At 63.9% G+C, this 54,236-nt stretch carries 53 protein-coding genes and 2 pseudogenes (1 of these 55 running past the window's edge); 27 read left to right on the top strand and 28 right to left on the bottom strand.

Annotated features, from left to right (window positions below; all coding sequences use genetic code 11):
- From PSOLE_RS15485 to PSOLE_RS15470, 4 genes are all read left to right on the top strand, one after another.
- On the top strand, nt 1–1,230 hold the 3' portion of the coding sequence (locus PSOLE_RS15485; RefSeq protein WP_074857500.1) for a sensor domain-containing diguanylate cyclase. It extends 627 nt beyond the left edge of the window; only the last 1,230 of its 1,857 coding nucleotides appear in the window; its start codon lies off the left edge, out of view; its stop codon occupies nt 1,228–1,230.
- An 84-nt stretch (nt 1,231–1,314) separates the two neighbouring features.
- Nucleotides 1,315–2,352, top strand: a complete 1,038-nt coding sequence (locus tag PSOLE_RS15480; protein ID WP_074857503.1) for an HlyD family secretion protein — start codon at nt 1,315–1,317, stop codon at nt 2,350–2,352.
- Nucleotides 2,349–5,054, top strand: a complete 2,706-nt coding sequence (rbbA, locus tag PSOLE_RS15475) for a ribosome-associated ATPase/putative transporter RbbA (RefSeq protein WP_074857506.1) — start codon at nt 2,349–2,351, stop codon at nt 5,052–5,054. Before PSOLE_RS15480 ends, rbbA begins: the two co-directional genes overlap by 4 nt.
- Entirely contained in the window at nt 5,054–6,178 is a 1,125-nt protein-coding gene (locus tag PSOLE_RS15470; RefSeq protein WP_074857509.1) for an ABC transporter permease, read from the top strand. Before rbbA ends, PSOLE_RS15470 begins: the two co-directional genes overlap by 1 nt.
- A 151-nt stretch (nt 6,179–6,329) precedes the next feature.
- On the opposite strand, the gene PSOLE_RS15465 is transcribed toward PSOLE_RS15470, so the two are convergent.
- Complete coding sequence (locus tag PSOLE_RS15465; protein WP_074857512.1) at nt 6,330–6,734, bottom strand: flagellar basal body-associated FliL family protein; 405 nt, start codon at nt 6,732–6,734, stop codon at nt 6,330–6,332.
- Nucleotides 6,735–6,889: 155 nt separating this feature from the next.
- Here PSOLE_RS15465 and PSOLE_RS15460 point away from each other — a divergent pair, with 155 nt between their 5' ends.
- Complete coding sequence (locus PSOLE_RS15460) at nt 6,890–7,870, top strand: NADPH:quinone oxidoreductase family protein (protein WP_074857618.1); 981 nt, start codon at nt 6,890–6,892, stop codon at nt 7,868–7,870.
- Nucleotides 7,871–8,035: 165 nt separating this feature from the next.
- Here PSOLE_RS15460 and PSOLE_RS15455 read toward each other — a convergent pair whose 3' ends face one another.
- The 5 genes and pseudogenes from PSOLE_RS15455 to PSOLE_RS15435 form a co-directional block, all read right to left on the bottom strand.
- Nucleotides 8,036–9,004, bottom strand: a complete 969-nt coding sequence (locus PSOLE_RS15455; protein ID WP_074857515.1) for a CDP-6-deoxy-delta-3,4-glucoseen reductase — start codon at nt 9,002–9,004, stop codon at nt 8,036–8,038.
- Nucleotides 9,004–10,470, bottom strand: a complete 1,467-nt coding sequence (gene ubiD, locus PSOLE_RS15450) for a 4-hydroxy-3-polyprenylbenzoate decarboxylase (protein ID WP_003458631.1) — start codon at nt 10,468–10,470, stop codon at nt 9,004–9,006. The genes PSOLE_RS15455 and ubiD overlap by 1 nt, the downstream gene beginning before the upstream one ends.
- Nucleotides 10,471–10,603: 133 nt before the next feature.
- Nucleotides 10,604–11,863, bottom strand: a complete 1,260-nt coding sequence (gene rho / locus PSOLE_RS15445; protein ID WP_074857519.1) for a transcription termination factor Rho — start codon at nt 11,861–11,863, stop codon at nt 10,604–10,606.
- 307 nt (nt 11,864–12,170) lie between these two features.
- A complete protein-coding gene (gene trxA, locus PSOLE_RS15440; RefSeq protein ID WP_003458627.1) occupies nt 12,171–12,497 on the bottom strand; it encodes a thioredoxin TrxA in 327 nt (108 codons plus the stop codon).
- Between the two features lie 171 nt (nt 12,498–12,668).
- Nucleotides 12,669–13,196, bottom strand: a pseudogene (locus tag PSOLE_RS15435) (FadR/GntR family transcriptional regulator); the annotation flags it as partial.
- Here PSOLE_RS15435 and PSOLE_RS15430 point away from each other — a divergent pair.
- The 3 genes and pseudogenes from PSOLE_RS15430 to ppx form a co-directional block, all read left to right on the top strand.
- Nucleotides 13,196–13,501 (top strand): annotated as a pseudogene (locus PSOLE_RS15430) (amino acid ABC transporter ATP-binding protein); the annotation flags it as partial. The pseudogenes PSOLE_RS15435 and PSOLE_RS15430 overlap by 1 nt on opposite strands.
- Nucleotides 13,498–14,007, top strand: a complete 510-nt coding sequence (locus PSOLE_RS15425) for an ureidoglycolate lyase (protein ID WP_074857524.1) — start codon at nt 13,498–13,500, stop codon at nt 14,005–14,007. The pseudogene PSOLE_RS15430 and the gene PSOLE_RS15425, both read left to right, overlap by 4 nt.
- A gap of 98 nt (nt 14,008–14,105) precedes the next feature.
- Nucleotides 14,106–15,608 (top strand): exopolyphosphatase, encoded by a 1,503-nt coding sequence (gene ppx / locus PSOLE_RS15420; RefSeq protein WP_074857528.1) that lies wholly within the window; start codon nt 14,106–14,108, stop codon nt 15,606–15,608.
- Between the two features lie 315 nt (nt 15,609–15,923).
- Here ppx and ppk1 read toward each other — a convergent pair whose 3' ends face one another.
- Nucleotides 15,924–18,107 (bottom strand): polyphosphate kinase 1, encoded by a 2,184-nt coding sequence (gene ppk1, locus PSOLE_RS15415; protein WP_074857533.1) that lies wholly within the window; start codon nt 18,105–18,107, stop codon nt 15,924–15,926.
- A 19-nt stretch (nt 18,108–18,126) separates the two neighbouring features.
- Nucleotides 18,127–19,140 carry a porphobilinogen synthase gene (gene hemB / locus PSOLE_RS15410; RefSeq protein ID WP_039964252.1) on the bottom strand — a complete coding sequence of 338 codons (1,014 nt, stop codon included), beginning with the start codon at nt 19,138–19,140 and terminating at the stop codon, nt 18,127–18,129.
- A gap of 213 nt (nt 19,141–19,353) precedes the next feature.
- On the opposite strand from hemB, the gene PSOLE_RS15405 reads away from it, so the two are divergent.
- Nucleotides 19,354–19,908, top strand: coding sequence for a DedA family protein (locus PSOLE_RS15405; RefSeq protein WP_074857536.1), 555 nt, complete (start codon nt 19,354–19,356; stop codon nt 19,906–19,908).
- Here PSOLE_RS15405 and PSOLE_RS15400 read toward each other — a convergent pair.
- Nucleotides 19,876–21,120, bottom strand: a complete 1,245-nt coding sequence (locus PSOLE_RS15400; protein ID WP_074857539.1) for a sterol desaturase family protein — start codon at nt 21,118–21,120, stop codon at nt 19,876–19,878. The genes PSOLE_RS15405 and PSOLE_RS15400 overlap by 33 nt on opposite strands.
- A 175-nt stretch (nt 21,121–21,295) precedes the next feature.
- Here PSOLE_RS15400 and elbB point away from each other — a divergent pair, with 175 nt between their 5' ends.
- Complete coding sequence (elbB, locus tag PSOLE_RS15395) at nt 21,296–21,955, top strand: isoprenoid biosynthesis glyoxalase ElbB (protein WP_074857541.1); 660 nt, start codon at nt 21,296–21,298, stop codon at nt 21,953–21,955.
- Nucleotides 21,956–22,265: 310 nt separating this feature from the next.
- A complete protein-coding gene (locus tag PSOLE_RS15390) occupies nt 22,266–22,733 on the top strand; it encodes a thioesterase family protein (protein WP_003458608.1) in 468 nt (155 codons plus the stop codon).
- 137 nt (nt 22,734–22,870) lie between these two features.
- Here the strand turns inward: PSOLE_RS15390 and PSOLE_RS15385 are convergent, their stop codons facing one another.
- The 6 genes from PSOLE_RS15385 to PSOLE_RS15360 all read right to left on the bottom strand — a co-directional run bounded on the left by PSOLE_RS15385 (nt 22,871) and on the right by PSOLE_RS15360 (nt 29,124).
- Entirely contained in the window at nt 22,871–23,320 is a 450-nt protein-coding gene (locus tag PSOLE_RS15385; protein WP_004373364.1) for a YaiI/YqxD family protein, read from the bottom strand.
- Between the two features lie 52 nt (nt 23,321–23,372).
- Nucleotides 23,373–23,708 (bottom strand): enhanced serine sensitivity protein SseB C-terminal domain-containing protein, encoded by a 336-nt coding sequence (locus PSOLE_RS15380; protein ID WP_055984536.1) that lies wholly within the window; start codon nt 23,706–23,708, stop codon nt 23,373–23,375.
- Between the two features lie 127 nt (nt 23,709–23,835).
- Nucleotides 23,836–25,725 (bottom strand): cytochrome c/FTR1 family iron permease, encoded by a 1,890-nt coding sequence (locus tag PSOLE_RS15375; protein WP_074857544.1) that lies wholly within the window; start codon nt 25,723–25,725, stop codon nt 23,836–23,838.
- A 250-nt stretch (nt 25,726–25,975) separates the two neighbouring features.
- The gene (locus PSOLE_RS15370; protein WP_074857546.1) at nt 25,976–26,608 is read right to left on the bottom strand and encodes a LysE family transporter; all 633 of its coding nucleotides are present in this window, start codon (nt 26,606–26,608) and stop codon (nt 25,976–25,978) included.
- A gap of 63 nt (nt 26,609–26,671) precedes the next feature.
- Nucleotides 26,672–27,211, bottom strand: coding sequence for a mechanosensitive ion channel family protein (locus PSOLE_RS15365; protein ID WP_074857549.1), 540 nt, complete (start codon nt 27,209–27,211; stop codon nt 26,672–26,674).
- The gene (locus PSOLE_RS15360; RefSeq protein WP_074857552.1) at nt 27,211–29,124 is read right to left on the bottom strand and encodes an ATP-binding cassette domain-containing protein; all 1,914 of its coding nucleotides are present in this window, start codon (nt 29,122–29,124) and stop codon (nt 27,211–27,213) included. The genes PSOLE_RS15365 and PSOLE_RS15360 overlap by 1 nt, the downstream gene beginning before the upstream one ends.
- A gap of 38 nt (nt 29,125–29,162) precedes the next feature.
- Between PSOLE_RS15360 and PSOLE_RS15355 the strand changes: the two genes are divergently transcribed.
- Nucleotides 29,163–29,606: a TIGR02444 family protein gene (locus tag PSOLE_RS15355; RefSeq protein WP_074857555.1), complete on the top strand. Its 444-nt coding sequence runs from the start codon at nt 29,163–29,165 to the stop codon at nt 29,604–29,606.
- Here the strand turns inward: PSOLE_RS15355 and PSOLE_RS15350 are convergent.
- On the bottom strand, nt 29,603–30,466 hold the full coding sequence (locus tag PSOLE_RS15350) for an AlgP family protein (protein WP_074857558.1): 864 nt from the start codon (nt 30,464–30,466) through the stop codon (nt 29,603–29,605). The genes PSOLE_RS15355 and PSOLE_RS15350 overlap by 4 nt on opposite strands.
- A 193-nt stretch (nt 30,467–30,659) precedes the next feature.
- Between PSOLE_RS15350 and PSOLE_RS15345 the strand changes: the two genes are divergently transcribed.
- Entirely contained in the window at nt 30,660–31,307 is a 648-nt protein-coding gene (locus PSOLE_RS15345; RefSeq protein ID WP_074857561.1) for an FKBP-type peptidyl-prolyl cis-trans isomerase, read from the top strand.
- Between the two features lie 215 nt (nt 31,308–31,522).
- On the opposite strand, the gene PSOLE_RS15340 is transcribed toward PSOLE_RS15345, so the two are convergent.
- The 8 genes from PSOLE_RS15340 to PSOLE_RS15305 all read right to left on the bottom strand — a co-directional run bounded on the left by PSOLE_RS15340 (nt 31,523) and on the right by PSOLE_RS15305 (nt 38,887).
- The gene (locus PSOLE_RS15340; RefSeq protein ID WP_003458587.1) at nt 31,523–31,996 is read right to left on the bottom strand and encodes an Rsd/AlgQ family anti-sigma factor; all 474 of its coding nucleotides are present in this window, start codon (nt 31,994–31,996) and stop codon (nt 31,523–31,525) included.
- A gap of 236 nt (nt 31,997–32,232) precedes the next feature.
- Entirely contained in the window at nt 32,233–32,724 is a 492-nt protein-coding gene (locus PSOLE_RS15335; protein WP_003458584.1) for a disulfide bond formation protein B, read from the bottom strand.
- A 151-nt stretch (nt 32,725–32,875) separates the two neighbouring features.
- Nucleotides 32,876–34,123: a heme biosynthesis HemY N-terminal domain-containing protein gene (locus PSOLE_RS15330; protein ID WP_074857564.1), complete on the bottom strand. Its 1,248-nt coding sequence runs from the start codon at nt 34,121–34,123 to the stop codon at nt 32,876–32,878.
- Entirely contained in the window at nt 34,120–35,253 is a 1,134-nt protein-coding gene (locus PSOLE_RS15325) for a uroporphyrinogen-III C-methyltransferase (protein WP_074857566.1), read from the bottom strand. Before PSOLE_RS15325 ends, PSOLE_RS15330 begins: the two co-directional genes overlap by 4 nt.
- Before the next feature lie 12 nt (nt 35,254–35,265).
- Nucleotides 35,266–36,033, bottom strand: a complete 768-nt coding sequence (locus tag PSOLE_RS15320) for a uroporphyrinogen-III synthase (RefSeq protein ID WP_074857569.1) — start codon at nt 36,031–36,033, stop codon at nt 35,266–35,268.
- Nucleotides 36,030–36,968, bottom strand: coding sequence for a hydroxymethylbilane synthase (hemC, locus tag PSOLE_RS15315; RefSeq protein WP_021487653.1), 939 nt, complete (start codon nt 36,966–36,968; stop codon nt 36,030–36,032). The genes PSOLE_RS15320 and hemC overlap by 4 nt, the downstream gene beginning before the upstream one ends.
- A 93-nt stretch (nt 36,969–37,061) precedes the next feature.
- Nucleotides 37,062–37,808 (bottom strand): LytR/AlgR family response regulator transcription factor, encoded by a 747-nt coding sequence (locus PSOLE_RS15310; protein ID WP_074857572.1) that lies wholly within the window; start codon nt 37,806–37,808, stop codon nt 37,062–37,064.
- The gene (locus tag PSOLE_RS15305; RefSeq protein ID WP_074857575.1) at nt 37,805–38,887 is read right to left on the bottom strand and encodes a sensor histidine kinase; all 1,083 of its coding nucleotides are present in this window, start codon (nt 38,885–38,887) and stop codon (nt 37,805–37,807) included. Before PSOLE_RS15305 ends, PSOLE_RS15310 begins: the two co-directional genes overlap by 4 nt.
- A 243-nt stretch (nt 38,888–39,130) precedes the next feature.
- Here PSOLE_RS15305 and argH point away from each other — a divergent pair, with 243 nt between their 5' ends.
- From argH to PSOLE_RS15265, 8 genes are all read left to right on the top strand, one after another.
- Nucleotides 39,131–40,525, top strand: a complete 1,395-nt coding sequence (gene argH, locus PSOLE_RS15300) for an argininosuccinate lyase (RefSeq protein ID WP_074857578.1) — start codon at nt 39,131–39,133, stop codon at nt 40,523–40,525.
- Between the two features lie 62 nt (nt 40,526–40,587).
- Entirely contained in the window at nt 40,588–41,049 is a 462-nt protein-coding gene (locus PSOLE_RS15295) for a sn-glycerol-3-phosphate transporter (RefSeq protein WP_074857580.1), read from the top strand.
- A gap of 192 nt (nt 41,050–41,241) precedes the next feature.
- Nucleotides 41,242–41,721 (top strand): GNAT family N-acetyltransferase, encoded by a 480-nt coding sequence (locus PSOLE_RS15290; protein ID WP_021487648.1) that lies wholly within the window; start codon nt 41,242–41,244, stop codon nt 41,719–41,721.
- Between the two features lie 71 nt (nt 41,722–41,792).
- Complete coding sequence (locus tag PSOLE_RS15285) at nt 41,793–42,545, top strand: endo alpha-1,4 polygalactosaminidase (protein ID WP_244597238.1); 753 nt, start codon at nt 41,793–41,795, stop codon at nt 42,543–42,545.
- 26 nt (nt 42,546–42,571) lie between these two features.
- Nucleotides 42,572–42,847: a hypothetical protein gene (locus tag PSOLE_RS15280; RefSeq protein WP_021487646.1), complete on the top strand. Its 276-nt coding sequence runs from the start codon at nt 42,572–42,574 to the stop codon at nt 42,845–42,847.
- Between the two features lie 86 nt (nt 42,848–42,933).
- A complete protein-coding gene (locus tag PSOLE_RS15275; RefSeq protein ID WP_074857587.1) occupies nt 42,934–43,752 on the top strand; it encodes a substrate-binding periplasmic protein in 819 nt (272 codons plus the stop codon).
- Nucleotides 43,749–44,003 carry a TIGR02647 family protein gene (locus tag PSOLE_RS15270; protein WP_021487644.1) on the top strand — a complete coding sequence of 85 codons (255 nt, stop codon included), beginning with the start codon at nt 43,749–43,751 and terminating at the stop codon, nt 44,001–44,003. The genes PSOLE_RS15275 and PSOLE_RS15270 overlap by 4 nt, the downstream gene beginning before the upstream one ends.
- Nucleotides 44,004–44,122: 119 nt before the next feature.
- Entirely contained in the window at nt 44,123–46,981 is a 2,859-nt protein-coding gene (locus PSOLE_RS15265; RefSeq protein ID WP_074857590.1) for a class I adenylate cyclase, read from the top strand.
- Between the two features lie 85 nt (nt 46,982–47,066).
- Here the strand turns inward: PSOLE_RS15265 and rnk are convergent, their stop codons facing one another.
- The 4 genes from rnk to PSOLE_RS15245 form a co-directional block, all read right to left on the bottom strand.
- The gene (gene rnk / locus PSOLE_RS15260) at nt 47,067–47,474 is read right to left on the bottom strand and encodes a nucleoside diphosphate kinase regulator (RefSeq protein WP_074857593.1); all 408 of its coding nucleotides are present in this window, start codon (nt 47,472–47,474) and stop codon (nt 47,067–47,069) included.
- Nucleotides 47,475–47,593: 119 nt separating this feature from the next.
- On the bottom strand, nt 47,594–47,782 hold the full coding sequence (locus PSOLE_RS15255) for a DUF1289 domain-containing protein (RefSeq protein ID WP_074857596.1): 189 nt from the start codon (nt 47,780–47,782) through the stop codon (nt 47,594–47,596).
- Nucleotides 47,772–48,104 (bottom strand): iron donor protein CyaY, encoded by a 333-nt coding sequence (gene cyaY, locus PSOLE_RS15250; RefSeq protein WP_003458550.1) that lies wholly within the window; start codon nt 48,102–48,104, stop codon nt 47,772–47,774. Before cyaY ends, PSOLE_RS15255 begins: the two co-directional genes overlap by 11 nt.
- A gap of 68 nt (nt 48,105–48,172) precedes the next feature.
- Nucleotides 48,173–49,210 carry an AraC family transcriptional regulator gene (locus tag PSOLE_RS15245; protein WP_074857598.1) on the bottom strand — a complete coding sequence of 346 codons (1,038 nt, stop codon included), beginning with the start codon at nt 49,208–49,210 and terminating at the stop codon, nt 48,173–48,175.
- A gap of 181 nt (nt 49,211–49,391) precedes the next feature.
- Here PSOLE_RS15245 and lptM point away from each other — a divergent pair, with 181 nt between their 5' ends.
- Genes lptM through PSOLE_RS15215 form a run of 6 tightly spaced genes read left to right on the top strand, consistent with a single transcriptional unit; the run spans nt 49,392 to nt 53,978 of the window.
- A complete protein-coding gene (gene lptM, locus PSOLE_RS15240) occupies nt 49,392–49,517 on the top strand; it encodes an LPS translocon maturation chaperone LptM (RefSeq protein ID WP_017361215.1) in 126 nt (41 codons plus the stop codon).
- A gap of 13 nt (nt 49,518–49,530) precedes the next feature.
- A complete protein-coding gene (gene lysA, locus PSOLE_RS15235) occupies nt 49,531–50,778 on the top strand; it encodes a diaminopimelate decarboxylase (protein ID WP_074857601.1) in 1,248 nt (415 codons plus the stop codon).
- A gap of 10 nt (nt 50,779–50,788) precedes the next feature.
- The gene (gene dapF, locus PSOLE_RS15230) at nt 50,789–51,619 is read left to right on the top strand and encodes a diaminopimelate epimerase (RefSeq protein ID WP_074857604.1); all 831 of its coding nucleotides are present in this window, start codon (nt 50,789–50,791) and stop codon (nt 51,617–51,619) included.
- Nucleotides 51,616–52,314: a DUF484 family protein gene (locus PSOLE_RS15225; protein WP_074857608.1), complete on the top strand. Its 699-nt coding sequence runs from the start codon at nt 51,616–51,618 to the stop codon at nt 52,312–52,314. Before dapF ends, PSOLE_RS15225 begins: the two co-directional genes overlap by 4 nt.
- 57 nt (nt 52,315–52,371) lie before the next feature.
- The gene (gene xerC / locus PSOLE_RS15220; protein WP_074857609.1) at nt 52,372–53,274 is read left to right on the top strand and encodes a tyrosine recombinase XerC; all 903 of its coding nucleotides are present in this window, start codon (nt 52,372–52,374) and stop codon (nt 53,272–53,274) included.
- Nucleotides 53,271–53,978 carry an HAD family hydrolase gene (locus tag PSOLE_RS15215; RefSeq protein ID WP_074857612.1) on the top strand — a complete coding sequence of 236 codons (708 nt, stop codon included), beginning with the start codon at nt 53,271–53,273 and terminating at the stop codon, nt 53,976–53,978. The genes xerC and PSOLE_RS15215 overlap by 4 nt, the downstream gene beginning before the upstream one ends.
- Nucleotides 53,979–54,236 lie beyond the last annotated feature (258 nt).

Genomic DNA, 54,236 nt, shown 5'->3' with positions numbered 1-54,236 from the left:
AGTCACAGCCTGTTTCGTCATGGCGCAGCGGACACCGATATGCGACACGGCCTGCAACTGGGCCTGAGTCTGCTCAACAACCAGGACTTCAGCCTGCGCCTGAGCCCCACTGAACAACTGCTCGATCAGCTGGACTCGCCGCTGCCCGACGTCGTGCTCGGTGCCAGCCTGGCGATCAGCCTGCTGTTGGTTGCCGCCCTGGCTCTGGCGCTGGAGAACAGCCGCCGAGCCCATGCCCTGCAGCAGGCCAATCGTCGCTTCAAACTGGAAGCCGAACGCCGCGAAGAAACCGAACAGCGTCTGCGCGAGAACCGTGAGCGGCTGCAGTTGGTGCTCGACCTGACCGACTCCAGCCATGACGGACTGTTCATCTTCGACAGCGACAGCCGCGAGCTGCTGCACATGAACCAGGCCACCTACGCCACGCTCGACTACCGCCCTGAACAGTTCGCCGAATTGCTGCGCGATGCCCCGGACAAGCTCATGCCGGGTTTTCATCGCTGGCTGGAGCAGGCGCGCCAGGCGCAGCGCGACAACCTGTCGCGGATCTTCCAGCGCGAACTGATTCGCCGCGACGGCAGCCGGCAACCGGCCGAGATCAACACCCAGCTGGTGCAACTGCATGATCACGAATACCTGATCGCCGTTTCCCGCGACAACAGCGAGCGCCTGCAACTGGAAGCGCAATTGCAGCGTCTGTCACAACTCGACGGCCTGACCGGCCTGTACAACCGTCGCTACTTCGACCAGCAACTGCTGGCTGAATGGCGCCGCCTGCGCCGCCTCGCAGCACCACTGGCACTGCTGATGCTGGATATCGACTACTTCAAACCCTACAACGATGCCCTCGGCCACCTCGCCGGTGACGATGTCCTGCGCAAAGTCAGCGCAGCCCTGCGCGAAAGCCTGCAGCGCGAAGGCGACACCGCCTGCCGTTACGGCGGCGAGGAGTTCGCCATCATCCTCGCCAACACCCATCAGGAGGGCGCCGAGCAGGTCGCCGCACGCATTCATGCAGCGATAGCCAGCCTGGATATCAAGCACCCAACCAGCCCGCTGGGGCGTTTGACCCTGAGTATCGGCATCACCGTAGTGGATCCAGTGATTGACGAACAGCCAGGCGAATTGCTCGCCCAGGGCGATCAGGCGCTGTACCGTGCCAAACATGAAGGGCGTAACCGCACCTGCCTGTGGCAGCCGCCCGTGCTTGACCTGCATCAAGCCACCTAATGCGCATTCGACAGACAATCGACAGGTCGTGAAAACCCCGCAACCGGGGTTCAACAGGGAAGCCGAAATGATCACCAGGCCGTTCTGCTCGCTGCCGCCGTCGCCGTACTGGCTGCCACAGCCTGGTGGCAGCTGCGCCCGAACGGCCTGGGCGAGGGCTTCGCCAGCGGCAACGGACGCATCGAGGCCACCGAAGTGGATGTGGCCACCAAGCTCGCCGGGCGCGTTGCCAGCATCGAGGTGGACGAAGGTGACTTCGTCGAGCCAGGCCAGGTTCTCGCGCGCATGGACACCCAGGTGCTCGAAGCCCAACAGGCGCAGGCCCGCGCCCAATTGCGCCAGGCCGAGAATGGCCAGACCACCGCCGCCAGCCAGATCAGCCTGCGCCAAAGCGAGAAGCTGGCCGCCGAAGCCGTGGTGCGCCAGCGCCAGGCCGAACTGGATGCCGCGCGCAAACGTCACGCGCGCAGCGCCACCCTGGTCAAGCGCAACGCCCTGCCTCAGCAGACGCTGGATGACGATCTGGCCCGCCTGCAAAGCGCCGAAGCCGCGCTGGCCGCCGCGCGCGCCCAGGTAAGCTCGGCCGAGGCCGGTATCGCCGCCGCGCAATCGCAGGCCATCGAAGCGCAATCGGCGACCGAGGCGGCCCGAGCCAGCGTCGAGCGCCTGCAGGTGGACATCGATGACAGCCTGCTCAAGGCGCCTCGCGCCGGTCGCGTGCAATACCGCGTGAGCCAACCCGGTGAAGTGCTGGGTGCCGGCGGCAAGCTGCTCAACCTGGTGGACCTCACCGACGTCTACATGACCTTCTTCCTGCCCGAACGTCAGGCCGGTCGCGTCGCCCTCGGCAGCGAGGTACGCCTGGTGATCGATGCCGTACCGCAGTACGTGATTCCGGCCAGGGTCAGCTATGTCGCCAGCGTCGCCCAGTTCACCCCGAAGAGCGTGGAAACCGCCAACGAGCGCGAGAAACTGATGTTCCGGGTCAAGGCGCGCCTCGATCCCGAGTTGCTGAGCAGGCACCTGCAGCAGGTCAAGACCGGTGTACCGGGCATGGCCTACCTGCGCCTCGACCCTGACGCCGAGTGGCCCGCGCATCTGGCGATCAAGGTTCCGCAATGAACGCGGCGGTCGCACGCCTGAGCGGCGTCGGCCTGCGCTACGGCCAGACCCACGCGCTGCAACAGATCGAGCTGGCACTGCCGGCCCGCTGCATGGTCGGCCTGATCGGCCCCGACGGTGTCGGCAAGTCCAGCTTGCTGGCGCTGATCGCCGGGGCACGCAAGATTCAGGACGGCCTCGTCGAGGTGCTCGACGGCGACATGGCCGATGCCCGTCATCGGCGCAATGTCTGCCCGCATATCGCCTACATGCCGCAGGGCCTGGGCAAGAACCTCTACCCGACGCTGTCGGTGTTCGAGAACCTGGATTTCTTCGGTCGCCTGTTCGGTCAGGACGCTGCCGAACGCGAGCGACGCATCGAAGACCTGCTGCGCAGCACCGGTATGTCGGCCTTCCGCGAGCGTCCGGCGGGTAAGCTGTCGGGCGGCATGAAGCAGAAGCTGGGGCTGTGCTGCGCGCTGATCCACGACCCCGACCTGCTGATCCTCGACGAGCCAACCACCGGCGTCGACCCGCTGTCGCGCAACCAGTTCTGGGAACTGATCGCGCGCATTCGCGCACAGCGTCCGCAGATGAGCGTGCTGGTGGCCACGGCCTATATGGAGGAAGCCGAGCGCTTCGACCACCTGGTGGCGATGGATGCCGGACGCGTGCTGGCCGAAGGCAGCCCGGCGGAACTGCGCGTACGCACCAACAGCGCCAGCCTGGAACAGGCCTTTATCGCCTTGCTGCCCGAGGAGCGCCGCCGCGGCCATCAGCAGGTGCTCATTCCCCCCCTGCAAGACAGCCAAGAGATCGCCATCGAAGCCAAGGGCCTGACCATGCGCTTCGGTGATTTCGTCGCCGTCGACTCGGTGTCGTTTCGCATCCGCCGGGGCGAAATCTTTGGTTTTCTCGGCTCCAACGGTTGCGGCAAGAGCACCACCATGAAGATGCTCACCGGCCTGCTACCGGCCAGCGAGGGCGAGGCGCTGCTGTTCGGCCAGGCAGTTGACCCGCGCGACATGGCCACGCGCAAGCGGGTCGGCTACATGTCCCAGGCGTTCTCCCTGTATGGCGAACTGACGGTGCGGCAGAACCTGGTGCTGCACGCGCAACTCTTTCACGTACCCGCCGAGGAGATCGAGCCACGCGTGGCGCAGATGGCCGCACGCTTCGACCTCGGCGAAGTCATGGACATGCTCCCCGAGCGCCTGCCATTGGGCATCCGCCAGCGCCTGTCGCTGGCCGTGGCGGTGATTCACAAGCCGGAGATCCTGATCCTCGACGAACCCACCTCGGGGGTCGATCCGGTCGCACGCGACGGCTTCTGGCAACTGATGCTCGACCTGTCGCGCCAGGACGGCGTGACCATCTTCATCTCCACCCACTTCATGAACGAGGCGCAGCGCTGCGACCGCATCTCGCTGATGCACGCCGGCCGCGTGCTCGACAGCGACACGCCGCAGGGCCTGATGGACAAACGCGGCCTGGACAACCTGGAAGCCACCTTCATCGCTTACCTGCAGGAGGCGGCTGGCGAGCAAGCGGTCAGCGAGGCGCCGCCGCTGGAACAGGCGCCGCCACAACAGCGTCAACGCTTCAGCCTGCGCCGCCTGCTCAGCTATGCCCGCCGCGAAGCGCTGGAGCTGCGCCGCGACCCGATCCGTGGCGGCATGGCGCTGCTCGGCACCGTGCTGCTGCTGTTCATCATCGGCTATGGCATCAGCCTCGACGTCGAAGACCTGACCTTCGCCGTGCTCGATCGCGACCAGACCACCACCAGCCAGGAATACCACCTCAACCTGTCCGGCTCGCGCTACTTCCTGGAGAAGGCGCCGCTCTCCGACTACGACGAGCTGGAACGGCGCCTGCGCAATGGCGATATCAGCCTCGCCGTGGAGATTCCGCCGCACTTCGGTCGCGATCTCAAGCGCGGCGACAATCCGCAGATCGGCATGTGGATCGACGGCGCCATGCCGACCCGCGCCGAAACCATCAAGGGCTACGTCACCGGCCTGCATCAGCACTACCTGAGCGAACTGGCGCGGCGTTCGCCACAGCCGCAAGCAGCCAACGCCGCCGCGCTGGAGGTGCGCTACCGCTACAACCCGGACGTGGAAAGCCTCAAGGCCATGGTGCCGGCGGTGATCCCGCTGCTGCTGATGCTGATCCCGGCGATGCTCACGGCCCTCGGTGTGGTGCGCGAGAAGGAGCTGGGCTCGATCATCAATCTCTACGTTACCCCGGTCACCCGCCTGGAATTCCTGCTCGGTAAACAGCTGCCCTACATCGCCCTGGGTTTGTTCAACTTCATCCTGCTGATGCTGCTGGCAGTCACGGTGTTCGACGTCCCGCTCAAGGGCAACCCGCTGACTCTGCTGGCCGGCGCCCTGCTCTATCTGGCCTGCGCCACCGGACTCGGCCTGCTCATGTCGACCTTCACCAACAGTCAGATCGCCGCCGTGTTCGGCACCGCCATCGTCACCCTGCTGCCGGCCATCCAGTTTTCCGGGCTGATCTACCCGGTGGCCTCGCTGGAAGGCGCGGGCGCGCTGATCGGCCAGCTCTACCCGACCTCGCAGTTTCTGGTGATCAGCCGCGGCATCTTCTCCAAGGCGCTGGAGCTGCAGGACCTGACCGGCTACTTCACCGCTCTGGCCCTGACCATCCCGCTGCTGACGCTGCTCAGCGCTAGCCTGCTGCGCAAACAGGAGGTGTGATGGAACGCCTGGCCAATATCCTCCACCTCGGCATCAAGGAGCTGCGCAGCCTGCAGCATGACCTGGCGCTGGTACTGCTGATCATCTGGGCCTTCAGCATGGGCATCTACTCGGCCGCCACCAGCATGCCGGAGAGCCTGCACAACGCCGCCATCGCCGTGGTCGACGAAGACCAGTCGCAACTCTCCGAACGGCTGATCCAGGCCTTCCAGGCGCCCTACTTCCGTACCCCGCAACGTATCGACCTGAACGAGATGGATCGCGGCATGGATGCCGGGCGCTACACCTTCACCCTGAACATTCCACCGAACTTCCAGCGCGACGTGCTCGCTGGTCGCAGCCCGGCAATCCAGCTCAACGTCGATGCCACCCAGGTCAGCATGGCCTTCACCGGTGCCGGCTACATCCAGAATATCGGCGCCAGCGAGGTGGCCGAGTTCGTCCGCCGCTACCGGGGCGAGCTGCAGCAGCCGGCCGAACTGGTGGCACGCATAGAGTTCAACCCCAACCTGACGCGCGCCTGGTTCGGCTCGGTGATGGAGGTGATCAACCAGATCACCATGCTGTCGATCATCCTCACCGGCGCGGCGCTGATTCGCGAACGCGAGCACGGCACCGTCGAACACCTGCTGGTGATGCCGGTGACGCCACTGGAAATCATGCTGGCCAAGGTCTGGTCGATGGGGCTGGTGGTGCTCTCAGCTGCGGCGCTGTCACTGCTGCTGGTAGTGCAGGGCTGGCTGCAGGTGCCGATCGAGGGTTCGATTGCGCTGTTTCTGGTCGGCGCGGCACTGCACCTGTTCGCCACTACCTCGATGGGCATCTTCTTCGGCACGGTGGCGCGCTCGATGCCGCAATTGGGCCTGCTGATCATCCTGGTGCTGTTGCCGCTGCAGATCCTCTCCGGCGGCACCACGCCGCGCGAAAGCATGCCGGAGCTGGTACAGCAGATCATGCTGGCGGCGCCGACCACCCACTTCGTCGCGCTGGCCCAGGCCATTCTCTATCGCGGCGCCGGGCTGAATATCGTCTGGCCCTACATGCTGGCCATTGCCGGCATCGGCACGCTGTTCTTCATCGCCGCGCTGACGCGTTTTCGCAAGACCCTGGCGCAGATGGCCTGACAGAAGCGGAACCGCTTAAGCCGCGAAAAGCGGCTTTTCGTAGGGGCCCCGCCCCGGGGCGAAGCTTTTCAATTGCGCCTCGCCCTGGTTCGCGGCGGAGCGCCGCTCCTACGCATTCGCAGCGTCGACGCTTAACTGACTGCGCCCTCTTTTACTGAATGATCAGGTTGTTGAACAGCAGATCTTCGACGATAGGCTTGCCCTCTTCGCCATTGATCGCGTCCTGCACCTTCTTCAACGCTTCCAGGCGCAGGTTCTCACGGCCATCGGGAGCGTTGATGATCTCGCTGGTCTGGGCCGAGAACAGCATCACCATCTGATGGCGGATCAGCGGTTCATGCCGCTTGAGCTTCTCCTCGGCCTCGGTGCCGCTCACCCGCAGAGACACATCGGCCTTGAAGAACTTCAGACGATTGCCCTGATCCGCCAGGTTGCCGACCAAGGCTGGCGTCAGGTTGTGATAAATCGTCGCTGGATCCTCCTCCTTCTTTTCCGAAGACGCCAGGGCAGGCAGGCAGATCGACAGGCTCAACAGCAGGGCGGTCAACAGTTTCACGTTCGGCACTCCATCGGGGATGTGCCTAGCATAGCCATCCCCACGCCAGCACCCAAGCCCGACGCTTATGCCGACCTATCAGGCATCGGCATGCTCGTTGACCCTCGGCGGGCGCTTTCTACACTGCATGGCACCCTGCAAGAGGAATGACCTTCATGAAAGCCCTGCTGTGCAAAGCCTTCGGCCCTGCCGACACCCTGGTACTGGAAGACCTGCCAAGCCCCGAACCGAAGAAGAACGAGGTGCTGATCGAGGTGCAGGCCGCCGGGGTCAACTTCCCCGACACACTGATCATCGAAGGCAAATACCAGTTCAAGCCGCCCTTCCCCTTCGCCCCGGGCGGCGAGGTAGCCGGCGTGGTCAAGACCGTGGGCGAGAAAGTCAGCCATCTGCGCGCCGGTGACCGGGTGATGGCGCTGACTGGCTGGGGCGGCTTCGCCGAAGAAGTCGCCGTGCCGGCCTACAACGTGCTGCCAGTGCCCAAGAGCATGGATCTGACCACCGCGGCAGCCTTCGGCATGACCTACGGCACCTCGATGCACGCTCTCAAGCAGCGCGCCAACCTGCAACCGGGCGAAACCCTGCTTGTGCTCGGCGCCTCCGGTGGCGTCGGCCTGGCCGCGGTGGAGATCGGCAAGGCCATGGGCGCCAAGGTCATCGCTGCGGCGAGCAGCGCCGAGAAACTGGAAGTGGCGCGCAAGGCCGGCGCCGACGACCTGATCAACTACAGCGAACAAAGCCTCAAGGACGAGGTGAAGAAACTCACCGGCGGCCAGGGCGTGGACGTGATCTACGACCCGGTAGGCGGCACGCTGTTCGAGGAAGCCTTCCGCAGCATCGCCTGGAACGGCCGTTTCCTGGTGGTGGGCTTCGCTGCCGGCGGCGGTATCCCGGCGCTGCCGGCCAACCTGCCGCTGCTCAAGGGCGCCTCCCTGGTCGGCGTATTCTGGGGCTCCTTCGCCCAGCGCCAGCCGCAGGACAACGCCGCGAACTTCCAGCAGCTGTTCGCCTGGCATGCCGAAGGCAAGCTCAAGCCGCTGGTCTCGCAAACTTTCCCGCTGGAGCGTGGTGGCGAGGCCATCGCTACCCTCGGCCAGCGCAAGGCAGTGGGCAAGGTGGTAGTAACCGTTCGCTGACGGTGCAGCTAATGCCGATCAGATAAGCTTGCCAAAGCGGTCTTTCGTAGGAGCCCCGCCCCGGGGCGAAGCTTTTCAATCGCGTATCGCCCTGGTTCGCGGCGGGGCGCCGCTCCTACCCATTGGCAGCGTCGACGCTTAACTGACAGACATTAGCTTGTTAATTCAACTTCGCGGCGCGTAGGCGAACACATCGGCGCGCATCTGGTGGGCATCCATCCCGGCTTCGACCAGCGCATCGAGCGTGGCGTAGACCATGGCTGGTGAACCGCTGGCGTAGACGTGCAGCGCCTTGAGGTTGGGGAAATCCTCGCGCACCGCTTCGTGCAGCAGGCCGCAACGACCCGGCCAGCCACACTGGTCGCTGACCACCTGATGCAGGTGCAGATTATCCAGCTGTTGCCACTCGGCCCAATGTGGCAGTTCGTAGAAATCCTCGGGCCGACGCGCGCCCCAGTACAGATGCACCGGATGGGCAAAACCCGCCGCGCGGCAGTGCTCGATCAGGCTGTGCATCTGGCCCATGCCAGTGCCGGCAGCGATCAGCACCAGCGGCCCATCGGGCAGGTCGGCGAGGTGGGTGTCACCGTAGGGCATCTGCACGCGAGCCATGCCGGTGCGGCGCAGATGCTCCAGCAGGGCAATGCTGCTGTCTTCGCGGGCGAGGATGTGCAGCTCCAACTCACGCCCGGCGTGCGGCGCCGAAGCCAGGGAGAAGGCCGCCATCTCGCCATCCGGGCGCTGCAGCAGCAGGTACTGCCCGGCGTGATAACGCGGCGCCTTGCCGGCTGGGGTGCGCAGGCTCACGCGGAACACGTCGCCGCCCACGGCCTGGCATTCGGTCACCTGGCAGCTCAGCTCGCGCACCGGCAACTCACCCGGAGCCAGCACGCCATCCCAGTGCAGCACGCAGTCTTCCAGCGGCTCGGCCAGGCAGGTGAACAGCTCGCCGTGATCCAGCTCGGCGCCGGCTTGGCGCACTCGGCCCTCGACCAGCAGCGCGGCGCAGATATGGCAGTTGCCGTTGCGGCAGCTCTGCGGGCAGTCGTAGCCCAGGCGCCGGGCGCCATCGAGAATGCGTTCGCCTGGCTGCAGCGCGAGAGTGACGCCGGAAGGTTGCAGGGTGACATTCATCAATCGATTCCCAGCTCGCTCCACAGCGCGTCGACACGCGCCACCACGGCGGGATCCTTCTCGATGGCGCGGCCCCATTCGCGGGTGGTCTCGCCCGGCCACTTGTGGGTGGCGTCCAGGCCCATCTTCGAACCGAGGCCGGAGATCGGCGAGGCGAAGTCGAGGTAGTCGATCGGTGTGTTGTCGATCATCACCGTGTCGCGCTTGGGGTCCATGCGCGTGGTAATCGCCCAGATCACGTCATTCCAGTCCCGTGCGTTGATATCGTCGTCGGTGACGATAACGAACTTGGTGTACATGAACTGGCGCAGGAACGACCACACACCGAGCATTACCCGCTTGGCGTGGCCCGGATACTGCTTCTTCATGGTCACCACCGCCATGCGGTAGGAACAGCCTTCCGGCGGCAGGTAGAAATCGGTGATCTCGGGGAACTGCTTCTGCAGGATCGGCACGAACACTTCGTTCAGCGCCACGCCGAGGATCGCCGGCTCATCCGGCGGCCGGCCGGTGTAGGTGCTGTGATAGATCGGCTCGCGGCGACGGGTAATACGCTCGACGGTGAACACCGGGAAGGTGTCGACCTCGTTGTAGTAGCCGGTGTGATCGCCGTAGGGGCCTTCCGGTGCGGTCTCGCCCGGATGGATCACACCCTCCAGCACGATCTCGGCACTGGCCGGCACCTGCAGCTCGCTGCCAACCGCCTTGATCAGCTCGGTGCGATGGCCGCGCAAGAGGCCGGCGAAAGCGTATTCGGAGAGGGTATCGGGCACTGGCGTCACGGCGCCGAGAATGGTCGCCGGGTCGGCGCCCAAGGCGACGCACACCGGATAAGGCTTGTCCGGATGCTTCTGGCACCACTCGCGGTAATCCAGCGCGCCACCACGGTGGCTGAGCCAGCGCATGATCACCTTGTTGCGGCCGATCACCTGCTGGCGGTAGATGCCGAGGTTCTGCCGTTCCTTGTTCGGGCCCTTGGTGATGGTCAGGCCCCAGGTGATCAGCGGCGCCACGTCACCCGGCCAGCAGTGCTGGATCGGCAGTTTGCCGAGGTCGACGTCATCGCCCTCCTCGATCACCTCATGGCACGGCGCATCCTTGACCACCTTGGGTGCCATGGAAATAACCTTCTTGAAGATCGGCAGCTTGCTCCAGGCATCCTTCAGCCCCTTCGGCGGCTCCGGCTCCTTGAGAAAGGCCAGCAGCTTGCCGATTTCGCGCAGCTCGGAGACATCCTCGGCGCCCATGCCCAGCGCCACGCGCTTGGGCGTACCGAACAGGTTGCCGAGCACCGGCACATCGAAGCCTGTGGGCTTTTCGAACAGCAGCGCCGGGCCGCCCTTGCGCAGGGTGCGGTCGCAGATTTCGGTCATCTCCAGAACGGGCGATACCGGGGTCTGGATGCGCTTGAGTTCACCGCGCTTTTCCAGTTCACGGATGAAGTCGCGCAGGTCGCGATACTGCATGCAGGAGCCTCGTGTCGGACAGGCAAGAGTCGGCCGCAAAGTTTAGCGCCGAAGTCGGGCTTTCAGAAGGCTTGAACGCCTCCAGATACGACAAGGCCGGGTTTCCCCGGCCTTGTGGCAAGACATGAAGCGCTTATTTACGCTTCATCGACAGGAAGAACTCATCGTTGGTCTTGGTGGCCTTGAGCTTGTCGATCAGGAACTCGATCGCCGCGATCTCATCCATCGGGTGCAGCAGCTTGCGCAGAATCCACATGCGCGACAGCTCTTCCTCGCCGGTCAGCAGTTCTTCACGACGAGTGCCCGACTTGTTGATGTTGATGGCCGGGAACACGCGCTTCTCGGAAACACGGCGATCGAGGATCAGCTCCATGTTGCCGGTGCCTTTGAATTCCTCGTAGATTACTTCGTCCATCTTCGAGCCGGTTTCCACCAGCGCGGTGGCGATGATGGTCAGCGAGCCGCCTTCTTCGATGTTACGCGCTGCGCCGAAGAAGCGTTTCGGCTTCTCCAGGGCGTGGGCATCGACACCACCGGTGAGTACCTTGCCGGAGCTCGGGATCACGGTGTTGTAGGCACGCGCCAGACGGGTGATGGAGTCGAGCAGGATGACCACATCCTTCTTGTGCTCGACCAGGCGCTTGGCCTTCTCGATCACCATTTCGGCGACCTGCACGTGGCGGGTCGGCGGCTCGTCGAAGGTCGAGGCGACCACTTCGCCGCGCACGGTGCGCTGCATCTCGGTCACTTCTTCCGGGCGCTCGTCGATCAGCAGAACGATCAGGTGGCACTCGGGGTTGTTGCGGGTGATGTTCGAGGCGATGTTCTGCAGCATGATGGTCTTGCCCGCTTTCGGCGGAGCGACGATCAGGCCGCGCTGGCCCTTGCCAATCGGCGCGCAGAGGTCGATCACACGACCGGTGATGTCCTCGGTGGAGCCGTTGCCGGCTTCCATGGTCAGGCGCTGATTCGGGAACAGCGGCGTCAGGTTCTCGAACAGGATCTTGTTCTTGGCGTTTTCCGGGCGGTCGAAGTTGATGCTGTCGACCTTGAGCAGGGCGAAATAGCGCTCGCCTTCCTTCGGCGGGCGGATCTTGCCGACGATCGTGTCACCGGTACGCAGGTTGAAACGGCGGATCTGGCTGGGCGAGACGTAGATATCGTCCGGGCCGGCCAGGTAGGAAGAGTCGGCACTGCGCAGGAAGCCGAAACCGTCCTGGAGGATCTCCAGCACGCCGTCACCGGAAATTTCCTCGCCGCTTTTGGCATGCTTTTTCAGCAGGGCGAAGATGATGTCCTGCTTGCGCGAACGAGCCATGTTTTCCAGGCCCATTTGTTCGGCCATGTCCAGCAGTTCGGCAATCGGCTTTTGCTTGAGTTCGGTCAGATTCATAGGAATGACGTGATCATCGAGAGGAGAAGAAAGCTGTTAGCTTGAGAGGCCGCGCCGCAGAGAAGGCGACAGGATCGCGAACGAATTCGTATAGGAATGAATCGGCGACGGCGTGCAGAGAGCTGCATGGAGGATACAGCGGGATCGAATTTAACACCGTGAAAAAACAGCGTCTAGCCCTAAAAACGAAAAACCCCGCAAAAAGCAGGGTCTTCCAGAGCGACTTGCCTCAGAGGTGTAGGGTGGGCTTCAGCCCACCAGCACGCCACCTGCGAACAGCTCGGTGGGCTAAAGCCCACCCTACTCTTTAGATGTTGCTGTCGAGGAAGGCTGCCAGCTGCGACTTGGACAGCGCGCCAACCTTGGTCGCTTCGACGTTGCCGTTCTTGAACAGCATCAGGGTCGGGATACCACGTACGCCGTACTTCGGCGGGGTTTCCTGGTTCTCGTCGATGTTCAGTTTGCAGATCTTCAGCTTGCCTTGGTATTCCTTGGCGATCTCGTCGAGTACCGGTGCAATCATCTTGCACGGGCCGCACCACTCAGCCCAATAGTCGACCAGAACCGGACCTTCAGCCTGGATGACGTCCTGGTCGAAGCTGGCGTCGCTGACGTTGGTGATGAATTCGCTCATGAGGAGTCTCCGTATATTCGGAAGCAAAAAATTGCCGGGAGGAATTTTTGACGTCGCTTGCGACGGCCCGAAAGGTTGCCGCCAAAGATAGCAGGCAACCAAAAAGTGGCGACATCATAGCCCGGCTTGCCTGACACCGAAAGGCACTGGCGATTGAGCCACTCAATAGTTTCAATCACCAAGCGTGATGAAGGCTATTCCAGTACGCAGCGCTGCCGCGCGGATGTGCTGCTGCATGGCTTTCTGTGCCGGGCCGGCGGCATGCCGGGCCAGGGCCTTGAGGATCTTTCGATGCTCCTGCCAGGTTTCCTGCGCACGCTCCGGGCGGATGAACGGCAGCTTCTGACTTTCCAGGAAGATCTCGGCGCTGGAGGTGACCAGGGCGAACATCGCCTGGTTGCCGCTGGCGGCGAGAATACGCTGGTGAAACTCGAAATCCAGCCGGTTGGCCTGCTCGAAATCGCCTGCACGCAGCTCGCGGCGCATCTGCTCGACGTTGTCTTCGAGAATGTCCAGCACCTCGGCGGTCATCACCCCGGCCGCCAGACCACAGGCAAAGCCCTCCAGGGCGAAGCGCAACTGAAAGGTATCGGCCGCCGACACCTGCGCGGCGAAGGGCCAGGCGAAAGCGCCGGCCACCTCCGCCCTGGTCGGTTCCTGAACGAACACACCCTTGCCGGCTTGCACGCTGACCAGCCCAGCGCTTTCGCGTGGCCATCGCCCGCGCCCTGGCCATGTCGCCCAAGGTGCTGCTGTGCGACGAGATCACCTCGGCGCTCGATCCGGAGTTGGTCAACGAGGTACTGGCAGTGGTCAAGCAACTGGCCAGCGAGGGCATGACCCTGATCATGGTCACCCACGAGATGCGCTTCGCCCGCGAAGTGGGTAACAAGCTGGTGTTCATGCACCATGGCAAGGTGCATGAGATCGGCGATCCGAAAGCGCTGTTCGCCGCCCCGCAGACCGAAGAGCTGAGCAATTTCATCGGCTCGGTGAACCTGTGAACGCGCCGGCGCCCCTACCGCTGCGCATCGAGCCGCTGACCCGCGCGGCCTTCGCGCCCTTCGGCGAGGTGATCGAGACGGCCGGTGCCACGGCCTTCCCGATCAACGCCGGGACCACCACGCGCTACCACGACCTGGCCAAAGTGGAGCTGGCCGGCGAGGCGCCGCGCACCCTGGTCAACCTGTTCGAGGGCAGGGCCTGGCACGCGCCCATCGCCATCGGCATGCTCGAACGCCACCCGCTGGGCAGCCAGGCCTTTTATCCAGTGGACGGTGGGCGCATGCTGATCGTCGTCGCCCCACCCGGCGACCTGGACGAGTCGCAGATCCGCGCCTTCATCAGCGCGCCAGACCAGGGCGTGAACTACGCCCGCGGCACCTGGCACCACCCGTTACTCTGTCTGCAACACCCTGGACGCTTCCTGGTGGTGGACCGCGGCGGCGAGGGTCACAACTGCGACGAACAGCTTCTGAAACAGCCGCTGAGCGTGCTGAACCTGCGATAACCACAGTTCTAGACCAGTTTCGTACGACATCCGAATGCGTTGGCTCATGCGCTCAGTCGTGGCACGATGGCGCGGAAATCGAACGAGATGCCGCAATCATGCCCCAAGCCCCTGCCGAGAGTTTTCCCCTGATCGCCGCCATCGACCTGGGCTCGAACAGTTTTCATATGGTTTTGGCCAAGGCCGACAATCATGAAATCCGCATCCTCGAGCGCCTCGGCGACAAGGTGCAACTGGCGGCAGGCCTGGATGACGAGCGCCAGCTCAGTGAAGAAGCGATGCAACGCGGCCTGGATTGCCTGCGCCGCTTCGCCCAACTGACCAGCACCCTGCCGGAAGGCGCCGTGCGCATCGTCGGCACCAACGCCCTGCGTGAGGCGCGCAACCGCGCGGTGTTCATCCGCCGCGCCGAAGAAATCCTCGGCCACCAAGTGGAAGTGATTTCCGGCCGAGAGGAAGCCCGCCTGATCTACCTGGGCGTGTCCCACAGCATCGCCGACACGCCCGGCAAACGCCTGGTCGCCGACATTGGCGGCGGCAGTACCGAATTCATCATCGGCCAACGCTTCGAGCCGCTGCTGCGCGAGAGCCTGCAGATGGGCTGCGTCAGCTTCACCCAGCGCTATTTCAAGGACGGCAAGATCACTCCGGCACGCTATGCGCAGGCCTACACCGCTGCGCGCCTGGAACTGATGGGCATCGAGCACGGCCTGCGCCGCCTTGGCTGGGAGGACGCCGTCGGCGCCTCTGGCACCATCAAGGCCATCGGCCTGACGACCAAGGCTGCCGGCCTGGGCAATGGCGAGGTCAACGCCGAAGGCCTGGCCTGGCTCAAGCGCAAGGTGTTCAAGCTGGGCGAGGTGGACAAGCTCGACCTCGACGGCATCAAGCCGGATCGCCGCGGCATCTTCCCCGCCGGCCTGGCGATTCTCGAAGCCATCTTCGATGCCTGCGACATCCAGCGCATGAGCCACTCCGAAGGTGCTCTGCGTGAAGGCGTGCTCTACGACCTGCTTGGCCGCCACCAGCACGAGGACGTCCGCGAACGCACGCTGGCGGCGTTCATGGAGCGCTACCACGTCGATGTCGACCAAGCCGCTCGGGTCGAGGCAAAGGCGCTTTCAGCGCTGGACAAGGTTGCCAATGATTGGGGGCTGACCGACGACTGGCATCGTGAACTGCTCAGCTGGGGCGCCAAGGTGCACGAGGTGGGTCTGGATATCGCCCACTACCAGTACCACAAGCACGGCGCCTATCTGATCGAGCACTCCGACCTGGCCGGTTTCTCGCGCCAGGATCAGCAGATGCTAGCGCTGCTGGTGCGCGGCCACCGGCGCAACATTCCCAAGGACAAGTTCGCCGACTTCGGCGAGGAAGGCGTGAAGCTGATGCGCCTGTGCGTACTGCTGCGCTTCGCCATCCTCTTCCACCATATCCGCGGCACGCAGAGCATGCCCGAAGTGCAGTTCAAGGTCGGTGAGAACAGCCTGGAAATCGTCTTTCCCGAAGGCTGGCTGGCCGCCAACCCGCTGACCCTGGCGGACTTCGAAGCCGAAGCCGAATGGCTCAAGCGTATCAATCTAACGTTGAGCGTGCGCTGATACCCCGGCTGAACACATGGCGCACCCTAGGGTCTGTTGCCGTTTCGACGCGAGCCGTGCGCGAAACGGCAACAGACCCTAGGGGCGCGGCTCGGCCTGTAGGGCGGGTGAAACCCGCCAGGACCACAAAGCCCCTCTCCCGCACTTCGGGCACCCCGCTCCGCGCCACGGCCTGATCGCCAGCGATCAGGCGCTCATCGGCGTAGGAAGTGCTTCAAAAAACTACGGCACGCGGCCATCTAAGCCCTCTCCCGCCCTTCGGGCACCCTCTCCCATAAATGGGAGAGGGTCATCAGATGGCCGCAAGCGGCCTTTTTAACGCGTCACGATCACTGGTGCGGTCAGTTTCTCCAGCAAGCCTGACTGCGCGCTACGCGGGTTCTGGTTACCGGTTGGCTGCAACCGTACATAGCGGCCGTCGGGTTGCAACACCCAGGCCTGGGTGTTGTCGGTCAGGTAGCTTTCCAACTCCTTCTTTACGCGCATGATGAGTTTCTTGCCCTCCACCGGGAAGCAGGTCTCGACACGCTTGTCGAGGTTGCGCTCCATCCAGTCGGCGCTGGACAGGTAGATCTTCTCGTCACCGCCATTGAGGAAGTAGAACACCCGCGTATGCTCGAGGAAGCGACCGATGATCGAGCGCACCTGGATGTTCTGCGACACTCCGGCGATGCCCGGGCGCAGGCAGCACATGCCGCGCACCACCAGGTCAATCTTCACCCCGGTCTGGCTGGCCTTGTACAGCGCGCGGATCACCTTGGGGTCGGTCAGCGAGTTGAACTTGGCGATGATGTGCGCCGGCTTACCTTCGGCCGCTGCGGCGGTTTCCTTGGCGATCAGGTCGAGCAGGGTTTTCTTCAAGGTGAAGGGCGCGTGCAGCAGCTTCTTCATGCGCAGGGTCTTGCCCATGCCAATCAGCTGGCTGAACAGCTTCGACACGTCCTCGCCCAGAGCCACGTCGGCGGTGAGCAGGCTGTAGTCGGTGTACAGCTTGGCGTTGCCGGCGTGGTAGTTGCCGGTGCCCAAGTGTGCATAGCGGACGATCTCGCCGTTCTCGCGACGCAGGATCAGCATCATCTTGGCGTGGGTCTTGAAGCCCACCACACCATAGATGACTACCGCCCCGGCAGCCTGCAGACGGCTGGCCAGGGCCAAGTTGGACTCTTCATCGAAGCGCGCACGCAGCTCGATCACCGCGGTGACCTCCTTGCCGTTACGCGCCGCCTCCACCAGAGCATCGACGATTTCCGAGTTGGCCCCGGAGCGGTACAGCGTCTGCTTGATCGCCAGCACGTGCGGGTCTTTCGCCGCCTGGCGCAACAGGTCCACCACCGGGGTGAAGGACTCGAAGGGGTGCAGCAGGAGGATGTCCTGCTTGCTCACCACGCTGAAGATGTTCTCTGCGTTCTGCAGCAGCTTGGGGATCACCGGGGTAAACGGCGCGTACTGCAGCTCCGGGCGGTTATCCAGGCCGGTGATGCTGAACAGGCGGGTCAGGTTGACCGGGCCGTTGACCTGATACAGCTCGCCCTCGGTCAGGCCAAACTGCTTGAGCAGGTGGTCGCGCAGGTGTTTCGGGCAGGTGTCGACCACCTCCAGACGCACCGCATCGCCATAGCGACGGCTGAACAGCTCGCCGCGCAGGGCGCGGGCCAGGTCTTCGACGTCCTCGGTATCCACCGACAGGTCGGCGTTACGGGTCAGGCGGAACTGGTAGCAGCCCTTGACCTTCATGCCCTGGAACAGGTCATCGGCGTGGGCGTGGATCATCGACGACAGGAACACGTAGTTGTCGCCGGGGCCGCCGACGTCTTCCGGCACCTTGATGATACGCGGCAGCAGGCGTGGCGCCGGGATGATGGCCAGACCGGAGTCGCGACCGAAGGCATCGACGCCCTCAAGTTCGACGATGAAGTTCAGGCTCTTGTTCACCAGCAGCGGGAAGGGGTGCGTCGGGTCGAGGCCGATGGGGGTGATGATCGGCGCGATCTCGTCGCGGAAGTAGCGGCGTACCCAGGCCTTGAGCTTGGTGGTCCAGAACCGCCGGCGGATGAAGTTGATGTTGTGCTTGGCCAGCGCCGGGAATAGCGTGTCGTTGAGAATGGCGTACTGTCGCTCGACCTGCTCGTGCACCAGTTCGCTGATGCGCGCCAGCGCCTGGTGCGGCTGCAGGCCGTCGGCACCGGCCTGTTCACGGGCGAAATTGATCTGTTTCTTCAGGCCGGCGACGCGGATCTCGAAGAATTCGTCGAGGTTGCTGGAGAAGATCAGCAGGAACTTCAGACGTTCGAGCAGCGGATAGGACTCATCCAGCGCCTGCTCCAGCACCCGGATATTGAACTGCAGCTGCGACAGTTCACGGTGGATGTACAGGCTGCTGTCATCCAGGCTGGGGATCGGGGCCGGCGGCGGAGTTTCCACCACTGGCGTCTCGGCGACCACCTCAGCCTGAGGCGGGTTATTGTCGAGCACTTCGCTGTTGAGTCCTTCGCTGTTCATCGCTGGGTTCCTGAGAGCGTCATCGCTCTTGTTTTAGCAGTTCTGCCGCCCGTACGGCGAAATAGGTGAGGATGCCATCGGCACCGGCACGTTTGAAGGCGGTGAGTGACTCCAGTATGACCGCCTCACTCAGCCAGCCGTTCTGGATCGCCGCCATGTGCATGGCGTACTCGCCACTGACCTGATAGACGAAGGTCGGCACCTTGTAGGCATCCTTGACCCGCCAGAGGATGTCCAGATAGGGCATGCCGGGCTTGACCATGACCATGTCGGCGCCTTCGGCCAGGTCGGCCGCCACTTCATGCAGCGCCTCGTTGCCGTTGGCCGGGTCCATCTGGTAGCCGAGCTTGTTGCCCTTGCCGAGGTTGGCCGCCGAACCCACCGCATCGCGGAACGGGCCGTAGTAGGCGCTGGCGTACTTGGCCGAGTAGGCCATGATGCGCACGTTGACGTGGTCGGCCAGCTCCAGCGCCTCGCGGATCGCCTGCACACGGCCATCCATCATGTCCGACGGCGCCACCACCTGGGCACCGGCCTCGGCATGCGACAGCGCCTGCTTGACCAGCGCATCGACGGTGATGTCGTTCTGCACGTAGCCGGATTCGTCGAGGATGCCGTCCTGACCGTGGGTGGTGAAGGGGTCGAGCGCCACGTCACTGATCACCCCTAGTTCGGGGAATTTCTCACGTAGCGCGCGGATCGCGCGCTGGGCGATACCGTCCGGGTTCCAGGCCTCGGCGCCGTCGAGGGATTTCTTCTCCAGCGGCGTCACCGGGAACAGCGCCAGCGCCGGAATGCCCAGTTCGACCCAGTGCTCGGCTTCCTTGAGTAGCAGGTCGATGGACAGGCGCTCGACGCCCGGCATCGACGGCACGGTTTCACGGCGGTTTTCGCCGTCGAGGACGAACACCGGCAGAATCAGATCATCGACGCTCAGGCGATTCTCACGCACCAGGCGGCGAGAGAAATCATCGCGGCGATTGCGACGCAGACGGGTGGCAGGGAACAGACGATTGGCGGGGGTAACGCTCACGGCAGACTCCAGAGCCCGCACGGGCGGGCCAGTGTGACGGTTATAAGCGGGCATTATGACCAAATGATGACAGCCGCATGACGCAATGCGACTGCGGGTCGCAGCCAGGGCGGCGGCAATGCCACGAAACCTGGCCATTGTGGCATGAAGCGCCACCTTCCGGGTTCCTCGCGGTCAGAGTAGTCTTCAGCACCCCCACATCGAGCGCACTGCATGCTCCAAGATCTGATCCGCCAGTTCGGCTATCCGGCATTGGTACTGGGCACCTTCCTCGAGGGTGAGGTATCCCTGCTGCTGGCAGCCTACATGGCCGTGCGCAACGTGCTGGAGATCGAATGGGTGGCGCTGTGCGCCTTCCTCGGCACCTTCGCCAGCGATCAGCTGTGGTACTACCTTGGCCGTCGTCACGGCCGCGCACTGCTGGCGCGCAAACCGCGCTGGCAGCCGCTGGGCGAACGCGCCAGCGCACTGATCCAGCGCCATCCTGACCTGTGGGTGCTGTGCTTCCGCTTTCTCTACGGCCTGCGCACGGTGATGCCGCTGACCATCGGCCTGTCCGGCTATTCCTGGCGCCGTTACCTGCTGCTCGATGCCATCGGTGCCGGTGTCTGGGCCGGCGGCATCAGCCTGCTGGCCTACAGCCTGGGCAATGCCATGGGCGGCTTGCTGGAAGAACTGCGCAACTACCAGGTCATCCTGCTCGCGGCCGTGGTCCTGCTGCTCTGCCTGGCCTGGCTAAATCGGTGGCGTCAGCGCCGGCGCAGCTGAACCGCGAGCCCACCATATGCCCAACAGGCTGACCAGGCTGTAGGCGATCAACCACATCCAGGCAGTCACATTCAGGGTCAAGATGCCCAGCTCGCCAGCCAGCCAGAATGCCGGCAGGTTGCTCGCCAGGCGCAGACACTCCAGCTGCCAGGCATGCCTGCAGTTCTCCAGCCATATACCGATGCTGCATAGCCCCAGCGCTATCCACAGGCAGGCCAATAGCACAGCGCCCGTCGAGAGCGCGTCGCCCTGCGCCAGCAGCCAGACACCGGCCAGCAGGTAACAGATGAACTGCAGCAGCGCGTAGAGCTGTGCAGCACGCGCCAATGGCACCTCGAACTTGCGGAACTGACTCAAGTCCGCCTTGGCCTGCGGGTAACGCGCCGCCACGTCGGCCGGACGCCAGCCGGTGGGCATGAACCAGATGCGCAGGCGGTCCCACCAGGCGCCGGCGCGTCTGGCGTCGCGCCACAGCCCGGCGTAAACCTGCAGGTTGGCCCACAACGGGTTCCAGCTGGCCAGCGGCACGGTTACGCCGAAGATCACCGGCTCTTCGTCGAGCTCCTCCTGGAAGGTGCCAAAAATTCGATCCCAGACAATGAACACACCGCCGTAATTGCGATCCATGTAGATAGGATTCTGTGCATGGTGCACGCGGTGGTTGGACGGGGTGATGAACAGCCACTCGAACCAGCCCAGTTTGGGGATATGCCGGGTATGCACCCAGAACTGATACAGCAGGTTCAGGGCGGCAACGCTGAGGAAGACCAGCGGCGGCACGCCGACCAGCGCCATCGGCAGATAGAAGATCCAACCAAAGATGAAACCGGTGCTGGTTTGCCGTAACGCGGTGGAGAGGTTGTAATCCTCGCTCTGATGGTGCACCGCATGCGCGGCCCAGAGCACGTTGCGCTCATGGCCCAGACGGTGGTTCCAGTAGTAGCAGAAATCGTAGAAGACGAAGGCGAAGAGCCATACCCAGAGACTGCTTTCGGACAACTCGAACAGCGCCAGCTGCTCCCAGGCGAAGGCGTAGGTCAGCAGGCCGACCACCTTGGTGAGAATCCCGGTGGCCTGGGACAGTACGCCGGCACTGAGGCTGTTAAGGGCATCGGCCAGGCGATAGGTGCGCATGCCGCGCCAGCGGTCAGCGAGCAATTCCAGGCCGATCAGCAGGAAGAAGAAGGGCACTGCGTAGAGAACATAATTCATGACTGCGCCGTATCGTTGTACTTGTGTCGGGAATGAGCTGTTATTGATCCTATGCGCAGCTTCGCCAGGCTTCGCGGCGGCAAATGACAGTCCGAGTGGCATTTGGCGACAATCCAAGAATTGGTAGTACCCGCGCCCGCTTCACGGTCGCGTCTTTCCTCACCAGGAGTCGAGCATGAGCAAGAAAGTGGCAGTGATTCTGTCCGGCTGTGGCGTCTACGATGGCGCCGAGATCCATGAAAGCGTGATCACCCTGCTGCGCCTCGACCAGCGTGGCGCCGAGGTGCAGTGCTTCGCTCCCAACGTGCCGCAGTTGCACGTGGTCGATCACTACAGCGGCGACGAGATGGACGAGACGCGCAACGTCCTGGTGGAATCGGCGCGCATTGCCCGCGGCAAGATCAAGGACGTAAAAGAGCTGCATGTGGCCGAGTTCGACGCACTGATCCTGCCCGGCGGCTTCGGCGTAGCGAAGAACCTCTCCGACTTCGCCACCAGTGGCGCCGGCTGCACCGTGCAGCCGGACGTACTGGCCGCGTGCAAGGCCTTCGTCGATGCCGGCAAGCCGGTCGGCCTGATGTGCATCGCCCCGGTACTTGCGGCGAAGATCTTCGGTGCCGGCGTGGTCTGCACCATCGGCAGCGATCATGACACCGCCGCCGCCCTGACCCAGATGGGCGCCGAGCACCATGAGTGCGAGGTCAGCGACATCATCGAAGACAGCCAGCGCAAGCTGGTGACCACGCCGGCCTACATGCTCGCCCAGTCCATCGCCGAGGCAGCGTCGGGCATCAACAAACTGGTCGACCGTGTACTGGAGCTGGCGCACCACTGACTTACGCTATGTAGGGGCTTTGTAGGGTGGGCGGGAAGCGTTCCGCTTAAGCTTCAGTATCGATCCGCGTGGGCTGAAGCGCAACGCCGCCCGCCCCACCCTACAAAGTTCAGGGTTCCTGTCTGTAGGGTGGGCTTTAGCCCACCAATGGCGATCAATGTGGGATAAAGCGCAACGCCGCCCGCCCCACCCTACCAACCAGCACCACTACAGGGCGCTTCGGTCATTGGCCAGGGCAGTCTGGCCGCGCCGCTGGTCAAACCGCTTGGGCTGCGGCAGCGTGGCGACAGGATTTCCCGGAGCCCCTGCCATGTCCCAGCCCTTCGTCCTCAGCCCCGACCTGCAACAGGCGGTGGCCAGTTTCTTCCAGCGCATTCCCTTCAATCAGGTGCTCGGCATCGAGCTCGATGAGCTGAGCTCCGAGCGGGTGACCATGCACCTGCCGATGAAGCCCGAACTGATCGGCAACTTCGTCCACGGCATCCTGCACGGCGGGGTGATTTCCTCGCTGCTCGACGTCTGCGGCGGCGCCATGGCGCTGATCGGCGCCTTCGCCAACCACCAGCACCTGCCGCCAGCCGAACGCATGAGCAAACTGTCCAAGCTCGGCACCATCGATCTGCGCATCGACTACCTGCGCCCCGGTCGCGGTCAGCGTTTCACTGCCACGGCCACGCCACTGCGCGCCGGCAACAAGGTGGCGGTGATTCGTATGGAGCTGCATAACGACGAGGGCGTGCTGGTGGCGGTTGGCACCGGCACCTATCTGTGTGGCTGACGGAGTCCGCCCAGGCTACAACTGTGCGTCTGAACGGATGCCTTTGTAGGAGCGAGCTCTGCTCGCGAAGCGCCCTGCCCCAGGAAATTCGCGAGCAGAGCTCGCTCCTACGGTCATTGCCTCGGTAGCCGAGGCAGCTAGCGACTCAGCCGTGTGAGAATTCGATCCAGCGCATTGGCGAAGGCCTGCCGGTCCTTTTCCGAATACGGCGCCTGGCCACCACCCACCTGCCCCTGCTCGCGCAGGTCGGTGAACAGATTACGTACCGCCAGACGCTCGCCCATGTTGCGCTCGTCGAACTCGCGACCACGCGGGTCGAGTGCGGCGACGCCCTTCTTCACCAGGCGGTCGGCCAGCGGCACATCGCTGCAGATCACCAGCTCGCCAGGCACCGCGTGCTCCACCAGATGATCATCGGCCGCATCCGGCCCGCTGGGCACCACAATCAGTTTCACGCAGGCGAAGTTCGGCCGCGCCACGGCCTGCCCGGCCACCAGCACCACTTCGAAACCCCGCTTGAGGGCAAACTTGACCACTTGATCCCGCGCCGCCCGAGGGCAGGCGTCGGCGTCGATCCATACACGCATGCAGCTACTTCCGCAGAGAAACCAGCGCCCAGTATGCCAGCAGGCGCGAGGCTCAGGCCTGGTAGAACGGTTCGCAGCGCTCACGCACGGCGCGCGACAGGTTGTCCTCGGCCAGTTCGATCAGATCCAGCTCCACCTCGTCCGGCAGCAGCTCCGCTACCAGCGCAGCCAGGCGACGCTGGCCACTCATGTCGGCGCCGGAAATTGCCAACAGCAGCCGCGGCTGCAGACCGATGGCTGGATCACGCAACGCAGCGAGAAAGGCCTCACGTATGGCAAGTTGGGTACAGGCCGCTGAGAGTGCCTGCTCCAGGGTGGGGTGACGCAATACAGCCAACGCCAGATCGGGGCTGTCGGCGTAGTGAGTGGAATGGATCGAGGAAGACATGCGCGCACTCGGCAGAGGAATTGGAAGCAGCCTAGGTGCACTGAGACCAGGTGTCGTAGCGGCGGTTCACGCTATGACACAACGAGGGCGGGCAAAGCTCGCCCTCGTTCCAACCTGAGTAGACTGTCTAGGCCTGCTCGACCATGCGTCGACGCTCCCCTAGCAGGCTGCGCCCGTACAGCAGCGCGATATCGGCCAGCGCCAGGCCCTGCGCCGACAGGCTCCAGGCATCGGCATGAATGCCCAACCAGTCGAACTCGAAGAAGGCTACCGGACGCGTGCCGAGCACACCGGCCTCCTGCAACGCGGCCACACCATGGCCGGCGAAGACCACGGACAGCACGCACAGCAGCACCGCGTTGACGCCGAAGAAGGTCGCCAGCGGCAGTTTGCGCGAACCACGCAGGATCACCCAGGCCAGGCCGATCAGCAGCACCAACGCCGCACCGGCGCCGGCCAGCACCGCACCGTGCCCGGCAGGGCCGGCCTGCAGCCATAGGGTTTCGTAGAACAGAATCACTTCGAACAGCTCGCGATACACCGAGAAGAACGCCAGCATGGCGAAGCCGAAACGGCCACCACCGCCGACCAGGCTGCTCTTGATGTAATCCTGCCAGGCCGCTGCGTGGCGACGATCATGCATCCACACGCCAACCCACAGCAGCACCACGCTGGCGAACAGCGCCGTGGCGCCCTCCAGCAGCTCGCGCTGGGCGCCGCTGATGTCGATCAGGTAGGCCGCCACCGCCCAGGTCGCGACACCGGCCAGCAATGCCAGACCCCAGCCGATGTGCATACTGCGTACCGCCTGCTGCTGCCCGGTATTGCGCAGAAAGGCGAGGATCGCCGCCAGCACCAGAATCGCCTCGAGCCCCTCGCGTAGCAGAATCAACAGGCTGGCGAAGAAGCTCAGGCTGTCATCCATGGCACCATCGGCCAGCAGCACCGCAGACTTGTCCAGCTCGACCTTGGCCTGTTCCAGCGCCTGTGCCGCCTGTGCGACGCCAGCGCCATCCTGCAGCGCCTGTCGATAGGCCATCAAGGCGCGCTCAGTGGTCTTGCGCTGCACTGCATCGAGGTTGTCGAGAGCGCTTTCGACCAGTTCGAAGCCTTCCAGGTAGGCGCCGACGGAGAGATCATAAGCCTGCTCGCGATCACCCTCGCGATAAGCCTGCAGGCTGCGCTCCAGGGTCGTGCGGGTGTAACCGATGAGCTGCTGGGGACCACGCTGCTCCACTACCGGATGCGCGCGCAGGGCGCGGAACGCGGCGACATCGCCGCCGGTGGCGGCGATCTCGGCAGGCGTGCGCCCTGCCAGCTCGCTCATGGCAAAGTGTGTCTGGCTCTGCGCCGGTGCTGTTGTGAAACCGGCGATGTAGGCAGCCAGATCCCAGCGTTGACGCTCGTCGAGCTGATCGGCGAAGGCCGGCATATCGGTGCCTTCGATGCCCAGACCGAGGGTGTTGTAGAGATCGTAAAGGCTCAGCCGATCCAGACGCGCGGCATCACGCAGATTGGCCGGTGCTGGCTCCAGACCGATACCGGCAGGTCCATCGCCCAGGCCGGTGTCGCCGTGGCACACCGAGCAGTGCTGAGCGTAGAGCGGCGCGCCGCGCTCCGGGTCCGGCGTCAGCACTGGGCTCTGCACCACCTGATAGACCTCGGCCAGACGTGCGCCCAGTTTGCGGGCGGCGCCAGCAACCTCCTCGCCCGGCAGGCGCTGAGCAATTGCCTGACGCAGATTGCTGACGCCCTGCTCCAGCTCGGCGCGGCCGGCCTGAGCGGGCAAGGCGACGATCAGGCCCTGCAGTACATCGAGAAACTCCAGTTGCTCCTGATATTCACCGGCATCGATAACCTGACCGCCCGCAACGGTGGCCGGGTAATCAGCGCCGATGTAACCGATCAGGTGCAACGCCTGTGCGGCACCGTCGAGGGGCTCGCCAATGGCGAGAAAGCTCAGGCTGGCCAGCAAAGGCAGCATCAGCCAGGAAAGAGAGAAGCGAAAGCGGGTCATTAATGCATCCCAAACGAGAATGGGTGGCATTAAATTGTTACTGGCTTAACGATTGAGCACAAGAAGGATATGAAATATTCAGTAACAAACTGCCGAGCGGAACCTGAAGGACCGCCTGGCCCGCACAGGCGGGCATGCAGAACTTGCGAATCACCTGGGCTCCAGCCTTCGCGGGAGTGACGATGAATGGCTTTTTCAGAACATCCCTGGCAAACGCCATCGGCCAGCGTTGAACGATAGCGACCGAAACTCAGACTGCCGCGCGCTTGACCGTCGCCAACAGGCCGGCCGCAGCTGCGAACAAGGCGGCGAAACTGCGATTCATCACCCGCTGCTGGCGCGGCGTGCGCAGCAGGCGCAGTACACGCGAGGCAAGACCGGTATAGCCGGCCATGACGATCAGATCGACGCTGATCATGGTCACGCCCATGACCAGATACTGCGCCACCAGCGGCGCGTGCGGATCGATGAACTGCGGCAGTACCGCAAGCATGAAGACGATGGCCTTGGGATTGCTGAAGTTGACCAGAAACCCACGCAGCACCAGGCTCAGTGGCCGGCCGATAGGACGCTCAGCCGCGCCGGCATCCAGATCGCTGGGCAGCGCGACCCACTGTTTGTAGGCGAGAAACATCAGATAGGCCACGCCGAACCACTTGATCAGGCTGAAGGCCAGTGCCGAAGTCGCGAGGATGGCGCCCACACCGGCGGCGACGATGGCGATCTGCAGCGCCAGACCGAGCTGCAAACCGAGCGCGTTCCAGTAACCGCGCCAGAAGCCGTACTGCATACCGGCAGACATCGAGGCCACGGCACCGGCGCCCGGCGACAGGCTGATCACCCAGCAGGCGACGAAGAAAGCGAGCCAGGTTTCCAATGCCATGATGCGTACCTCGGGTAGCTGAAATCAGGAAAATAGCGCTACAGCCTACTCCTGGCGCCATGCTCAGCGCCAGCGGCGCACCGACTTCTGGAAGAACAGACTGTTGGGCACCTGCAGCACGGCGCCAACGGCCTCTTCACTGAGATCCTGCAGGGTGGTGTAGAACAGGTTGATGGCGATGACCCGCCCTTTCACCCCGGGCTTGTCAGCACTTTCGATCACCTCGACCGTATCGCCGATACGAAACGGCCCCATGGTGAAGATCAGCAGCGCGCAGAACATGTTCGACAGCACGCTCCAGATGGCGAAGAACGCCACCGCCGCCACAGCGGTGAAGCCGGTCAGCGCCGTCCACAGCACGGTCGCGGAAACACCCAGGCGCTCAAGCACCATGAGCAGCGCGCTGCCCATGATCAGCCAGCGCACCAGGCCGCGCAGCGGCTGCAACACTTCAGGTGGCAGCAGGCTGTAGCGGTCGCCAAGGCGGCTGATGGCACGGGTGAGGATGCGCTGGGCAAACCATGCCAAAAAGATGATCAACAACACCTGGCCGGTGCGAATCAGCGGATCGCGCCAGGCCGTCAACAGTTCAAGCTGCTCCATCACTCGGCATCCTCCAGTTGCTGCTGCAACGCCTCCAGGGTTTCCAGTGCCTGCAGCCAGGTTTCTTCCAGTTCAGCCTCACGCGCCTTGAACTGCGCCTGTTCGGCCAGACGCTGGCGCAGTTCGTCCTTGCGCGCGGCCTCGTACAGACCGCTGTCGCCCAGCTGGGTTTCAACCACGGCGAGCTTTTCCTGCACCTTGCCCAGCTCCTGTTCGAGCTTCTCGGCCTGTTTCTTGTGCGGCGCCAGTTGCTGGCGCAGCGCCGCCGCAGCCTGGCGCTGGGCACGCTTGTCGGTTTTCTCCGCCGCGCTGTCAGGCACTGCGCCGGGCGGTGCCTGGCGCTGGCGGTAGTCGATCAACCAACGCGCGTAGTCGTCCAGATCACCGTCGAACGGCACCACGCGGCCATCGGCGACCAGCAAAAACTCGTCGGTGGTGCTCTTGAGCAGGTGACGGTCGTGGGAGACCACCACCACGGCACCGGCGAACTCCTGCAAAGCCATGGTCAGTGCCAGGCGCATTTCCAGGTCGAGGTGGTTGGTCGGCTCATCGAGCAGCAGCAGGTTGGGCTTGCCCCAGGCGATCAGCGCCAGGGCCAGGCGCGCCTTCTCGCCACCGGAGAAGTTCACCACCGGCTCGTCGCAACGCGCGCCGCGGAAGTCGAAGCCGCCGAGAAAATCACGCAGGGTCTGCTCGCGCTCGGCCGGTGCCAGACGTTGCAGGTGCAGCAACGGGCTGGCCTGGTCATCCAGGGCATCGAGCTGGTGCTGGGCGAAATAGCCGATCACCAGGTTCTCGCCTCGGGTCAGGCTGCCACCGAGTGGCTGCAGTTCGGCCGACAGGTTCTTGATCAGCGTCGATTTGCCCGTACCATTGGGGCCGAGAAGGCCGATGCGCGCGCCGGGCACCAGGCTCAGCTTGACCTGCTGCAGCACGGTCTTGTCGCCATAACCGAGGCGACCTTCGCTGAGGCTGAGCAGTGGTGTGGAAATCTTGTCGGCCTCGCGGAAGACGAAGTCGAAGGGCGAGTCGACATGCGCCGCGCTCAGCTCTTCCATGCGCTCCAGCGCCTTGATCCGGCTCTGTGCCTGACGGGCCTTGGTGGCCTGGGCCTTGAAGCGGGCGATGTACTTTTCCATGTGCGCGCGCTGCGCCTGCTGCTTTTCGTACGCCTGTTGCTGCTGGGCCAGACGCTCGGCGCGGGTGCGCTCGAAGGCCGTGTAGCCACCGCGATACAAATTCAGCTTGCGCTGCTCGACATGGGCGACGTGGTCGACCACGGCATCGAGAAAATCGCGGTCGTGGGAGATCAGCAGCAAGGTGCCGGGGTAGCTTTGCAGCCAGCCTTCCAGCCAGAGAATCGCGTCCAGATCCAGGTGGTTGGTCGGCTCGTCGAGCAGCAGCAGGTCGGACGGGCACATCAGCGCCTGGGCCAGGTTCAGGCGCATGCGCCAGCCACCGGAGAAGTCGCCGACGCGACGATCCATCTGCGCGTTCTCGAACCCCAGGCCGGCCAGCAGCTTGCGCGCACGGGCATCAGCGGTATAGCCGTCGGCGCTGTCCAGCTCGCTGTGCAGGCGAGCGATGGCCGCACCATCATGCGCCTGCTCGGCGGCAGCCAGTTCGGCCTGCACGCGGCGCAGGTTGTGATCGCCGTCGAGCACGTAATCCACCGCCAGCCGATCGAGGTTGTCGACCTCCTGACGCATATGGGCGATGCGCCAATCACCGGGCAGCAGGCAATCGCCGGCATCAGGCGTCAGCTCGCCACGCAATAGGGCGAACAGGCTGGATTTACCGGCGCCATTGGCACCGATCAGGCCGGCCTTGTGACCGGCGTGCAGGGTCAGCTCGGCGCCTTCGAGAAGACGCTGCGGGCCACGCTGTAGAGTGAGGTTCTGGAGTCGGATCATAATGGCGGCGGAGTCTACCAAATCGCCCCGGAGGCCGCGTGCAGGATCTGTGGAATTTCGCCCTCGAACTCTACGCCAGAGCAGGCGTGGAACAGGCCTGTCTGGAGTTGCAGGAAACAGGTAGTGACGTTTGCCTGCTGCTGACCGGTGCCTGGTTGCAGCGGCGCGGTGTGCGCTGCCTAGATGAGCGCCTGCAGGCACTGCAGCAAGCGGCTGCCCCTTGGCAACGCGAGGTGATCGCACCCTTGCGTCAGGTACGCCAAGACTGGCGCGCGAATGCAAGCCAGGATGCGGAACTGGCAGCCTTACGTGAGCAGGTCAAGAAACTGGAACTGCAGGCCGAGCGGGTATTGCTCGATCGTTTGCAGGCACTGGCCGAGAACTGGCCAAACGAGGCAGGCGGAGACGATTGGCTGATTCGCCTGGCCGGAGGGAACAGCGCCGCGCTGCAGGTGCTACGCGGCGCCGTTGATCGCCCTTAGGACGCGCTCGGACTATCCGGGGCGGTGGCCCCATTGGTGGTCGCAGGAGCAGCAGGGGCGGCCGGAGCAACCGCTGCGGCGACTGGCTTGGCAACTGCTGGCTTGGCCGGAGCCTTCTTCGCCGGAGACTTGGCAGCGGCTGGTTTCTTCACCGCAGCCGGCTTGCTGACCGCTTTGCTCGCGGGTTTTGCAGGCGTGGCCTTGGCAGCCGGCTTAGCAGCAGCTTTGGCGACCGGTTTACTGGCTGCTGCGGGCTTGGCCGGTGCTTTTACTGCAGCAGGCTTGGCTGCCGGTTTGGCGGCAGCTTTCGGCGCAGCGGGTTTTGCCGCAACAGCCTTGCTGGCAGCTGGCTTAGCCGCAGGTTTGCTGGCTGCCGCCGGTTTCGCTACTGGCTTGGCGACGGGTTTGCTCGCCGGTTTGGCAGTAGCCGGTTTGGCGGCCGGAGCAGCGGCGTTGGCCTCGCGTACATCCAGCGCCTTACCAGCGGCTTCCTTCACTTTGCCTACGCCCTGGGCCAGCTTCAGGCTTTCCTGGGCATCACGCTTGAGCTGGGCGATGTAGGTGCGGGTTTCGCTCTGGCTCGCCTTGAGCGAGTCGAGCAGCTCCTCCAACTCGGCGACTGCGTCCTTGGCTTTGGCTTGCGCCTTGGCCTTGCCGGCAACAGCAGCGTCCTGCAGCTTGCTGCGAGCCTTGTGCAGTTTTTCCTGCGCCTTGCCGCGCTGCTTCTCCAGCTTGGCGAGCAGTTTCTCGGCGTCAATCAGCGCTTGCGAGCAGGCATTTTCCAGGTGTTCGAGCAGGCTGGCAGACAGTTGGTGCAGCAGGTGCAACGGGGTAGTGATGGACTTCTTCTTGGCCGACATGGCGCGCCTCCTGGCGGATGTGAACGCGCCCATACTAGACGCAGCCGCGAGGGCTCGCCATAGGCCTTTTGGCGAGCCGAGCAGATGCCGAACCGCGCTGGCATAATCGCCGAGGCCTTTTGCCGTTTCAGCGCACGCTGCGGCGCCGCGTAACCTCAACAGCCCCTAAGCATCTCGATCGGGAGACACCGTAATGAGCCGCGCCGTACTAGCCGTCCTCGCTATCTGCAGCAGCCTGGGCGTACAGGCTGACCAGCACCAGCAGGATCTGGCCTACAGCTTGGGCGTACGCCTTGGCGAGCGCCTGCACGAAGAGGTGCCTGACCTGCCACTGAGCGAGCTGCTCGAAGGCTTGCGCCAGGCCTACGAGGGCAAGCCCTTGCGACTCGACGCAGGTCGAATCGAGCAGCTGCTGGATGAACACGAAGCGCGTATCGAAGCCTCGCCACAGCGCCACACCAAAGCCATCGAAACCGAGCAGCGCTTTCTCGCCGAGCAAGGGCGCCGCCCGAACGTGCGGACGCTGGCCAATGGCGTGCTGGTGACGGAGCTCAGCCCTGGCAGCGGCCCGACGCCCACCGCTCGCAGCCGAGTACAGGTGAGCTACCGCGGCGAACTGGCGGACGGCAGCGTCTTCGACGAGAGCAGCACACCGCAGTGGTTTCGCCTGGATAGCCTGATCGGCGGCTGGCGCAGCGCACTGCTGCAAATGCCGAAAGGCGCTCACTGGCGCCTGGTGATTCCATCGGATCAGGCTTACGGGGAGGAAGGTGCGGGCGACCTGATACCGCCCTATGCGCCACTGGTGTTCGATCTACGCCTGCTCGACGTGGCCGACTGAAGGCCAGCCTGCCGGCCTGATGCCGATCCGATCAGGTTGCTGACGCGGCCTTGCGTAGGAGCCCCGCCCCGGGGCGAAGCTTTTCAAGTGCGTTCAAGTGCGCACCGTCCGGATTCGCGGCGAGGCGCCGCTCCTACAAATTTGATGCGGCGACGCTTGACTGACTGGCGTCAGCCTGACGGCCCGGAGTGCTCCGGACCATTGCCAGCACGGGCTCAGAGCGCTTCGGCGGCCTGTTCCTGATGAGAGTTGTGCAGTACTTCGATCAGGCAGTCTTCCAGTTCGAAGCGCTCGTGCAGTAACTGCCCCAGATGATTGAGCTCCGCCACCAGTGATGTACTGTCGCGGCAGTCGCCATTGTCGCAGTGGTCGTTGAACGCCAGCGCGACCGCCGTAATGGCTTCGATACGCGGGTAGATCTGCTTGGCCAGTTCCAGACCACGTTGGTCGTTGAAGGCCTTGGCCTCGTTGGTCAGCTGCTCGTAGACCTCGAAGTGACCGGCAGACACGTAGTCCACCAGCAACTCGCAGAAACCCTGCAGAGACTCACAGTTGATGGCTGGCGCCTGCGGCGCCTTGGCCAGGGCCGAGTAGGCCAGCACCAGTTCGCGACGTTCACCCAGCCAACGGTCGATCAGTTGATGAACCCCACCCCAGCGTTCCTGTGCGTTGCGACAACTCTCAAGCATGATGAACCTCGCTTCCCTTATCGATAATGCCTGTTATACGTCCGCTCCCGAGACGTTTTTCTGTCAATCGGTGCTTGACCTTGGGAAGGCAACCGCAAATTGGCATTTTTCCGGCGGTGCGTGCGAGCCAGATTATGCTCGTGGACACCCACCATCAAGGCATCGCCGTGAGAAAGTTTCATACGAGCGTTTAATCTCGAAGCCACGAATGGCGCGGCTTCGTACAATTCGTATTCTCAGTTGCGACGTAGCAACTGGAGCAGGCTGAAGGCGATCATGCCGATGAAGCCGAGCAGGCTCCACTCGGGGATGCTCATGCCGAAGAGCGTCCAGTTAACTTCAGCGCAATCAGCCGTGCCACGGAAGACTTTACTGACGATCTCTTGCAGGGGAAAAGCCTCGATCATGTACTCAAGGCCCGGCAGGCAGGCTTCGAGCTGATCGGCCGGTACGCTCTGCAACCAGATCTGCCGACCGGCAGTGGCAGCGCCAGCAGCGGCGAACAACAGCGCCAGTACGGCGTAGATGCGCCGCCCGAGCGTGCCGGGGCCATGAACGGCAGCGACCAGGCAGACCACGCCGAACAGGATCACGCACATACGCTGCAGCACGCACATCGGGCAGGGCTCCAGCCCCACGACATGCTCCAGGTACAGCGCAGCCATCATCAGCAGTACACAGCCGATGAATGCGAGGAAAAACAGGGGACGCGGATTTGCCAGATGCATGGTGGCTCCGGGTGGGAAAACGTGGGCAGTACGGTAGAGGAAAGCAAGGGCGCCTTTCAAGGCGCCCGGGGCATCATGACAGGCTGTTCATCATGCCCGAACGTCCCTCCGTCCGCACGGTGAACTCGTAGCACCAACCAGGCGCAGCCATTCAGACACCGACGCCCCTGGGTTGCGGCAGAGAAGGCAAGCCCTGGTGCAGCAGGCCGAGGCTCTCCAGCAACAGCTGGTTGCTGCGCTCCAGCTCACCCAGTTGCGCCAGCAGGCGCGCCAGCTCGGCGCAGGTTTCCGGGTGACGCTCAAGCTTGAGGCTGCTTTCGAAGTAATCACGCGCCTTGCCCCACAGTTGATTCTGCAGCGACAGGCGACCCAGCGTCAGCAACAGCGCCGGATCCTGCGGATGCTGTTTCAGCCAGTGTTCGGCTGTTTGCAGCTGACGCGCCGGATCTGCGCCCCGCAGCACGCCATAGAAGCGCGCCAGACGGCTGTCATAGCCGCGCTTGAGCGCGCTGCGCAGCACCTCTTCGGCCTCTTGCTGGGCGCCCAGACGACGCAGTTGCTCGACATAGGTGGCGATCAGCTCAGGCTCCTGACGCAGTGACGCGGACAGCTGCTGCCAGGCTTGCGTCAGCGGCTGAAGTGCAGTTTCGCCATGGCCCTGGCCAGCCAGGCCGGCATCGGCCAGGCGACCACGCCAGGTTTCGCGCTCCAGTTCGTCGAGTTCTGCGGCGGGCAGCGCCTTTTCCTTGCGCAACTCGGGCAGCAAGCCAAGTAGTGCCGACCAGTCCTGGCGCTGCAGATACAGACGCTGCAATTGTCGCAGCACCAGGTGATGGCCTGGGTGGCGCTCACGCATGGCCTGCAGGGTTTCCAGTGCCGCATCGCTGTCGCCGCGGTTACGCTGCAGTTCGGCGTGGGTTAGGGCAATCGCCAGCTCGGCCTGGGGTTGCTTGTTCAGTGCGCGTTCGAGCAATGCGTCGCTCTGCTCGTGATCGCCAAGCTTGCTGGCGGCACGAGCAGCGCCGAGGTAATACATCAATGGTTGACTGTCGGCTTCGGCGGCACGGGTCAGTTGACGCTGGGCACGCGCCCAGCGACCTTCGGCCAGGTCGAGCATGCCCTGCTCGGAAGCCAGGCGCACACGGCGGTTACGATGCAGACGCGACCAGGGGTTGGCCAGCCGTGTCGAGCTGAGCAACAAACGCAGTGTCCACTTGATCAGGTAGTACAGCACCACCACGACCACCAGCAGGCCAAGGAATGCCCACAGGCCGGACTGGTAGCGAAAGCCCTGGTAGGCGAACAGCACATAACCGCGATCAGCCTCGATGGCCAGACTGAGCAGATACAGCCCGGCGGCAATGGCCAGCAATAACAGGAGCCAGATCAGGCGTTTCATTGCGCCTCCTCGGCCGCCGCGGCCCCCTGCCGGCGTTGCGCCTGTTTGCGTTGCAGGTAGGCCTGCAGCGCATCGAGCGAGTCGCTCAGGTCCGGCACCTTGACCTCGATGCTGGCATCAGCCAGCTCGCCGAGGCGCTGGCGCAGCGCGCGACTATCCGGATTATCCAGGTTGAAGTGCGCGTCGAGGATTTCCTCGGCCTGTTTCAGCGACTGCTTGTACACACCGGTCTGACCATGCAGTGCGGCCCACTGCGCCTGTTCCAGAGCCAGCGACAGGCTCAGGCGCACCTGCGACAGGCTTTGCCCGGACAGCAGCGGACGCACGTTGCGATCGGCGTCGAACTCGATACGGAAGTACTCCGACAGCTTCTTCGCCCACTCGCTCCACCAGGCACTGCCGTCGCCTTCGGCTGCCAGGTCGGAGAGCACGTCACCCTGCCCTTCGAAGGTCGGCGCCAGTGGATTGAGGGTAGCGGCCTGCTCACGCAAGGCGCCCAGCTGCAGGAACAGGCCGACGCGGTCCGGGCGTTCGGTGGTGCGCAGGGCTTCGAGACTACGGCTGAGCTGCTCACGGGCGGCGAATGCGGCAGGGTCGTCCTGTTCGCGAAGAATGTCATCGGCAGCCGCCACCAATGCCTCGGCACTGGCGACGTCCTGCAGCGCAGACAATCTCAAGGTGGCCAAGCGCAGCAGGTGTTCGGCCTCGTCCAGGCGCCAATCCTGGCGGCTACCATCGAGCACGCTTTCCAGGCGCTGACTCAGGCGCTGCTGATCGCTCTGCAGATTGGCCAGCAGGCGACGGCGCTCGTCCAGCTCGCTGGCACTGGGTAACTCGGAGAGACGCTTATCCAGTTGCCGGGACAAGTCAGACACTTTCTTCGCACTGTCGTCACGGGTGCGCTGCAGGTCTTCGGCCTGCTGCAGGTCCCTGCTCTGCATTGCATGCAGTTGCCACAGGCTCCAGCCACCAGCACCGGCGCCAGCCAGGCCAATCAGCAGGGCAAATGCGGCAAGGCCGCTACCACCGCCACTGCGTGATGCCTTCACCGGTGGCGGTGCAGGTGTGGGTTTCACGGCTTCGCTGGCCGGTTTTTCTTCTGGCGTGTTCGGGGTGGATGCTTCGCTCACGTATCCGTCCTTTTAGAGGGCGGCAGCCGGAAACTGCTCCAAAGCTGCCTGCAAGGCCGCGGCACTGGCGCCGCGACAGTCCACAACGATCTGGGCACCCGCAGCGCGGGCCTGTTCGGCGACGCGCGGGCTGGGTACGAACAAGGGTAGCCGAGCCAACGCCGGCCAGTCATCGCCGGCTAGCTGCAGCAGATGTTCGAAACCCTGCCCACTGCTGACAACCAGGCCGTTCAGGCGTTCCGCTCGCACCTGTCGGCTCAGTTCGCCCGGCGCATACTGCGGCAGCACGCGGCGATACAGTGGCAGATAGTCGACGCTCACACCTTGGCTGCGCAAGCGCTCGGCGAGGAATTCTCGGCCACCTTCGCCGCGCAGGATCAGCACGCGCGGTGCAGGTGCCGCGATGGCCTGCTGCAGTGCAGGCAGAGCGAGCAACGCTTCGCTGTCATCGCCCAAGTCGGGAAAATGTACGCCCAAGCCTTGCTCGGCGAGTACCGCAGCGGTAGCCGCGCCGACACTGAACCAGGGCAGATCAGGCGTCGGCGCCCCATGCTGCGCCAAGAGCTGCAGGCCAATTCGGGCTGCCGGCTTGCTGACCACGATCACCGCGCAGTAACGCTGCAAATCGGCAAAGGCGCTGCGCTGCTCGGGTGTCTCGTCCAGTGCCTCGATGGCCAGCAGCGGCATGCAGTGGCTGACGACACCCTGCGCAGCCAGGGTCTGCGCCAGCGCCGCACAATCCTCGGCAGGACGCGTCAGCAACAGGCGCCAAGCGCTCAAGGGTGACCGGCCTCACCATAAACGGCCTGGAGAATGGCGTCAGCCCCTTGCGCCAGCAACGCCTCGGCGACACGCACACCCAGAGCCTCGGCATCGCTACTGGCGGCGCGATCTTCGGCGCGCAGCAACAGGCCGCCGTCAGGTTGGCCGACCAGGCCGCGCAGCCACAGCTGGTCATCTTCGAGCAGGGCATAGCAGGCGATAGGGACCTGGCAGCCGCCATTGAGGTGCTTGTTCAGCGCGCGCTCGGCGGTGACTCGTAGCGCGGTGTCACGGTGATGCAGCGGCGCCAGCAAGGCATGCACGTCGCTGTCGGCACTGCGGCACTCGATGCCCACGGCGCCCTGGCCGCCGGCCGGCAGGCTGTCCTCAGCGCTGATCGAGCTGCGGATGCGGTCTTCGAAACCCAGGCGAATCAGGCCAGCGGCGGCAAGGATGATGGCGTCGTATTCGCCGGCATCGAGCTTGGCCAGGCGGGTATTGACGTTGCCGCGCAGGAACTGGATTTTCAGGTCAGGCCGGCGCGCCAACAATTGAGCCTGACGGCGCAGACTGGAAGTACCGACCACGCTGCCAGGCGGCAGCGCATCGAGGCTGGCATAGGTGTTGGAGACGAAGGCGTCGCGCGGGTCTTCACGCTCGCAAATGCAGTACAGGCCCAGCCCTTCGGGAAAGTCCATCGGCACGTCCTTCATCGAGTGCACGGCAATGTCGGCCTCGTTTTCCAGCAGTGCGGTTTCCAGCTCCTTGACGAACAGGCCCTTGCCGCCGATCTTCGCCAGCGGCGCGTCGAGCAGCTTGTCGCCGCGACTGACCATGGGCACCAGACTGACCTTCAGACCGGGATGGGCCTGTTCCAGGCGGGCTTTGACATGTTCGGCCTGCCACAGGGCCAGGGCGCTCTTACGGGTGGCGATGCGAATTTCGCGGGACATGAGGCAATTCCAGAAAACCGATTGCCGCGAATCATAACAGGCTCGCCCGACGCCGGCGGAAGGAGGCGGCCATAGGCCGCAGCCGGCGCCCCCTTATAGAGACTGCATCAGTTTGCGTACACCGGCCACATGACGGCGGCTGACCACCAGCGAGTCGCCGTCCAGACCTTTGAGGAACAGTTGAAAGTGGCCGAGCGGGGTGCGCTGCAGGCGCTCGATGCGCTCGCGCGCCACCAGCGCATTGCGGTGGATGCGTACGAAGCAATCACCGAACTCGTCTTCCAGCGCCTTCAACGGCTCATCCAGCAGGACTTCACCACCCTCGTGACGCAGGGTGACGTATTTGTGGTCGGCGATGAAGTAGACCACGTGATCCAGCGGAATCAGCTCGATGCCCTTGCGGGTACGCGCACTGATATGGGTACGCGGGCCACCGCCAGTCTCCGCTGCCGGACGAGTCAGGGCGGCCAACTGCACACGATTGGGCCGCTCGGCCTTTTTCAGCGCTTCGCTCAGGCTCTCAGGCCGCACCGGTTTGACCAGATAGCCCACTGCACTGACCTGGAAGGCTTCCAGAGCGAACTCATCATGCGCCGTGCAAAAGATCACCGCTGGCGGCGCTTCGCGCTCGCACAATTTGGCAGCCACCTGCAGGCCGTCGAGGCCGGGCATGCGGATATCCAGCAGGACCACATCCGGCTTGAGGCTATCAATCAGGGTCAGGGCTTCCTCGCCGTTGCTGGCGGCGGGCTCCAGGACCCGGTACCCCTCGAGCTCACCGACCATGCGGCTCAGGCGCTCGCGGGCAAGGGGTTCGTCATCGACGATCAGGACATTCATATTGCTCTGGCTTCCTGCGTGAGTCTCGCACAAGGATAGCGTAGACAGCTGTAGTGACGGCCGTCACGGCGCTCCACGCTGAGACTCGCCCTCGGCCCAAAAAGTGCCGCCAGGCGCGCATCGATATCACTCAGCGCTTGCTGCGTTCCCCGCGACGGGTGCTGCTCGCCCCGCTCTTCATACGGATTGCTGACACACAAGCTGAACACACCATCCTGGTAATCCGCCTCGACCCGCACCAGGCCGCCTTCGATACGCGGCGCGATGCCATAGATCAGCGCATTCTCCAACAGAGGTTGCAGAGTCAGCTGGGGAATCGGCAGATCCTCCGGCACACCTTCGACCTCCCACTGCAACTGTAGTCGCTCGCCGAGCCGATAGTGCTCGATCGATAAATATCGTTTCGCCAGTTCCAGTTCCTCCTTCCACGGCACCAGCGTGCCAGGTTTGGCCAGGCTGGCGCGAAACAGATCGGACAGATCCAGCACCGCCTGCTCGGCCTTGTACGGATCGAGCGTGACCAGGCTGGCGATGCTGTTGAGGCTGTTGAACAGAAAGTGCGGGCGAATCCGCGCCTGCAACGATTCGATCCGCGCGCGCAGCTCGGCCTGTTCCTGCCGACGCCATTGGCTCTGCAGATAGAAATAGCGTAGCAGCAGTGCGGACATGATCAGGCTGATCAACGCATGACGCAGATAAAGATTCACTTCACCACTGCGCGGCAGCGGCCCGCCCAGTTCGTAATAGTCGGCCACGGCCGTACAACCCAGGGTCAGCAGCACCACCAGCGCGCAGCACAGCACCCCAGCCAATGCGGGGCGCAGACGCGCCAGCAGCGGCCGCAAGCGGCAGAGCACAGCAGCCGACAGCAGCACGATCCACTGCACGAACAGTGAAGTCAGGGCCAGGCGTACCCAGTCGAACCCCGGCGTCATCGGTTCGGCGAGCACCAATACCAATACCAGCAACTCGGCCAACAGCACCATGCTCAGCAGCGCTTCGGGCTGACACAGTTCCGGGACGAAGAAGTCGTCGATAGCGGCGTTGTATTTGTTCTTGGTAGAGGATTGTCTGTGCATCGACGCAGTTTCCTTGTCGCCCTGCGAGCCGGCAAGCCAGACGGCTCCAGCCGGACAAAATAAAGCACCGAAATGCTGCCTTCAGGGCAAAATTGTGAAGCAGCCGACAACGCCATCGAACGCCCAACGGCGAACGCGCCCCGGCGAAACGCCTGCCGACCCTGTTATTATCGACGCACTTTGTCCGCCATGCCGGCCGCCGACGCGGCCGCCCGATCCAGAGCCCGAACCAGAGCAAGTGCCATGAGCAGCGAAAAAACCAACCAATCCTGGGGCGGCCGCTTCAGCGAACCTGTCGACGCCTTCGTCGCCCGCTTCACCGCCTCGGTCGAATTCGACAAGCGCCTGTATCGCCACGACATCATGGGCTCCATCGCCCACGCCAGCATGCTGGCCAAGGTCGGCGTCCTCACCGATGCCGAGCGTGACGCCATCATTGATGGGCTCAAGCAGATCCAGGGCGAGATCGAAGCCGGCCAGTTCGACTGGCGCGTCGATCTGGAAGACGTGCACATGAACATCGAAGCGCGTCTGACCGACCGCATCGGTGTTACTGGCAAGAAGCTGCACACCGGTCGTTCGCGCAACGATCAAGTGGCCACCGATATCCGCCTGTGGCTGCGCGACGAAATCGACATCATCCTCGCCGAGATCACTCGCCTGCAGCAGGGCCTGCTGGGATTGGCCGAAGCCGAAGCGGACACCATCATGCCGGGGTTCACCCACCTGCAGACCGCCCAGCCGGTGACCTTCGGTCATCATCTGCTGGCCTGGTTCGAGATGCTGTCGCGCGATTACGAACGTCTGGTCGACTGCCGCAAGCGCACCAATCGCATGCCGCTGGGCTCGGCGGCGCTGGCCGGCACCACCTATCCGATCCAGCGTGAAATCACTGCACAATTGCTGGGTTTCGACGCCGTTGGCGGCAACTCGCTGGACGGTGTATCGGACCGCGACTTCGCCATCGAATTCTGCGCTGCCGCCTCGCTGGCGATGATGCACCTGTCGCGCTTCTCCGAAGAGCTGGTGCTGTGGACATCCGCCCAGTTCCAGTTCATCGACCTGCCGGATCGCTTCTGCACTGGCTCCTCGATCATGCCGCAGAAGAAAAACCCGGACGTGCCAGAGCTGGTGCGCGGCAAGACCGGCCGCGTGTTCGGCGCCCTGACCGGCCTGTTGACCCTGATGAAAGGCCAGCCGCTGGCCTACAACAAGGACAACCAGGAAGACAAGGAACCGCTGTTCGACGCCGCCGACACCCTGCGCGACAGCCTGCGCGCCTTTGCCGACATGGTGCCGGCGATCAAACCCAAGCGCGAGATCATGCGCGAGGCGGCGCTGCGCGGCTTCTCCACCGCCACCGACCTGGCCGATTACCTGGTACGCAAGGGCCTGCCCTTCCGCGACTGCCACGAGATCGTCGGCCATGCGGTGAAGTACGGCGTGCAGACCGGCAAGGACCTGGCCGAGATGAGCCTGGACGAGCTGCGCCAGTTCAGCGATCAGATCGATGATGACGTGTTCGCCGTGCTGACCCTGGAAGGCTCGGTGAACGCCCGCAACCATATCGGTGGCACGGCGCCGAACCAGGTGCGTGCCGCCGTGGTGCGTGGCCGCGAACTTCTCGCAACTCGCTGAGGTCGCAAAGGGGCGGCGCCCGCCGCCCCTGCCAAGACAGGCCATTCGACCAGGAGGTCGCCATGCGTTACACACTCCCAACGACCCTGCTACTGAGCCTGCTGACAACATCAGCAGTCGCGACCGAACACGACTACTGGCAAGTACAGACGAGCGTCTACACGCGACACTACAACCCCGAGCCCGATCACAACAATCACCAGCGCCTGATTGGCCTGGAACGTGGTTATGCGTCCGGCAACCTCTGGGGTGGCGCGGTCTTTCGCAACTCGTTCGACCAGAGTTCGCAGTACGCCTATGTAGGCCGACGCTTCGACAGTGACCGCCACCCGTTCTACGCCAAGCTGACCGGCGGCCTGTTACATGGTTATCGCGGTGAGTATCGCGACAAGATCCCCCTCAATCATCTGGGTGTAGCACCCGCGATCATTCCTTCGTTGGGCGTGCAGAGCCATGGCATGGCAGCGGAGCTGGTACTGCTGGGCAACGCCGCGCTGATGGTCAACCTCGGCCTGCGCCTTTGACCGCGCCATAACGACTGATACCGCACCGCTGAGCGCTAGCAGGCCGTTGAAAAACGTAGGCGAGGCAGCCAGTGCAAGGCAAAAACAGGCGAAAAAGCGCAGTTTACGAGTTGTAAATGAGCATTTTGAGCCTGTTTTTAACGCAGCAATGGCAACGTAGGTAGTTTTTCAACAGCCTGCTAGGAGAAATCAATGCCTTTGCACATCCGCCCTGCCACCCCTGACGACGCCGAGCTGATCCTGCGTTTCATCACCGACCTGGCCATCTACGAAAAGGCCGAGCATGAGGTGAAGACCGACGCGGCCGGTATCCGCGATAGCCTGTTCGCCGAAGCCAGCACTGCCCACGGTCTGATCTGCGAGAACGACGGCCAGCCCATCGGCTATGCGGTGTACTTCTTCAACTACTCCACCTGGCTGGGCAAGCACGGCCTGTACCTCGAAGACCTCTACGTCAGCCCCGAGGCTCGCGGACTGGGCGCCGGCAAGGCGCTGCTGCGCCATCTGGCACAACTGGCCGTGGCGAGGGGCTGCGGTCGCTTCGAGTGGTCGGTGCTGGACTGGAACACCCCGGCGATCGACTTCTACGAATCCTTCGGCGCCCGTCCGCAGAGCGAATGGACGACCTATCGCCTCACCGGCCAGGCCTTGCTGGACTTCGCCGCAGGCTGAGCAAGCCAGCGTCTGGCCAGGGCAACACCTCTGGCCTAAGGTAATTACACCTCCACCTGCTCCAGACCATCATGCGCACACTCCTTGCACTGCTCAGCGTTATCGCCCCGGCACTGACAGCGGCGACACCGGTCACCATTCCCGTCAATGCATCCTGGCATATGCAGCTCGATGGCAAACTGCAAACACCCAATCGCCTGGTCTATGACATCGACCTGTACGACACGCCCAAGCAAACCATCACCAATCTCAAGGCGGGTGGCCGTATCGTCATCTGCTATTTCAGCGCGGGCACCTGGGAAGACTGGCGCAGCGACGCTCAGGCCTACCCCACGGCAGCGCAGGGCAAAGCATTGCCTGATTGGCCTGGCGAGCGTTGGCTCGACTATCGCCGTGACGATGTACGCCAACTGCTCGCCAAACGCCTGGACCTGGCCGTCGACAAGGGCTGCGACGCTGTCGATCCGGACAACGTGGACGGCTACAGCAATGACAATGGCCTGAGCCTGACGGAAGCCGAGCAAATAGACTTCAACCGCTGGCTGGCCAGCGAGGCGCACAGCCGCGACCTGAGCATCGGCCTGAAGAATGCCGTAGAACTGCTGCCTGAGCTTGGCGACTACTTCGACTTTGCCATCAACGAGAGCTGCTATCGCTACAACGAATGCGACGGTTACAGTCACATGCGCAGCCAGGGCAAACCGATCTTCATCGCCGAATACCGCACCCTCAATACGAGTCTTTGCAGTCGAGCCGCGAACTCCGGCTTTCGTCTGCAATTCTTCAAAGTCAGCCTGAAGGGCGTCGGCGTCCCCTGCGACTGAGCCAGAGCCATAGCACGAGAGGAACCATGAGCCAAAACAACGAGCAAGAAGACGAAGACTTCGCCGAAGCCACCCTGATTCAGGCCATCGAAAACCAACTGGAAAGCGGTGAGCCCGCTGCAGCCAAGGCGGTTTACAACAAGCTGACGCTGGTCGGTTACGAGCGCGAGGAGATCCTCGAGCTGATGGCGCTGGTTCTGGCCCATGAAGTCGACGCCATGCTGCGCGAGGATCGCCCCTTCGATGGCACTTGGTATGAGCAGGCCCTGCGCGCCCTGCCGGAGCTGCCGGAAGAAAACTGAGCAAGGATTGATCCAGGCCACTGGCCGGACTGGCAAGCAGATTGCTACTGTCACTGCCAAACCCGACCAGGAAGGCACCGTCTTCGATGGCCTGTCAGTCGACTCGAACTCTCGCTCTGCTTGTCTTCACGCTCTGCTTGAGCGGAGCGTGGACTGCTCGAGCCGAAACGCCGCGTATTGGTGCTGAGGATGACTGGCACCCTTACACCGCTCTGCGCAATGACAGGATCGAGGGCATGTCGGCAGACATAGTCCGCGCCGCTTTCAGTGCCAGCGACACGTCCGTCGAACTGGCGCCCTACCCCTATTCGCGCTGCATGGAGCTGGCGCGCTCAGGCAGCCTGGCAGGCTGCTTCAACACCACACCTGACGCGCACATCCGCGCGGAGTTCCTGTTACCGCAGGAGGTGCTGTTCAGCGACGATATTTTGCTCTGGGGCCATGCAGGGGACGCGGCAATAGATGACCTGGACGCCATCCGTGGCAAACGCGTGGCAGTCACCATCGGCTATACCTACGGCGAGTACTTCGACAGCTATGCAGATATCCAGCGCATTGCGGTACGGCGCGATATCAATGGCTTTCGCATGCTGCAGCGCGGGCGCGTGGACTACGTCATCGCCTTTCGCGGCACCACCGACGCACTGCTGCGCGACAACCCCGAACTGGTCGGCCAATTCAAGGCGCTGACCAGGGTGCATCGCCCGCGACTCTACTTGACCTTCTCCCGCCGCCACCCGCGGGCTGCTGCCTTGCTGCGCGACTTCGACGCAGGCATGCGACAGATCAGGCAGGATGGTACCTATCAACGAATTCTCGCCAACTGGCAGCTCAGCGATGGGCAGAGCTCGGCACATGGCTCTACACTGCAAGAGCGCCATAACAACAAGACGGAGTCACCATGAAGTCATTCACCGCTGACCTGATCGACGAGCTGGAAATCCTCGCCCTGTACAACCTGGACAATCATCAGGAGGGGCTAAAGGTGCACAACAACGCCTCATTCAAGGCGCAAGGCGCCATCACCCGTCTTCACGAAAAAGGCCTGGTGAGCCAAGCCGACGGCGGCTATCTGACCAGCCTGGGCATCGATGCCGCCGAGCATGCACAAGCCCTGTTGACCATTCTCTCGACCCGTCAGACCACCTCCGCTTAATCTCGGTTGCCCGCCGGCCGCCCTTAAGGGAAAGGCGCGGCGGGCGATATAGCGTCAAAGGCACTGCACTGGCGAGCCTGCCGCTGATAGGCTTGCCGCATCTGCAGTAGAGTTCGAGCATGACGCGCACGCAGGAAATACGCCCCGATATCGATGACGGCATCGACCGCAAGGTGCTGGCACAGCTGCGTGCGCGCTTTCTGCGGATCAACCAGGGTCGCCTGCAGCGCGCCATGGAGGCGTTGTCGACGCGCCAGCAACTGGTGCTCAAGCTGTTGCCGCTGCTGCTGCACGTCAATCATCCGCTGCTACCCGGCTACGTCTCGGCCAGCACACCGGCGGGCCTCAGTGGCTTCGAACCGGACGACGACAGCCTCGCCGAAGTCCAGCGCCTGACCCGCTCGTTCGTCTACAAGCCACGCCGTGGCCAGGGCGCCGCGCCCCTGCATGGGCTGTTCCTGATGGGCAGCCTGGGCACCGTGGCGCAGGCCGAACAGAGCGATATGGACCTGTGGTTGTGTCACTCGCCCAGCCTCAGCGCGCAGGAACTGCAGGACCTGCGCAAGAAGTGCGACCAACTGGAAAGCTGGGCCGCCACCCAGGGCGCCGAGGTGCACGTCTTTTTGGTCGACCCGCAGCGCTTCACCCAGGGCGCGCGCGAGGCGCAACTGACCTCCGACGATTGCGGCACCACCCAGCACTATCTGCTGCTCGACGAGTTCTACCGCACCGCCATCTGGCTCGGCGGGCGCACGCCGATCTGGTGGCTGGTGCCGGTCTACGAGGAAAACCGCTACCACGACTACTGCCGCATCCTGCTGAGCAAGCGCTTCGTGCGCGCCGAAGATGTTCTCGACCTTGGTCATCTGGCACGCATTCCACCGGAAGAGTTCATCGGCGCAGGTATGTGGCAGCTGTACAAGGGCATCGAGTCGCCCTACAAGTCGGTGCTCAAGCTGTTGCTCACCGAGGTCTACGCCAGCGAGCATCCCAAGGTCGAATGCCTGGCACTGCGCTTCAAGCGGGCAGTGTTCGAAGGCCGCCTGGACCTCGACGAGCTCGATCCCTATATCGTCGTCTACCGTCGCCTGGAGGAATATCTGAGCGCGCGTGGCGATCAGGAAAGGCTGGAGCTGATTCGCCGCTGCCTGTACCTGAAGGTCAACAAGAAGGTCAGTCGCCCGCCAACACGCGGCCGCGCCAAAAGCTGGCAGCGCCTGCTGCTGGAGCGCCTGACTGCGGAATGGGGCTGGCAGGGCCGCCAGCTATCCGTGCTCGACAGTCGCAGCCAGTGGAAGGTGCGCCAGGTAGCGGCCGAGCGCCGCGTACTGGTCAACGAGCTAACGTACAGCTACCGCTTTCTCTCGCAATTCGCCCGCAGCGCCGAGGCTGGCAGCTCGCTCAACAACCGCGACCTCAACGTGCTGGGCAGGCGCCTGTATGCAGCCTTCGAGCGCAAGGCCGGCAAGGTCGAATTCATCAACCCCGGCATCGCCCCGGATCTGGCCGAAGACACCCTGACCCTGGTTCAGTACAGCAGCCCCGAAGCGCCGAACGAACGCCTCTGGGCGCTGTTCAACGGCAGCCTGGGCGCGCAGGAATGGGCCGACTTCGCGCCGCTGAAGCGCTCGCGCGAACTGATCGAACTGCTCGCCTGGTGCCATCGCAACGGCGTGATCGACAGCAGCACCCGTCTGTCGCTGCACCCCGGCGCCAGCGACCTTACCGAATACGAGCTGTCCAACCTGATCGGCAGCCTGCAACAGAGCTTCCCGCTACCCCTGCAGCCCGTGGAAGAAGCCGCCCTGCTGCGTGCCAGCGTTCCCAGCCAGGTGCTGTTGCTGGTTAATGTCGGCGTCGACCCGCTCAAGCAGCACAGCCAGATGAACGTGCACATGACCACCGACCGCACCGACGCGCTGGGCTATTCCGGGGTACGCGAGAACCTGGTGCTGACCCTCGACCAGGTGGTGCTCAACAGTTGGAGCGAACTTCAGGTCAGCCGTTACGACGGTGCCGACGCCCTGCTCGACTGCCTGCGCGACCTGCTCAACAGCCTGCCGCCCGGCAGCACGCTCCCCAGGGTGCAGGTACGCTGCTACTGCCGCAACCGCGCACAACCCATCGCCGAACGGGTCGAAGAACTGCTGCACGACCTGCTCGACAGCTACGCCGAAGGGTACCCGTCACGCTACCTGGTGCAGGTGCGCCAGCATTATCACGTTCTGCAACTGGCCCCCGGCCAGGTCAGCCACACCGCTCTGGGTGACGTGCCGGCCCTGCTCGACCATCTGGGCGCCGAACAGGAGCACTACAGCCCGCTGCGCCTGGATCGCCATGCACTCGAGGGCGACGACCTGGCGCTGATCCTGCCCATGGGCCGCCCACAGTGCCTGCAGGTGTTCTACCGCGTCCACGAGAGCAGCGGTGAGGCCGAGCTGACCCTGCTCGACGAGCACAACGCCCTGTGGCGCAGACGCCTGCCATTTCGCGACGAGCAAAGCCTGCTGACACCGATCCATCGCTTCCTGCAGTCACTGCTGTATCGGCGCAATGCCATGCTGCCGCTCGAGGGCGCCGACAGCCAGCCGCCGCTGGAAATTCTCTACTACCAACTGCTGCCGGCGACGCCATTACGCGCTCAGCGCCTCGAGCGCAGACCCGCGCCCGAGTCGCAGGTCAGCCACCCGTTCTACGACGTGCAGGCCATCGTCGAGCCGGGCGACGGCCGTCAACGCCATGTCACGCTGTACTGCAACCACCGCGAGTTTTCCGAACTGGAATACGGTCGCGAACTGTACCGCGCCGTGGCGCAGCACATCATCGTTCAGCGTGCCGGTGGCGAACGCTACCCCTGCTACATCACCGACCTCGACCTGTCTGCCGTACTGGCCGGACAGCGGGCGCAGACCGTGCACTACCTGCGCTACAAGAGCGAGCTGGAGAATGCTCTGAATGCGGCACTGCAGCAGGCCTGACACAGCGCTATCGATAATCCGCCGCCGACAGTGAAGCCCTGAGGGTTGCACTCGCCCGGATGTGGGCTTCCTGCTTAAACGCCGGTCAGCGGTCGTACTCGCCCGCTGCTTCCGGCTGGTATTCGACTTCTAGCAATGTCAGCTTGAGCTGCTTGCCACCCGGCGCCGGCCAGTCGATGTGTTGGCCGACGGACAGGCCAAGCAGGGCGCAACCGACTGGCGCGAGGATGCTGACCTTGCCTTCGCCACCGGCATCCTCCGGGTAGACCAGGGTCAGGTGGTAGTCCTTGCCGCTGCTCTCCTCGCGGCAGTGCACGCGCGAGTTCATGGTCACCACACCGGCCGGCACCTCGTCGTGCCCCACCACTTCGGCACGATCCAGCTCGGCCTGTAGCGCTTCTGCGCCAGGGCCAAACTCGTCCAGGCTGTCGAGCAGGCGCTCCAGACGCTGCAGATCGAGGCGAGTAATGGTGATGGTCGGTGAGCTGTTCATGATGCCGGGCGGACTCCTTGCGTAAACCGTAAAAAAGCAAAACCCCGCCCGAAGGCGGGGTTAAGCTGAATGTTCTGTCGAACCCTAACACAGCCGGACAAATAAACAAGACTGCCGGGTCAACGGCCCTGCCGGCGCTCGCGCAAGCGCTGCTCGGCGGCCTGGCAGATCAAGCGTCGCCGCGCGTTGTCGGCCGTGCCCCAGTCGAGAATTTCCTGCAGGGTACGACCGCAACCGAGGCACTGTTCATACTCATCAAGGCAACACTGACGTCGGCACGGCGACGCCACGTTGGACTCAGAGCTCATCGAACTCCAGCTCGGTGCCGCATTGCTCAAGGGTGATGCGCACCAGCATCTCGCCCAACTGCTCGTCGCTGGTGTCACAGATCCAGCGCCCCTCGGCCTCGTCATAGTCGAAATGGAAACCACCGGAGCGCGCCGCCAGCCACAGCTGACGAATCGGCTCCTGACGGCTGAAGATCAGCTGGCTGCCGTTATCGAAGCGCACCGTCAGCACACCGGCGCTGTTTTCCAGATCGACGTCCAGGCCGCTGTCGTCGAAGATGTCCTCCACCGCCTGCTGGGTGGCATCGACCAAGTCGTGAAAGCGGGCTTCGCTCAGGCTCATCGGGGTGTCCTCACTAGATGCAGCGACTGCAGAAAAATTAGGCGAAAACGCAAGACCAGGCTAGCGGCCTAGGCGCAAAGGTGGCGACGGTACTCGCCCGGACTCGTTCCCGTCCAGCGACGAAATGCGCGCGCCAGCGAACCCGGCTCGCTGAAACCGACCAGAAAGGCGATTTCCGCCAGTTCCAGTGTGGGGTCGCGCAGGTAGTGCAGCACCAGTTGCTGACGTGTCTCGTCGACCAATTGGCTGAACGACAGCCCGCCCTCACGCAAGCGCCGCTGCAAGGTCCTTGGGCTTAGCGCCAGAGCAGCGGCGATGGTCTCCAGATCAGGCCCTTGCTCCGGCAACTGGCGCGCCAGCTCCAGACGCGCGCGATCGAGCACGCTGTAGCCCTGATTGAGTCCGGCCAGCAGGCGATCGGCGTAGGCATCGAGCATGCCACGCACCTGAGCATCGGCCTGGTTCAGCGGCGCCGCGAGCAAACGCCTGGGAAAGATCAGGGCATTGTCTGGCTGGTCGAACAGCACCGGGCAACGAAAGATGCGCGCGTGCTCAGACGTATCGGCCGGCGCCGGATGCTGGAAACGTACCTCGGTCGGCGCGATGTCCAGGCCACTTATCCAGCGCCCGAAGCTCACCCAGCCGGCCAGGGTCTCCTCGCTCAGCTGACGCTGCTGCTGCGCCAGCAAGGGCTGCCAGCTATGGGCAACCAACGGTTCGCAACCAGGCCGGGCGGGCTCGTCTTCGAGCACTACCAGGCCCAGGTTGCCAACCAGCGAGGCATAGCGCGCCTGGCGATGCAGCGCGTCGGCCAGGGTTGCGCAGCTCATGATCAGGTAACCGAGCACGCCGTAATAACCCGGGCGTACCGATTCCCCCAGATGCAGGCCCAGATCCGGGTCACCGCTCAGGCGCTCGCCTTCGCCCAGCAGCGTCAGGTAGGCACTGGCTGCGATGCGCTGATCGCGCTGGCTAAGCACTTCAGGGCTGAGCTGGGCATGGGCGAGCAGTACCTCGGGGGCTACCCCCTGGCGCTGCAGGTATTCGACCAGTCCCTGCAGATAGGCCACCGAGACCGAGCCGGCCAGAATCGCGGGATTGTCCATTGAGGCTCCTTGTCACTCGCCGCATGCTAACCCAGGCAGGCGCGAATACCTCAGACGTGCACGCCAGATACGCATACCAATCGAGCCGGCGCCCCGCCAGGCGGGCGCCGGGCGCATAGGCAAGGTGGCAGGGGGTCGGTATACTCCGGCGCAATTCACGCTTATTTTCAAGGACTGTCCCATGAAGCGACTGACCCTCGCGCTCCTCGCCGCCGTATGCCTGCTGGCTGGCTGCGGTCAGAAAGGCCCGCTGTACCTGCCGGGCGACGACAACGCCGGCAACAGCCGAGACCGTTTCGAACTCTGACAGGAGCTGCCCCATGGAAGCCTTCAACTACCGCGACGGTGAGCTGTTCGCGGAAGGCGTCGCCTTGTCCGCGCTGGCCCAGCGCTTCGGCACGCCCACCTACGTCTACTCGCGCGCCCACATCGAGGGGCAGTACCGTGCCTATGCCGATGCTCTGGCCGGCATGCCACACCTGGTCTGCTTCGCGGTCAAGGCCAACTCCAACATCGGCGTATTGAACGTGCTGGCGCGCCTGGGCGCCGGCTTCGACATCGTCTCCAGCGGTGAGCTGGAGCGCGTACTGGCCGCCGGTGGCGAACCGAGCCGCATCGTGTTCTCCGGCGTCGGCAAAAGCCGCGACGACATGCGCCGCGCGCTGGAAGTTGGTGTGCACTGCTTCAACGTCGAATCCAGCGTCGAACTGGAGCGCCTGCAGAAGGTCGCTGCCGAACTGGGCGTCAAGGCGCCCGTCTCGCTGCGAGTCAACCCGGACGTGGACGCCGGCACCCACCCGTACATTTCCACCGGCCTCAAGGAAAACAAGTTCGGCATCGACATCGAGCAGGCTGAGGCGGTCTATGCCCGCGCCGCCGAGCTGCCGAACCTGGACGTGATCGGCGTCGACTGCCATATCGGCTCGCAGCTGACCACCCTCGAGCCCTTCCTCGACGCCCTGGATCGCCTGTTGTTGCTGGTCGACAAACTGGCCGCGCGCGGCATCACCATCAAGCATCTGGATCTCGGTGGTGGCCTTGGCGTGCAGTACCGCGACGAGCAGCCGCCGCTGGCCGGCGACTACATCGCCGCCGTGCGCAAGCGCCTGGCCGGCCGCGACCTGTCGCTGGTGTTCGAGCCCGGCCGCTTCATCGTCGCCAACGCTGGCGTGTTGCTGACCCAGGTGGAATACCTCAAGCACACCGAGCACAAGGACTTCGCCATCGTCGACGCGGCGATGAACGACCTGATCCGCCCGGCCCTATACCAGGCCTGGATGGACGTGTCACCGGTGCAGCCGCGTGAAGGTGAAGCACGCAACTACGACCTGGTCGGACCGATCTGCGAGACCGGCGACTTCCTGGCCAAGGATCGTCAGTTGGTGCTGGCCGAGGGTGACCTGCTGGCCGTGCGCTCGGCAGGCGCCTATGGCTTCGTCATGAGCTCCAACTACAACACCCGCGGCCGCGCCGCCGAAGTGCTGGTGGATGGCGAACAGGCTTATGAAGTGCGTCGCCGCGAGACCGTCCAAGAGCTCTACGCCGGCGAAAGCCTGCTGCCGGCCTGAGGGCGACGTCATGCTATTGCGCTTTACCAAGATGCACGGCCTGGGCAATGACTTCATGGTCCTCGACCTGATCAGTCAGCATGCCCACGTGCAGCCGAAACATGCCAAGCAATGGGGCGACCGCCACACCGGCGTTGGCTTCGACCAGTTGCTGATCGTCGAGCCACCGAGTCACCCGGACGTCGACTTCCGTTACCGCATCTTCAACGCCGACGGCTCGGAAGTTGAGCAGTGCGGCAACGGCGCGCGCTGCTTCGCCCGCTTCGTACTGGACAAGCGCCTGACCACCAAGAAGGTCATTCGCGTCGAGACCAAGAGCGGCATCATCGAGCTGCGCGTGCAGAACGATGGCCAGGTCTGCGTCAACATGGGCGCACCGCGCCTGCAGCCGGAACAGGTGCCGTTCCAGGCCGAGCAGGCCGCGCTGACCTATCGCGTCGACGTCGAGGGCCAGAGCGTCGAGCTGGCCGCGCTGTCGATGGGCAATCCGCATGCGGTGCTGCGCGTCGACAACGTCGATGACGCACCGGTGCATACGCTCGGGCCGAAGCTGGAACACCATCCGCGCTTCCCGCAGCGGGTCAATGTCGGCTTCCTCCAGGTGCTTGACCGCAAGCATGCGCGCCTGCGTGTATGGGAGCGTGGCGCCGGGGAAACCCAGGCCTGTGGCACCGGCGCCTGCGCGGCGGCCGTTGCGGCTATTCGCCAGGGCTGGATGGATTCGCCCGTGCAACTGGAACTGCCAGGCGGCAAACTGTCCATCGAATGGGCAGGCGAGGGTCAGCCGGTTATGATGACCGGGCCCGCTGCCCGCGTATACGAAGGACAGATTCGCCTATGACCGACCAGCAGGATTCGCCCAAACCGCTCGATTCGGAAACGGTCGCGGCCTATCTGCGCCTGCACCCGGAGTTCTTCATCGACCATGAAGAACTGATCCCCGAGCTGCGTATTCCGCACCAGTCCGGCAACGCCGTGTCGCTGGTAGAACGCCAGGTCAAGCTGCTGCGCGAGCGCAACATCGAGATGCGCCACCGCCTTGGCCAATTGATGGACGTGGCGCGCGACAACGACCGCCTGTTCGACAAGACCCGCCGCCTGGTGCTCGACCTGCTCGATGCCGGCAGCCTCGAGGAAGTGGTCGGTGTGGTTGAAGACAGCCTGCGCCATGAATTCCAGGTGCCCTTCGTTGGCCTGATCCTGTTCAGCGACAACAAGCTGCCGGTCGGTCGCTCGGTCAGCTCGGCCGAGGCGCATCAACAGGTCGGCGGCCTGCTCAGCGGCGGCAAGACCATCTGCGGCGTATTGCGCCCGCACGAGCTGGAGTTTCTCTTCGGCAAGGAAGACGCGGCGCAAGTCGGCTCCGCCGCCGTGGTCAGCCTCAACCATCAGGGCCTGCATGGCATTCTCGCCATCGGCAGCGCCGACCCGCAGCACTACAAGAGTTCGCTCGGCACCTTGTTCCTCAGCTATATCGCCGAAGTACTGGCACGTGTCGTGCCCGGTTTCTCCACACCGCTGCGTTCGGTACGCTAGGTCGTGTAGGGTGGATGATGAAGCTCATCCACCTTCGGCCCGCTCGGAACCCCGCACGTGACACTTGAAGCCCACCTCGACGCGTACATCGAACACCTGCGCCGCGAGCGCCAGGTGTCGACGCATACCCTCGACGGCTATCGGCGTGATCTCGGCAAGGTGCGGGCATTCTGCGAAGCCGAAGGCCTGAGCGACTGGGCCGGGCTGGACACACGCAACCTGCGCCGGCTGGTCGCCCGCCTGCATCAGCAGGGCCTGGCAAGCCGCAGCCTGGCGCGCCTGCTCTCGGCCACCCGCGGCCTCTATCAATATCTGTTGCGTGAAGGCCTGTGCCGTCACGATCCGGCGACCGGCCTGAGCCCGCCAAAACGCGAGCGCCGCCTTCCCCGCACCTTGGACGCCGACCGCAGCGCGCAACTGCTCGACGGCGCAGTCGAGGACGACTTCATCGCCCGCCGCGATCAGGCCATGCTCGAGCTGTTCTATTCCTCGGGCCTGCGCCTGTCCGAACTGGTCGGACTCGATCTCGACGGCCTGGACCTGCCCGCCGGTCTGGTACGCGTGCGCGGCAAAGGCAACAAGGTGCGCGAACTGCCGGTCGGCAGCATGGCGCGACAGGCACTGGAACACTGGCTGCCACTGCGCAAGCTGGCCAACCCCAACGATGGTGCCGTGTTCATCAGCCAGCAGGGCCGACGCCTGGGGCCACGCGCTGTGCAACTGCGCGTGCGCCAGGCCGGCGTGCGCGAACTGGGCCAGCACCTGCATCCACACATGCTGCGCCACAGCTTCGCCAGTCATATGCTGGAATCCTCACAGGATCTGCGCGCGGTACAGGAGCTGCTCGGTCATGCCGATATCGCCACCACGCAGATCTACACCCACCTGGACTTCCAACACCTGGCCAGTGTCTACGACCAGACCCATCCACGTGCCAAGCGCAAAGGCGGCTCCGAATGAGCATTAAACTGATCACCTTCGACCTCGACGACACCCTGTGGGACGTCACTCCGGTGATGCAGGATGCCGAAGCCGCCCTGCGCAATTGGCTGGCCCTGCATGCGCCGCGCCTGGGCGCGGTGCCGGTCGAGCATCTGTGGGCGGTCCGCAGCCGTCTGCTCGACGCCGAGCCGATGCTCAAGCATCGCCTCAGCGAGCTGCGCCGGCGCATTCTGTTTCACGCCCTGGAAGACGCCGGCTACCCGCACAGCGAGGCGCAGACGCTGGCCGAAGCAGGATTCCAGGTCTTTCTCAGCGCCCGCCATCAGGTCGAACTGTTCACCGAGGTACATCCGACGCTGGAGGCCTTGGCCGAGCGCTTCATGCTCGGGGTAATCACCAATGGCAATGCCGACGTGCGGCGCCTGGGTCTATCGGACTACTTCCAGTTCGCCCTGTGCGCCGAAGAACTGGGCATCGGCAAACCCGACCCGAAACCTTTCCGTGAAGCACTCAGCCGCGCAGGCGGCGTGGCGGCCGAGCGCGCCGTGCACATCGGCGATCATCCCAGTGACGACATTGCCGGCGCCCAGGCAGCCGGGATGCGTGCGATCTGGTTCAACCCGCAAGGGCGGGCCTGGGAGGGTGAAACCACCCCGGATGCGCAGATCGCCAGCCTGGCCGAGCTACCGGCACTGCTGAGCAGCTGGATGCGTTACTTGTAGGAGCCCGCTTGCGGGCTATCAGGACTTCGGCAAGTGGATCGCCCGCAAGCGGGCTCCTACGAGATGCCGGCGCGGGCATACTGCGCCCCCCTTGATCTGCGCCGCCCTGGATTGCCGCCAGGGCTGGCGTAATCGAGTAGGAGGCGGGGTCGCCCCCGCCGTCCTCTCACACCACCGTACGTACGGTTCCGTATACGGCGGTTCAGGCCATACGGCTAAGCCGAGTGATCGTATCCAGTATTGACACCAGTCCAAGCG

The organism is Pseudomonas oleovorans subsp. oleovorans (assembly GCF_002197815.1).
In the GTDB taxonomy this organism is placed as follows: domain Bacteria; phylum Pseudomonadota; class Gammaproteobacteria; order Pseudomonadales; family Pseudomonadaceae; genus Aquipseudomonas; species Aquipseudomonas oleovorans.
This window is presented reverse-complemented; position numbering and strand designations above follow the sequence as displayed.

What these genes read in the sequence shown, in the direction of transcription:
- lptM (WP_017361215.1), top strand. Translation starts at nt 49,392, where the DNA reads ATGAAGCGACTGACCCTCGCGCTCCTCGCCGCCGTATGCCTGCTGGCT.
- dapF (WP_074857604.1), top strand. Translation starts at nt 50,789, where the DNA reads ATGCTATTGCGCTTTACCAAGATGCACGGCCTGGGCAATGACTTCATG.
- cyaY (WP_003458550.1), bottom strand. Translation starts at nt 48,104, where the DNA reads ATGAGCCTGAGCGAAGCCCGCTTTCACGACTTGGTCGATGCCACCCAG.
- PSOLE_RS15470 (WP_074857509.1), top strand. Translation starts at nt 5,054, where the DNA reads ATGGAACGCCTGGCCAATATCCTCCACCTCGGCATCAAGGAGCTGCGC.
- PSOLE_RS15295 (WP_074857580.1), top strand. Translation starts at nt 40,588, where the DNA reads ATGCGTTACACACTCCCAACGACCCTGCTACTGAGCCTGCTGACAACA.
- PSOLE_RS15270 (WP_021487644.1), top strand. Translation starts at nt 43,749, where the DNA reads ATGAAGTCATTCACCGCTGACCTGATCGACGAGCTGGAAATCCTCGCC.
- PSOLE_RS15305 (WP_074857575.1), bottom strand. Translation starts at nt 38,887, where the DNA reads ATGCACAGACAATCCTCTACCAAGAACAAATACAACGCCGCTATCGAC.
- PSOLE_RS15360 (WP_074857552.1), bottom strand. Translation starts at nt 29,124, where the DNA reads ATGATCCGACTCCAGAACCTCACTCTACAGCGTGGCCCGCAGCGTCTT.
- PSOLE_RS15310 (WP_074857572.1), bottom strand. Translation starts at nt 37,808, where the DNA reads ATGAATGTCCTGATCGTCGATGACGAACCCCTTGCCCGCGAGCGCCTG.
- ppx (WP_074857528.1), top strand. Translation starts at nt 14,106, where the DNA reads ATGCCCCAAGCCCCTGCCGAGAGTTTTCCCCTGATCGCCGCCATCGAC.
- PSOLE_RS15290 (WP_021487648.1), top strand. Translation starts at nt 41,242, where the DNA reads ATGCCTTTGCACATCCGCCCTGCCACCCCTGACGACGCCGAGCTGATC.
- PSOLE_RS15380 (WP_055984536.1), bottom strand. Translation starts at nt 23,708, where the DNA reads ATGTCTTCCTCGATCCATTCCACTCACTACGCCGACAGCCCCGATCTG.
- PSOLE_RS15340 (WP_003458587.1), bottom strand. Translation starts at nt 31,996, where the DNA reads ATGCTTGAGAGTTGTCGCAACGCACAGGAACGCTGGGGTGGGGTTCAT.
- PSOLE_RS15390 (WP_003458608.1), top strand. Translation starts at nt 22,266, where the DNA reads ATGTCCCAGCCCTTCGTCCTCAGCCCCGACCTGCAACAGGCGGTGGCC.
- PSOLE_RS15385 (WP_004373364.1), bottom strand. Translation starts at nt 23,320, where the DNA reads ATGCGTGTATGGATCGACGCCGACGCCTGCCCTCGGGCGGCGCGGGAT.
- elbB (WP_074857541.1), top strand. Translation starts at nt 21,296, where the DNA reads ATGAGCAAGAAAGTGGCAGTGATTCTGTCCGGCTGTGGCGTCTACGAT.
- PSOLE_RS15370 (WP_074857546.1), bottom strand. Translation starts at nt 26,608, where the DNA reads ATGGCATTGGAAACCTGGCTCGCTTTCTTCGTCGCCTGCTGGGTGATC.
- ppk1 (WP_074857533.1), bottom strand. Translation starts at nt 18,107, where the DNA reads ATGAACAGCGAAGGACTCAACAGCGAAGTGCTCGACAATAACCCGCCT.
- rnk (WP_074857593.1), bottom strand. Translation starts at nt 47,474, where the DNA reads ATGAACAGCTCACCGACCATCACCATTACTCGCCTCGATCTGCAGCGT.
- PSOLE_RS15255 (WP_074857596.1), bottom strand. Translation starts at nt 47,782, where the DNA reads ATGAGCTCTGAGTCCAACGTGGCGTCGCCGTGCCGACGTCAGTGTTGC.
- lysA (WP_074857601.1), top strand. Translation starts at nt 49,531, where the DNA reads ATGGAAGCCTTCAACTACCGCGACGGTGAGCTGTTCGCGGAAGGCGTC.
- PSOLE_RS15375 (WP_074857544.1), bottom strand. Translation starts at nt 25,725, where the DNA reads ATGACCCGCTTTCGCTTCTCTCTTTCCTGGCTGATGCTGCCTTTGCTG.
- PSOLE_RS15400 (WP_074857539.1), bottom strand. Translation starts at nt 21,120, where the DNA reads ATGAATTATGTTCTCTACGCAGTGCCCTTCTTCTTCCTGCTGATCGGC.
- PSOLE_RS15275 (WP_074857587.1), top strand. Translation starts at nt 42,934, where the DNA reads ATGGCCTGTCAGTCGACTCGAACTCTCGCTCTGCTTGTCTTCACGCTC.
- PSOLE_RS15265 (WP_074857590.1), top strand. Translation starts at nt 44,123, where the DNA reads ATGACGCGCACGCAGGAAATACGCCCCGATATCGATGACGGCATCGAC.
- PSOLE_RS15245 (WP_074857598.1), bottom strand. Translation starts at nt 49,210, where the DNA reads ATGGACAATCCCGCGATTCTGGCCGGCTCGGTCTCGGTGGCCTATCTG.
- argH (WP_074857578.1), top strand. Translation starts at nt 39,131, where the DNA reads ATGAGCAGCGAAAAAACCAACCAATCCTGGGGCGGCCGCTTCAGCGAA.
- PSOLE_RS15455 (WP_074857515.1), bottom strand. Translation starts at nt 9,004, where the DNA reads ATGAATGTCACCCTGCAACCTTCCGGCGTCACTCTCGCGCTGCAGCCA.
- PSOLE_RS15285 (WP_244597238.1), top strand. Translation starts at nt 41,793, where the DNA reads ATGCGCACACTCCTTGCACTGCTCAGCGTTATCGCCCCGGCACTGACA.
- PSOLE_RS15460 (WP_074857618.1), top strand. Translation starts at nt 6,890, where the DNA reads ATGAAAGCCCTGCTGTGCAAAGCCTTCGGCCCTGCCGACACCCTGGTA.
- trxA (WP_003458627.1), bottom strand. Translation starts at nt 12,497, where the DNA reads ATGAGCGAATTCATCACCAACGTCAGCGACGCCAGCTTCGACCAGGAC.
- PSOLE_RS15280 (WP_021487646.1), top strand. Translation starts at nt 42,572, where the DNA reads ATGAGCCAAAACAACGAGCAAGAAGACGAAGACTTCGCCGAAGCCACC.
- ubiD (WP_003458631.1), bottom strand. Translation starts at nt 10,470, where the DNA reads ATGCAGTATCGCGACCTGCGCGACTTCATCCGTGAACTGGAAAAGCGC.
- PSOLE_RS15335 (WP_003458584.1), bottom strand. Translation starts at nt 32,724, where the DNA reads ATGCATCTGGCAAATCCGCGTCCCCTGTTTTTCCTCGCATTCATCGGC.
- PSOLE_RS15225 (WP_074857608.1), top strand. Translation starts at nt 51,616, where the DNA reads ATGACCGACCAGCAGGATTCGCCCAAACCGCTCGATTCGGAAACGGTC.
- PSOLE_RS15365 (WP_074857549.1), bottom strand. Translation starts at nt 27,211, where the DNA reads ATGGAGCAGCTTGAACTGTTGACGGCCTGGCGCGATCCGCTGATTCGC.
- hemC (WP_021487653.1), bottom strand. Translation starts at nt 36,968, where the DNA reads ATGTCCCGCGAAATTCGCATCGCCACCCGTAAGAGCGCCCTGGCCCTG.
- PSOLE_RS15350 (WP_074857558.1), bottom strand. Translation starts at nt 30,466, where the DNA reads ATGTCGGCCAAGAAGAAGTCCATCACTACCCCGTTGCACCTGCTGCAC.
- PSOLE_RS15330 (WP_074857564.1), bottom strand. Translation starts at nt 34,123, where the DNA reads ATGAAACGCCTGATCTGGCTCCTGTTATTGCTGGCCATTGCCGCCGGG.
- PSOLE_RS15215 (WP_074857612.1), top strand. Translation starts at nt 53,271, where the DNA reads ATGAGCATTAAACTGATCACCTTCGACCTCGACGACACCCTGTGGGAC.
- PSOLE_RS15405 (WP_074857536.1), top strand. Translation starts at nt 19,354, where the DNA reads ATGCTCCAAGATCTGATCCGCCAGTTCGGCTATCCGGCATTGGTACTG.
- PSOLE_RS15345 (WP_074857561.1), top strand. Translation starts at nt 30,660, where the DNA reads ATGAGCCGCGCCGTACTAGCCGTCCTCGCTATCTGCAGCAGCCTGGGC.
- rbbA (WP_074857506.1), top strand. Translation starts at nt 2,349, where the DNA reads ATGAACGCGGCGGTCGCACGCCTGAGCGGCGTCGGCCTGCGCTACGGC.
- rho (WP_074857519.1), bottom strand. Translation starts at nt 11,863, where the DNA reads ATGAATCTGACCGAACTCAAGCAAAAGCCGATTGCCGAACTGCTGGAC.